Origin of the sequence: Pseudoalteromonas sp. SWXJZ94C, from assembly GCF_015864385.1 — a bacterium.
In the GTDB taxonomy this organism is placed as follows: Bacteria; Pseudomonadota; Gammaproteobacteria; order Enterobacterales; family Alteromonadaceae; genus Pseudoalteromonas.
The window spans coordinates 1-57,671 of the sequence record NZ_JADYXF010000012.1 but is presented as its reverse complement, the minus strand read 5'-3'; the positions used below and the strand labels follow the sequence as shown (position 1 = coordinate 57,671).

General features: G+C 39.1%; 36 protein-coding genes and 1 pseudogene (1 of these 37 running past the window's edge). 12 read left to right on the top strand and 25 right to left on the bottom strand.

All coding sequences use genetic code 11. From position 1 onward, the window contains the following. The 3 genes from aroA to gyrA all read right to left on the bottom strand — a co-directional run. Positions 1-437, bottom strand: partial view of a 3-phosphoshikimate 1-carboxyvinyltransferase gene (aroA, locus tag I6F65_RS07075; RefSeq protein WP_166110910.1) — the beginning only. It extends 841 nt beyond the left edge of the window; only the first 437 of its 1,278 coding nucleotides appear in the window; it begins with the start codon at positions 435-437; its stop codon lies off the left edge, out of view. Further along, positions 437-1,519, bottom strand: a complete 1,083-nt coding sequence (serC, locus tag I6F65_RS07070; RefSeq protein WP_024612804.1) for a 3-phosphoserine/phosphohydroxythreonine transaminase — start codon at positions 1,517-1,519, stop codon at positions 437-439. The genes aroA and serC overlap by 1 nt, the downstream gene beginning before the upstream one ends. 276 nt (positions 1,520-1,795) lie before the next feature. After that, a complete protein-coding gene (gyrA, locus tag I6F65_RS07065; protein ID WP_197112196.1) occupies positions 1,796-4,495 on the bottom strand; it encodes a DNA topoisomerase (ATP-hydrolyzing) subunit A in 2,700 nt (899 codons plus the stop codon). Between the two features lie 176 nt (positions 4,496-4,671). On the opposite strand from gyrA, the gene ubiG reads away from it, so the two are divergent. The 5 genes from ubiG to yfaE all read left to right on the top strand — a co-directional run bounded on the left by ubiG (position 4,672) and on the right by yfaE (position 10,219). Next, positions 4,672-5,382, top strand: a complete 711-nt coding sequence (gene ubiG / locus I6F65_RS07060) for a bifunctional 2-polyprenyl-6-hydroxyphenol methylase/3-demethylubiquinol 3-O-methyltransferase UbiG (RefSeq protein ID WP_166110904.1) — start codon at positions 4,672-4,674, stop codon at positions 5,380-5,382. Next, positions 5,382-6,056 (top strand): HAD family hydrolase, encoded by a 675-nt coding sequence (locus tag I6F65_RS07055; RefSeq protein ID WP_166110901.1) that lies wholly within the window; start codon positions 5,382-5,384, stop codon positions 6,054-6,056. The genes ubiG and I6F65_RS07055 overlap by 1 nt, the downstream gene beginning before the upstream one ends. Positions 6,057-6,467: 411 nt before the next feature. Then, positions 6,468-8,750 (top strand): class 1a ribonucleoside-diphosphate reductase subunit alpha, encoded by a 2,283-nt coding sequence (gene nrdA / locus I6F65_RS07050; protein WP_197112194.1) that lies wholly within the window; start codon positions 6,468-6,470, stop codon positions 8,748-8,750. 66 nt (positions 8,751-8,816) lie between these two features. After that, positions 8,817-9,947, top strand: a complete 1,131-nt coding sequence (gene nrdB / locus I6F65_RS07045) for a class Ia ribonucleoside-diphosphate reductase subunit beta (RefSeq protein ID WP_166110898.1) — start codon at positions 8,817-8,819, stop codon at positions 9,945-9,947. Then, the gene (yfaE, locus tag I6F65_RS07040; RefSeq protein ID WP_197112192.1) at positions 9,947-10,219 is read left to right on the top strand and encodes a class I ribonucleotide reductase maintenance protein YfaE; all 273 of its coding nucleotides are present in this window, start codon (positions 9,947-9,949) and stop codon (positions 10,217-10,219) included. The genes nrdB and yfaE overlap by 1 nt, the downstream gene beginning before the upstream one ends. A 72-nt stretch (positions 10,220-10,291) precedes the next feature. Here the strand turns inward: yfaE and aldA are convergent, their stop codons facing one another. Genes aldA through I6F65_RS07025 form a run of 3 tightly spaced genes read right to left on the bottom strand, consistent with a single transcriptional unit; the run spans position 10,292 to position 13,563 of the window. Continuing rightward, a complete protein-coding gene (gene aldA, locus I6F65_RS07035) occupies positions 10,292-11,740 on the bottom strand; it encodes an aldehyde dehydrogenase (protein WP_197112190.1) in 1,449 nt (482 codons plus the stop codon). Positions 11,741-11,744: 4 nt separating this feature from the next. Next, entirely contained in the window at positions 11,745-12,509 is a 765-nt protein-coding gene (locus I6F65_RS07030; RefSeq protein ID WP_033012689.1) for a 2,5-didehydro-3-deoxy-L-galactonate 5-reductase, read from the bottom strand. A gap of 31 nt (positions 12,510-12,540) precedes the next feature. Then, the gene (locus I6F65_RS07025) at positions 12,541-13,563 is read right to left on the bottom strand and encodes a zinc-binding dehydrogenase (protein WP_197112188.1); all 1,023 of its coding nucleotides are present in this window, start codon (positions 13,561-13,563) and stop codon (positions 12,541-12,543) included. 290 nt (positions 13,564-13,853) lie between these two features. On the opposite strand from I6F65_RS07025, the gene I6F65_RS07020 reads away from it, so the two are divergent. Continuing rightward, positions 13,854-15,806: a CRTAC1 family protein gene (locus I6F65_RS07020; protein WP_197112186.1), complete on the top strand. Its 1,953-nt coding sequence runs from the start codon at positions 13,854-13,856 to the stop codon at positions 15,804-15,806. Positions 15,807-15,876: 70 nt separating this feature from the next. Here the strand turns inward: I6F65_RS07020 and I6F65_RS07015 are convergent. The 10 genes and pseudogenes from I6F65_RS07015 to I6F65_RS06970 form a co-directional block, all read right to left on the bottom strand. Further along, positions 15,877-16,373 (bottom strand): annotated as a pseudogene (locus I6F65_RS07015) (helix-turn-helix domain-containing protein). Between the two features lie 114 nt (positions 16,374-16,487). Then, positions 16,488-18,851 carry an alkaline phosphatase D family protein gene (locus tag I6F65_RS07010; RefSeq protein WP_165727481.1) on the bottom strand — a complete coding sequence of 788 codons (2,364 nt, stop codon included), beginning with the start codon at positions 18,849-18,851 and terminating at the stop codon, positions 16,488-16,490. 547 nt (positions 18,852-19,398) lie between these two features. After that, positions 19,399-22,869, bottom strand: coding sequence for a TonB-dependent receptor (locus I6F65_RS07005; protein ID WP_165741745.1), 3,471 nt, complete (start codon positions 22,867-22,869; stop codon positions 19,399-19,401). Positions 22,870-23,079: 210 nt separating this feature from the next. Further along, entirely contained in the window at positions 23,080-25,419 is a 2,340-nt protein-coding gene (locus I6F65_RS07000) for an alkaline phosphatase D family protein (RefSeq protein ID WP_197112184.1), read from the bottom strand. Between the two features lie 67 nt (positions 25,420-25,486). Continuing rightward, the gene (galE, locus tag I6F65_RS06995) at positions 25,487-26,515 is read right to left on the bottom strand and encodes a UDP-glucose 4-epimerase GalE (protein ID WP_197112182.1); all 1,029 of its coding nucleotides are present in this window, start codon (positions 26,513-26,515) and stop codon (positions 25,487-25,489) included. Between the two features lie 10 nt (positions 26,516-26,525). Further along, complete coding sequence (gene galK / locus I6F65_RS06990; RefSeq protein ID WP_197112179.1) at positions 26,526-27,680, bottom strand: galactokinase; 1,155 nt, start codon at positions 27,678-27,680, stop codon at positions 26,526-26,528. Then, on the bottom strand, positions 27,677-28,732 hold the full coding sequence (locus I6F65_RS06985; protein ID WP_166419029.1) for a UDP-glucose--hexose-1-phosphate uridylyltransferase: 1,056 nt from the start codon (positions 28,730-28,732) through the stop codon (positions 27,677-27,679). Before I6F65_RS06985 ends, galK begins: the two co-directional genes overlap by 4 nt. Before the next feature lie 12 nt (positions 28,733-28,744). Beyond that, positions 28,745-29,827: a glycosyl hydrolase gene (locus I6F65_RS06980; protein ID WP_197112177.1), complete on the bottom strand. Its 1,083-nt coding sequence runs from the start codon at positions 29,825-29,827 to the stop codon at positions 28,745-28,747. A 9-nt stretch (positions 29,828-29,836) separates the two neighbouring features. Continuing rightward, entirely contained in the window at positions 29,837-30,775 is a 939-nt protein-coding gene (locus I6F65_RS06975; RefSeq protein WP_197112175.1) for a sugar kinase, read from the bottom strand. Next, a complete protein-coding gene (locus tag I6F65_RS06970; RefSeq protein ID WP_197112174.1) occupies positions 30,772-32,367 on the bottom strand; it encodes an MFS transporter in 1,596 nt (531 codons plus the stop codon). The genes I6F65_RS06975 and I6F65_RS06970 overlap by 4 nt, the downstream gene beginning before the upstream one ends. Before the next feature lie 326 nt (positions 32,368-32,693). Between I6F65_RS06970 and I6F65_RS06965 the strand changes: the two genes are divergently transcribed. Both I6F65_RS06965 and I6F65_RS06960 read left to right on the top strand, forming a co-directional pair. Beyond that, complete coding sequence (locus I6F65_RS06965) at positions 32,694-35,033, top strand: agarase (protein WP_197112172.1); 2,340 nt, start codon at positions 32,694-32,696, stop codon at positions 35,031-35,033. A gap of 172 nt (positions 35,034-35,205) precedes the next feature. Further along, positions 35,206-35,820: a GntR family transcriptional regulator gene (locus tag I6F65_RS06960; protein ID WP_007586156.1), complete on the top strand. Its 615-nt coding sequence runs from the start codon at positions 35,206-35,208 to the stop codon at positions 35,818-35,820. Between the two features lie 285 nt (positions 35,821-36,105). Here I6F65_RS06960 and pbpC read toward each other — a convergent pair whose 3' ends face one another. The 8 genes from pbpC to I6F65_RS06920 all read right to left on the bottom strand — a co-directional run bounded on the left by pbpC (position 36,106) and on the right by I6F65_RS06920 (position 51,957). Beyond that, positions 36,106-38,487: a penicillin-binding protein 1C gene (gene pbpC / locus I6F65_RS06955; protein WP_197112170.1), complete on the bottom strand. Its 2,382-nt coding sequence runs from the start codon at positions 38,485-38,487 to the stop codon at positions 36,106-36,108. Then, positions 38,468-44,392 carry an alpha-2-macroglobulin gene (locus I6F65_RS06950; RefSeq protein WP_197112168.1) on the bottom strand — a complete coding sequence of 1,975 codons (5,925 nt, stop codon included), beginning with the start codon at positions 44,390-44,392 and terminating at the stop codon, positions 38,468-38,470. The genes pbpC and I6F65_RS06950 overlap by 20 nt, the downstream gene beginning before the upstream one ends. Positions 44,393-44,472: 80 nt before the next feature. After that, on the bottom strand, positions 44,473-45,066 hold the full coding sequence (locus tag I6F65_RS06945; RefSeq protein ID WP_197112166.1) for a DUF1287 domain-containing protein: 594 nt from the start codon (positions 45,064-45,066) through the stop codon (positions 44,473-44,475). Between the two features lie 27 nt (positions 45,067-45,093). Further along, entirely contained in the window at positions 45,094-45,573 is a 480-nt protein-coding gene (locus tag I6F65_RS06940) for a hypothetical protein (RefSeq protein ID WP_197112216.1), read from the bottom strand. A 221-nt stretch (positions 45,574-45,794) separates the two neighbouring features. Then, a complete protein-coding gene (locus I6F65_RS06935; protein ID WP_166110859.1) occupies positions 45,795-46,517 on the bottom strand; it encodes a SapC family protein in 723 nt (240 codons plus the stop codon). Positions 46,518-46,540: 23 nt separating this feature from the next. After that, positions 46,541-48,094 carry a tryptophan halogenase family protein gene (locus I6F65_RS06930; protein WP_197112164.1) on the bottom strand — a complete coding sequence of 518 codons (1,554 nt, stop codon included), beginning with the start codon at positions 48,092-48,094 and terminating at the stop codon, positions 46,541-46,543. Between the two features lie 72 nt (positions 48,095-48,166). Continuing rightward, positions 48,167-50,938: a TonB-dependent receptor gene (locus I6F65_RS06925; RefSeq protein ID WP_197112162.1), complete on the bottom strand. Its 2,772-nt coding sequence runs from the start codon at positions 50,936-50,938 to the stop codon at positions 48,167-48,169. Between the two features lie 251 nt (positions 50,939-51,189). Continuing rightward, positions 51,190-51,957, bottom strand: coding sequence for an IclR family transcriptional regulator (locus I6F65_RS06920; protein ID WP_197112161.1), 768 nt, complete (start codon positions 51,955-51,957; stop codon positions 51,190-51,192). 235 nt (positions 51,958-52,192) lie between these two features. On the opposite strand from I6F65_RS06920, the gene I6F65_RS06915 reads away from it, so the two are divergent. Together I6F65_RS06915 and I6F65_RS06910 are read left to right on the top strand one after the other, a co-directional pair. Next, positions 52,193-52,966, top strand: a complete 774-nt coding sequence (locus I6F65_RS06915) for a phytanoyl-CoA dioxygenase family protein (protein WP_007378079.1) — start codon at positions 52,193-52,195, stop codon at positions 52,964-52,966. A 77-nt stretch (positions 52,967-53,043) separates the two neighbouring features. Beyond that, positions 53,044-54,147 (top strand): hypothetical protein, encoded by a 1,104-nt coding sequence (locus I6F65_RS06910; RefSeq protein ID WP_007586172.1) that lies wholly within the window; start codon positions 53,044-53,046, stop codon positions 54,145-54,147. A 234-nt stretch (positions 54,148-54,381) separates the two neighbouring features. Here the strand turns inward: I6F65_RS06910 and I6F65_RS06905 are convergent, their stop codons facing one another. Then, complete coding sequence (locus I6F65_RS06905; protein ID WP_197112159.1) at positions 54,382-56,847, bottom strand: agarase; 2,466 nt, start codon at positions 56,845-56,847, stop codon at positions 54,382-54,384. Between the two features lie 500 nt (positions 56,848-57,347). Between I6F65_RS06905 and I6F65_RS06900 the strand changes: the two genes are divergently transcribed. Next, on the top strand, positions 57,348-57,503 hold the full coding sequence (locus I6F65_RS06900) for a hypothetical protein (RefSeq protein WP_197112157.1): 156 nt from the start codon (positions 57,348-57,350) through the stop codon (positions 57,501-57,503). Positions 57,504-57,534: 31 nt separating this feature from the next. Continuing rightward, on the top strand, positions 57,535-57,671 hold a 137-nt coding region (locus I6F65_RS06895), incomplete at its 3' end, for a transposase family protein (RefSeq protein WP_197111189.1).

Sequence of the window (57,671 nt, the reverse complement as noted above, 5' to 3'; positions counted from 1 at the left end):
TCTTTATGTTTAGTATAGGTAACATCACCACCAAGCGATTGAAGAGCATCAACTAAATGCCCTATTGGACGTTCTTCCATACGAGGTTCGCCAATTAACTCATACTCACCAGCAACAGCGGCAAGTACAGCGGTTAAAGGTCGGTAAGCGGTTCCTGCGTTTCCTAAAAACAATGGCTCACTAGGTGTTTTAAATACACCGCCAACACCCTCAACAGTCGCTACAGTGCGTTCGTCATTTAGCGTAACATTAACACCCAATAACTTTAATGCGCCCAGCATATGGCGAATATCGTCGCTATCAAGTAAGTTTTCTACAACAGTGGTGCCATTAGCAAGTGCTGCTAATAACAAAATTCGGTTCGATAAGCTTTTCGAACCAGGTAATGTCACACTGCCATTTACACGAGAAATTGGTTCTAGACGTAATTGTTCCATTAGCTGTTTTCCTTTGCAAAGGCAGCCATAAAATCAACTAATGCTTGAACGCCTTCAAGTGGCATTGCGTTGTAAATACTAGCGCGCATGCCTCCTACAATTCTGTGTCCTTCAAGTGCAAGTAAACCTGCTTCATTTGATTGAGCAACAAATTTGCTATTCAAGCTTTCATCGTTCAACCAAAATGGAACATTCATACGTGAGCGGCAATGCTTAGCTACTATATTTGAGTAAAAATCAGAGTTATCAATAAAATCATAAAGTAATTCAGCCTTGGCAATATTTTGTACTTCCATGGCTTTTACACCACCATTGCTTTCAAGCCATGAAAATACTTCAGCTGCTAAATACCATGCAAAAGTAGGTGGCGTATTAAACATACTGCCCTGCTTTGCTTCAAGTGCGTAATCTAAAATGCCAGGCTTAGGCAAGCCTTCGCGTTCAAGTAATGTTTTGCGCACAATAACAATTGAAATACCCGACGGACCAATATTTTTTTGTGCTCCAGCATAGATTAAATCAAATTTATTAACGTCTATTTCGCGAGATAAAATAGTTGAAGACATATCAGCAATAATTGGCGCTGTTGGATGACTCGGTACATCAAAAATCTCTAAGCCATCAACGGTTTCATTGGGGCAATAGTGGATGTACGCTGCATCTTCTGGTAATTCCCAGTCAGCAACTGCTTTAATTGAAAACTCGCCATCGGCATCATTACGCACATCTGTAAAAGATGTTTGAGTAAATTTACTCGCTTCATCTCTTGCGCTTTTAGACCAAACACCATTCTCGCAATAAAAGGCTGTTTTACCTTCTTGGTGTAAATTTAAAGGTACTGCACTAAATTGACCACGACCGCCACCATGCATAAATAACACTTCAAATTCATCACTAATGTTCATTAAGCGGCGTAAACTGGCTTCACATTTGGCTGTTAGTGCTAAAAAGTCTTTGCTGCGATGGCTTATTTCCATCACAGAAACACCTAAATCTTGCCAATCTAAAAATTCTTTTTGTGCTTTTTGCATAACGGCTTGCGGAAGCATAGCGGGTCCCGCACAAAAATTATATTTACTCATTACCTTTGCCTCATTCCAGTAATTCAAAATTAATACGAATTGCATTAAATCAGCGTTCAATCATAGTGACCAATAAACAGCGCTTTAAAAATAAAATTTTATATGTAGTGTTTCTACTTGAAAATTTTTAACGCAGTTAATAGGTTATTTAGCCTAATTAAATGATCATCATTTTAATTCAATTTGTATAAATGCCTGATTGCTCTACAAGCAGGCTACATTAGTTTTATTCAATACCATTAAAAAAAGCGGCCTTAGCCGCTTTTTTAATCTCAATTATTCTGAAGGTGGATTATCATCCGCTACTTCTTCAATAACCGTATCAACTGTCTCAACGTCTTCGATATCGATTAAGTCACTTTCAGTAACTTCAATCTCTTCTATACGTTGTAAACCAACTACTTGCTCTTCGTCAATAGTTCTGATCAAAATAACACCTTGCGTGTTACGTCCAACCGTAGAAACTTCATTAACGCGAGTTCGTACTAAGGTACCACGATTAGAAATAATCATTATTTCATCGTTGTCATCAACTTGCACAGCACCAACAACAGCACCGTTACGCTCACTCACCTTAATAGATACAACACCTTGTGTTGCACGGCTCTTAGATGGGTAATCTTCAAGTAGCGTACGCTTACCGTAACCATTTTCGGTTACCGTTAAAATAGCACCATCGGTTTTTGGAACAATTAACGATACAACACGTTGCTGATCTGGCATTTTAATACCACGAACACCGGTTGCTGTACGACCCATTGGACGAACACCTTTAAACTTAATTTCAGGGTTACCGTTCTCGTCTACAACCGCATTACCGTCTTCATCAACAACAGCTGTTTCTTCTGCTTCTTTAAAGCGTACAACTTTACCTGCGTCAGTAAACAACATAATTTCGTTGCTACCATCGGTAATATCAACACCAATCAGGCTATCGCCATCATTTAAGTTAACAGCAATAATACCGCTGGCACGTTGTCGGCTATAGGCCGTTAATGGTGTTTTCTTAACTGTACCAAATGCAGTTGCCATAAAGATGTATTTATCTTCTGCGTACTCACGTACTGGCAATATAGCGGTAATACGTTCATCTGCTTCAAGTGGTAACAAGTTAACAATTGGCTTGCCGCGCGCGGCACGACTCGCAAGAGGTAACTGGTACACTTTAAGCCAATATAAACGACCGGCTGTTGAGAAACACAATATAGTATCGTGGGTATTAGCAACTAATAAACGTTCAATGAAATCTTCATCTTTCATTTTCGTTGCTGATTTACCTTTACCACCACGGCGTTGTGCTTCGTAATCAGATAATGCCTGATACTTAACGTAACCTTCGTGAGAAAGTGTTACAACAACGTCTTCTTCAGTTATTAAATCTTCAAGGCTGATATCGTGAGCCGCTGCATTTATTTCAGTACGACGTTCATCACCATATTGCGCTTTAATTTCAACAAGCTCATCGCGAATAACTTCCATTAAGCGCTCTGGCGTTGCCAAAATATATAAAAGCTCAGCAATTAAATCTAATAACGTTTGGTATTCACTTATAATTTTTTCGTGTTCAAGACCTGTTAGCTTATGTAAGCGTAAATCTAGAATAGCTTGGGCTTGTTGCTCAGAAATAAAGTACTGACCATCACGAATACCTAAATCGGCAGCAAGCCAATCTGGGCGGGCAACATTATCTTCGCCTGTTTTTTCAAGCATAGATTTAACATTGCCTAATTCCCACGAACGTTCTGTTAGAGCAATTTTAGCTTCTGCAGGTGTAGGTGAGTTACGAATAAGTTCGATAATAGGGTCAATGTTTGCAAGTGCAATCGCTAAACCTTCTAGCATATGTGCACGATCGCGCGCTTTGCGTAAATCAAAAACAGTACGACGAGTTACTACTTCACGACGGTGAATAATAAACTCTTCAAGCATTTCTTTTAGATTAAAACACTTAGGCTGGTTATTAATTAAAGCAACCATATTCATACCAAACACAGTTTGTAACTGAGTTTGTGCATATAAGTTGTTTAATATAACTTCGCCTACGTCACCACGTTTGATCTCGATAACGATACGCATACCGTCTTTATCTGATTCGTCACGAAGTGCACTAATACCTTCAATTTTTTTATCTTTAACTAGCTCCGCAATTTTTTCAATCAAACGTGCTTTGTTAACCTGATAAGGTATTTCGTGAACGATGATAGTTTCACGATGTGTTTTTTCATCTACTTCAATTTCAGCGCGGGCACGCATGTACACTTTACCACGACCCGTTAAATAGGCTTGCTCTATGCCTTTTTTACCGTTGATAATAGCGGCTGTTGGGAAATCAGGACCCGGGATATAATCCATTAACTCTAAAATAGTTAATTCAGGATTTAAAATAAGTGCTAAACACCCATTCACAACTTCAGTTAAGTTATGAGGAGGAATATTTGTAGCCATACCTACCGCAATACCCGATGAACCGTTCACTAATAAGTTAGGAACTTTCGTTGGTAAAACGTCAGGAATTTGTTCAGTGCCATCGTAGTTAGGAACGAAATCAACCGTTTCTTTTTCAAGATCGGCTAATAATTCATGCGACATTTTTGCCATACGTACTTCTGTATAACGCATTGCTGCTGCTGAATCACCATCAACCGAACCGAAGTTACCTTGACCATCTACTAACATATAACGAAGTGAGAATGGCTGTGCCATACGTACTATAGTGTCGTAAACTGCACTATCGCCGTGTGGATGGTACTTACCGATTACGTCACCGACAACACGTGCCGATTTTTTGTAAGGCTTGTTCCAATCATTACTAAGCTCATTCATTGCAAACAAAACGCGACGGTGAACCGGCTTTAAGCCGTCACGCACGTCTGGTAATGCACGCCCTACAATTACACTCATTGCGTAATCTAAGTAGGAGTTTTTCAACTCGTCTTCAATATTGACCGGCTGAATGCCATGGGCGAGATCAGTCATTGATATCACATTCCTTCAGTATCTGCTCTCAACAACCCGGTATTAGGTATCAAGAGTATTTGTTATTATTGCTAACAACTATGCTATCACAATTAATTTTAATTTACAGGCGCAAAACTTTGCGATTTATCAATTTTGCCCTATATAATGGCCCCAGATTGACGAGGAAGTATTTTATGACCGAACATCAAAATGTAGATCACGCAGAAATAGCAAAATTTGAAGCCATCGCAGAGCGTTGGTGGGATTTAGATGGAGAATTTAAACCTCTTCACGAAATTAACCCGTTACGTTTAGACTTTATTGCAAATAAAACCCAAGGCTTATTTGATAAAGAAACACTCGATGTAGGCTGTGGCGGCGGTATTTTAAGCCAAAGCATGGCGCGTATGGGCGCAAAGGTAACTGGCATCGATATGGGTCAAGAGCCTTTAAACGTTGCTAAGTTACATAGTTTAGAAACAGGCGTAAGTGTAGATTACATAAAAGTACCTGCAGAAGAATTTGCAGCACAGTATCCAGAACGTTATGACGTAATAACATGTATGGAAATGCTAGAGCACGTACCCGATCCTGCTTCTATAATTCATTCAGTAGCAGCACTTGCAAAACCAGGTGCCGATGTATTTTTTTCAACCTTAAATAAAACACCTAAAGCGTACTTGTTTGCCATTGTTGGTGCTGAAAAACTTTTAAAAATGGTACCTGAAGGCACACATGACCATAAAAAGTTTATAAAACCTGCACAACTTATTGCATGGGCAGAGCAAGCTGGTTTAAAAGTACGTGCAAGCACTGGGCTCTCTTATAACCCATTATCAAAGCAATATACGCTTAATAATGACGTTAGCGTAAATTACATACTTCATTTTGAGAAGTTAGCTTAATGACTAGCTTTCAATCACCCCTTGTTGAGTACGATGCATTTTTATTTGATTTAGACGGCACCCTACTAGACACCGCTGATGATTTAGGCGCCGCTTTAAATAAAGTTCTGCGTGCGCAAAACATAGATGAAGTAACAAGTGATGTATACCGTCCTGCAGCATCTAATGGTGCTGCTGCGCTTTTAGAGGCTGGTTTTAAGGATAAGTGGGTTGAACAACCTCAGACACAGCTAATAAAGCAATTAATTGACGAATACGCTAAAAACATAGCAACACATACAACGTGTTTTACAGGTGTTGAGCCTTTACTTATTGCGCTTGATCAAAAAAAGATCAAATGGGGGATCATGACTAACAAGCCTGGTTTTCTAACTGATCCTCTTGTGGCTGCTATTCCAGCATTAAAAAATGCGCAAGTTATTATAAGTGGTGACACGCTAAAAGAGGCTAAACCTTCCCCTCTTCCTTTACTACATTGTGCAAAGCTAATGGGTATAAAACCAAATCGGTGTTTGTACATTGGTGATGCGCAGCGTGACATTCAAGCAGGTAAAGCAGCGGGTATGCATACCGCTTCTGCTCTTTGGGGGTACGTGCCAAGCCTTAACGAAGTTTTAAGTTGGGAAGCCGATTTTAATTGGCAAAGTCCTATTGACGGTTTTAACCATATATAGTGCCATGTTAATTAATAAACACTATATATTGTGATCTAGTCAGTTTTTAGCCAAAGTTTGTCGATAAAAAACTCAGTTACAATTTATTTTTTTAAAGCGCAAATTTAGCATATGATTAGTTGATTTTTGCAAATTTCAACTTAACCGAATGATCAAAGGTTAATGCTCACTAACACAAATGTGTTATCCCAAAGTTATCCACAAATAGGGGCAATTATGTCCCTTGCAAAACGACTCAGACCACACTATCTTGTGATCTCTAAATTGAACAACACCAGATATTGTGGCCAAATGTTATTCAATAAATTCACTCATTAGGTGAGAATTATAATAAACGAGTATATATCTTGCTATTGCGAGGTATAAATCATTGGCCAAAATACTAAACTCCCTAGGAACACAGGCAAAGCTATGAACCAACAGTTATCTGTAAGCAAACGTGACGGTCGTAAAGAGCCACTTGATCTTGATAAGATCCATCGCGTTATTGAATGGGCCGCCGAAGGTTTAAACAACGTTTCGGTTTCGCAAGTTGAATTAAAGTCACACATTCAATTTTACGATGGTATTCGTACTAAAGACATTCACGAAACCATTATTAAAGCCGCTGCAGATCAGATTTCAAAAGAATCACCAGATTACCAGTACTTATCAGCCCGTTTAGCTGTATTTCACTTACGTAAAAAAGCGTATGGGCAATTTGAGCCACCACGTTTATTTGACCACGTAACAAAGATGGTTGGCGATAAGCGCTACGACGCTCACTTACTTGTTGATTATACAGAACAAGAATTAGACGAGCTTGATGCATACCTTGATCATTCTCGCGATCTTAATTTTAGCTATGCGGCAGTGAAGCAATTAGAAGGTAAATACCTTGTTCAAAACCGTGTATCTGGCGAAATTTATGAAAGTGCACAGTTTTTATACATTTTAGTAGCGGCGAGTTTATTTGCTGACTATCCACGTGAAACACGCGTATCTTACATTAAGCGTTTTTACGATGCCGTATCGTTGTTCAAGATTTCGTTACCTACCCCTATTATGGCGGGCGTACGTACCCCAACACGTCAATTTAGTTCATGTGTATTAATAGAGTGTGGTGATAGCCTTGATTCAATCAATGCAACATCATCTGCGATTGTTAAATACGTTTCACAACGTGCAGGTATAGGTATTAATGCAGGTCGTATTCGTGCGCTAGGTAGCCACATTCGTAATGGTGAAGCGTACCATACTGGTTGTATTCCTTTTTATAAGCACTTTCAAACAGCGGTTAAAAGCTGCTCGCAAGGTGGTGTACGTGGCGGCGCTGCAACATTGTTTTATCCGCTTTGGCATTTAGAAGTAGAAAACCTACTTGTGCTTAAAAATAACCGTGGTGTAGATGACAACCGTGTTCGTCACCTAGATTACGGCGTACAATTTAATAAACTAATGTACTCTCGTTTAATTAAAGACGACTACATTACGTTATTTAGCCCATCAGATGTGCCGGGGCTTTACGATGCATTTTTTGAAGACCAAGCTGAATTTGACGCGCTTTACGTAAAATACGAACAAGACGAGTCTATTCGTAAAAAACGTATTAAAGCCATTGAGCTTTTCTCTATGTTTGCTCAAGAGCGTGCAAGTACAGGTCGTATTTATTTACAAAATGTTGATCACTGTAATACACACAGCCCGTTCATTGCTAAAGTTGCGCCTATTCGCCAATCTAACTTATGTTTAGAAATTGCATTGCCAACTAAGCCACTTAATAACGTAAACGACGAAGAAGGCGAAATTGCCCTTTGTACACTGTCTGCGTTTAACCTAGGTGCAATAGAATCACTAGACGAGCTTGAAGAGCTAGCTGAGCTTGCAGTACGCGCACTTGATAACTTACTTGATTTCCAAGACTACCCAGTACCGGCTGCTAAAAATGCCACTATGGGTCGTCGTACGTTAGGAATAGGTGTAATTAACTACGCATACTACCTAGCTAAAAACGGTAAGCGTTATTCAGATGGCAGCGCAAATACACTGACTCATAAAACATTTGAAGCGATTCAATACTACTTAATGAAAGCATCAAACGAGCTTGCTAAAGAGCGCGGCGCATGTCCTAAGTTTAACGAAACAACGTATTCACAAGGCATTATGCCAACAGATACGTACAAACGTGATTTAGATAAAATTTGTGATGAGCCACTTCACCTTGATTGGGATACATTACGTGCCAGCATTAAAGAGCACGGTATGCGTAACTCAACATTAAGCGCGTTAATGCCATCAGAAACATCGTCGCAAATCTCTAATGCAACTAATGGTATTGAGCCACCACGTGGTCATATTAGTGTTAAAGCAAGTAAAGACGGTATTTTGAAGCAAGTTGTTCCTGAATATGAACGCTTAAAAAATAACTACGAGTTACTGTGGGACATCCCATCAAACGATGGTTACTTACAGCTTGTGGGCATAATGCAAAAATTTGTTGACCAAACAATATCAGCAAACACAAATTATGATCCAAACAAGTTCGAAGGCGGTAAAGTACCTATGCAAGTCTTATTAAAAGACTTACTTACTGCATACAAACTAGGTGTTAAAACGTTGTACTACCATAACACCCGTGATGGCGCATCAGATTCACAAGAAGATACCCCAGAAGTGGAAGATGATGATTGTGAAGGCGGCGCGTGTAAAATATAGTTATTAATTTTTATTTTAAGCGGGCATTTAGCCCGCTTTTTCTGATAGTTTTTTTGAGTGATAAACATGTCTTATACTACTTTTAGCCGAAACCATAACAACCAAATGCAAGAGCCAATGTTCTTTGGCCAAACAGTTAACGTATCTCGTTACGACCAACAAAAATACCCTATTTTTGAAAAGTTAATTGAGAAACAACTTTCTTTTTTTTGGCGTCCTGAAGAAGTAGACGTAAGTAAAGACCGTTTAGACTTTCAAGCATTACCTGATCATGAAAAGCACATATTTTTAAGCAACTTAAAATACCAAACATTGCTTGATAGTGTACAAGGTCGTTCACCAAACGTTGCCCTACTTCCTATTGTATCGTTACCTGAGCTTGAAACATGGATAGAGACATGGGCATTTAGCGAAACGATTCACAGCCGTTCATACACGCATATTATTCGTAATGTAACGCAAGCCCCTGAGCTTATTTTTGATGACATTGTTAGCAACGACAAAATTAGCGAACGTGCCGATGCCGTAACTAAATACTATGATGATTTAATTAACTCTGTATCGCTTTACAATTTATACGGCGAAGGCAAACACGAGATTAATGGCAAAACAGTTATCGTTAATTTATTTGAGCTTAAAAAGAAACTTTACCTTGCAATGATGTCGGTAAATATTTTAGAAGCCATTCGCTTTTATGTGAGCTTTGCATGTTCGTTTGCATTTGCTGAGCGTGAACTGATGGAAGGTAACGCTAAAATAATTAAATTAATTGCACGCGACGAAGCACTTCACCTTTCGGGTACGCAGCATATTTTAAATATTATGCAAGATGGCAAAGATGACCCAGAAATGGCGATTGTTGCAGCCCAGTGCCGCGACGAAGCGATTAAAATGTTTGTTGATGCTGCAGAGCAAGAAAAAGAGTGGGCTGAGTATTTATTTAAAGATGGTTCAATGATTGGCTTAAATAAACATATTTTATGTCAGTACGTTGAATACATTACTAATGCACGTATGACTGCCATTGGCTTGCCAGCACAGTTTGAAACTAGCAGTAACCCAATTCCATGGATCAACTCATGGTTGGTGTCTGATAACGTGCAAGTAGCGCCGCAAGAAGCAGAAATCAGTTCATACCTTGTTGGTCAAATAGACTCTCAAGTTGATGCCTCACAATTTGGTGACTTTGATTTATAATGAGTGACAGAATCACTGCAAGTGTAACGCTTGCAGAAAACAGCCAGTGTATAGAATTTACCGCTGGCTGCCCTTCTCTTCTACAGTGCTTAGAATCCATGAAAATAGACGTTGCATTCCAATGCCGCGAAGGTTACTGCGGCGCCTGTAGAGCAACGTTAGTGTCAGGTAGTGTTGAATATAACGAAGAGCCACTTGCGTTTGTGCGCGAAGGCGAAATACTCCTGTGCTGCTGTAAACCCAATGGCAACGTAAGTATTAATTTAAAGTAATTTTCTGACAAATAAAAAGCCAATAATGAAAACGTTATTGGCTTTTTTCTTAAGGTGCATTACGGCTAAGTTTTATTTTTCTTTCAAATAAACGGTTTTCTTCTCTAGATATTGCTCTAAACCAAATTTACCATCTTCGCCGCCAAAGCCGCTCTGTTTCCAGCCATTATGAAAACCTTGATGCTGCTCACCCATACCACGGTTAACATAAACTTCACCCACTTCTAACTCGTTAATTGCTTTATTAATATCTGAAAAGTTTTGCGTAAATATATAAGCGCTTAAGCCATAAATACTGTCGTTACAGTATTTAATCGCTTGATCCATATCTTTAACTTTGACAATTGGGAGTACTGGCCCAAAAGTTTCTTCGTGCACTGCAATGTTATCTTGCTTAACGTCTACAAGTAACGTTGGTTCGTACCAACAACCACCTTCGAAACCCTCAACAGAAGCAACTTTACCACCAGTGGCGACAGAAGCGCCTTGTTGTATACTTTGTTGAACTATGTGATCAATGTTGTCTATTTCACGTTGATTACATTTAGGACCCATTTGTGTATCTGGGTTCATAGGATCCCCAACACGAAGTGCTTTTACAGCTGGTATAAATTTAGCCATAAACGCATCGTACACAGACTCTTGAACATATAAACGCTCAACACAGGTGCATACTTGCCCGCAGTTAGCAAAGCGACCCCAAAGCGCACCTTCAACAGCCTCATCAAGGTCGGCATCTGCCATAACAACCATCGGGGCTTTACCGCCAAGTTCAAGCATTACAGGCGTCATATATTCTGCGCTAGTTTTATAAATTTGCTTACCTGCAGCAGTAGAGCCTGTCATGGTGATCATTTTAGTAATTGGGCTTTCACACAATGCTTGGCCAACAACAGAACCTGATCCATTAATAACGTTTAGCACGCCAGCAGGAATCCCCGCTTCGTTTGCTAAACGACCCAGCTCGGTGGTTGCTAAAGGTGTTTCTTGGGTAGGTTTTAATACAATAGAGTTACCTGTAATCAACGCAGGTCCAATTTTACGACCAGCCAATGCCAGCGGAAAATTCCACGCAGTAATACCAACAACTACGCCACGTGGCACTTTATGAATGTATATTTTTTCATCTTCGTTATCTGAAGGTAAAATATCGCCTTCAATAGTAAGTGCATGGTCGCATGCATAGTCAATAAAAGTCGCTGTTACGTCGACTTCCATTTGTGCAACTGATAGCAATTTACCTTGCTCTGCAACAAGCATTGGTGCAAGAATATCTTTATTTTCACGAATTTTATTAGCAAACACGCGCAATATATTTTGACGTGTGCGAGCTGTCAATTTAGCCCACTTTTTCTGGCCTACATTCGCTGACTCAAGTGCATACTGCGCATCTTCTATACAGCCTTTTGGTATTTCACCAATTTTTTTACCCGTAGATGGGCTTAATATTTCAATGGTGCCACTTACTTTAGAAGCGACATATTCACCATTTATAAAATTCACATTATTATGAAAGTTCATTGTACTATCTCCCCATCCATCCGCCATCAACCAATAAAATAGCGCCGTTTACATAACTAGCAGCCTCAGAAGCCAAGAACACTGCGGGCCCTTTAAAGTCTTCAGGATTTCCCCATCGACCTTGTGGAATGCGCGCTAAGATGGCTGCATTACGCTCTTTGTCATTGCGTAATGCTTCAGTGTTATCGGTATCAATGTAACCTGGCGCAATGGCATTTACATTAATGCCTTTGCCAGCCCATTCATTTGAAAGCGCCATAACCAATTGCCCAATAGCACCTTTACTAGCTGCGTAACCTGGTACTGTAATACCACCTTGAAAGGTAAGCAAAGAAGCTGTAAAAATAACTTTACCCTCGCCATGTTCTATCATTTGTTTGCCTATTTCGCGGCTTAAAATAAATTGAGCATTTAAGTTAACTTCAATCACTTTATCCCATAAATCATCACCATGCTCAGCCGCAGGAGCACGTAGGATTGTACCTGCATTATTAACTAAAATATCAATTTTTGAAAAATCACTTTTTACATCATTAATAAAAGAATAAAGCGCATCACGATCACCAAAATCACATTGGTAGGCTTTAAAGTTTCGGCCAAGGGCTTTAACTTCTTTTTCTACTTCTGAGCCTTCAAGCTCTAAGCTTGCAGATACACCAATAATATCAGCGCCAGCCTGCGCTAAACCTAGTGCAATACCTTTACCAATACCGCGCTTACAACCTGTAACTAAGGCTACTTTGCCTTCTAAGCTAAATTTTTCTAGCATCTGATTCATTTTAATACCTTTATAATTTTTATTATTGTGGATTACATTCAACAAGCGCTTTCATGCCTTCTGGATTTCCATCCATACTCGCAAATGCACTACCAATATCAGTTAACGAACTAACCGAACTAATGAAAGGTTTAAGATCTATTTGGCCCGATGAAATTAATTCGATAGCCCAATCAAAATCGGCCGCTTCGTATACACGTGCACCTAATAACTCCAACTCTTTCCAAAAGAATTGAAATAAATCTATTTCAGGTTTAACACTGTGAATGGCCACCATTACTATACGACCCCGACGCCCTGCTATTTCGGTCATAGCCTCTATTGCGGGTTTTACGCCTGATACTTCAAATACAACATCTGCACCTTTTGTTTGTGTCCAACTGTCTACATAGGCAGCTAAATCTTCTTCAATGGGATTAACCGATTTAACACCTAGCTCATCGGCAAAAGCACGGCGGCTTTTGTTAGGCTCAGACACGAGTACTTCTGCACCAACACTTTTAGCAACCGCAGCAACTAATTGCCCAATTGGCCCGCCACCAAGTACAACCACTTTCTCACCCGCTTGTAAGCGCGAGCGTCGTACATCATGGCACGCAACCGATAAAGGCTCTATTAATGCGCCTTGTTTTAAATCAACGCCTGCTGGTAATTTATGCAAAATACGCGCTTTAACTGTCCAGCTTGACTGAAAAGCACCTGGTGTATCTATTCCCATAAACTTTAAGTTTTGACAAATATGCGTATGCCCTGCATTACACGTAGGACAATCGCCACACCAATCTAATGGGCGTACTACCACGTTTTCCCCTACAGCAAAGCCTTCAACGCCTTCACCTATTTCTGCAACAACACCTGATATTTCATGGCCAATTGTTTGCGGAATAGACACTCGTTGATCCATTACGCCGTGGTATATGTGCATATCTGTACCGCAAATCCCAACGTATCCAACACTCAATCTAATCTCACCCGCTTTAGGTTTAATAGATGTGCCTTCAACAATGTTAAATGACTTGTTGCCTATATATTGTGCAGCTTGCATATTTTTATACCTTCAAGAATGTTTAATTAAATAGTAACCAAGTAATGCATCATTAAAACAATGCCGATACGAGGAATATCAAAGTGAACTATCACACCTCAATATGGTTTATTGTTAACAATTTACACCTAGGTATGTTGTTTGTAAAGCCACTCTTAATATTTAATATAACTTCAGAGCAGTAAAGCGGGCCTGTTAAAAACATTAAGGCTTGAGTAATAAAATTTACTTGTATGTTTTACTTTCAACCTATATTGTCAACAATTAACACAATGTAAAGAGGGACTATAGTGATTAAAAACAAAAAATCAATTCTTAGCTTACTGATAATTAGCGCTATAAGCTTAGCGGGATGCAGCCAAAACACACAAACGCCCAGTAGCCAAACAAGTAATAACGTTGTATTTTCTGATGTGTCTGAACAAGCAGGCTTAATAACACAAAAAAACTGGAAGTATGGCGGCCCTACCATTGCCGATATAAACAGTGATGGTCATTATGATCTGCTGCTAACAAATCACGACACCACCCCTATTCGTTTATTTATGGCAAATGGAGATGGCACATACACACTACAAAACGATATTTTTCCACGAGCAGATCTACACGGTATGTCGGCCGGTGATTACGACAACGATGGCGATCTCGACGTACTTATTGCCCTAGGCGGTGGAAATGGCACCACACCTCAACCCCAGCGACTACTTAAGAACAATAATGGTAAATTTGAAGATAAAACTGTTGAAGCTGGCTTATCTAAAATGGGGGCTCGCGGGCGCTCTGTGCGCTGGGTTGATGTAGATGCCGATGGTGATCTTGATTTTATACAAGTAAACGCCGAAAAATTAATTCACGAAAACTCACCACGCAATATCATTTTTGAAAATCTCGGTAATGGAAAGTTTACTTATCACCCATCAGCTACTTTTGAAAATATAAAAGCCGAGCGTGTATTATTAACCGATTACAATAACGATGACATACTCGATATTTTTGCTTTTGATGGATACAACGATTTAACTATTTATCAAGGTAATAACGACTTTACCTTTGCCAATGTTACTAAAGATCTATTAGGTGCAAATAGTGAAGCCTACAAAGGCACGCTCGCAGTTGCACAAGCTGATATAGATAACGACGGCGATATGGACTACTACCTTGCTCGCGGAAAGCTAAGCTACGCTATCGCTAATAACAGTCTATCGTTTAATAAAGGCAGCAAACGGCTAGACCTGCGTGATGAAGGTAATAAAAGCCACGATGGCATAACACTCATTACCGACAACACAAACTCAGGAAGTCTTATACTAAGTGACTTTTATCACTTCCCGCGTGCCAAGCTATTAAGCCAAATGGATGTATACATAGGTGAGAAAAAAGAACTAATAAATACACCTAGTAAAAACACCACCATTAGCCAGAAAAAAGCGCAAGGGTTTCCAACTAAGCTTGATAAAACCGGCTGGTACATTGGGTATTTAGGGAATAATAAATGGCGAGTGGAATGGGTACTTACCGACAACCTTGCATGGGATGTACGCGCATCATTCAAAAATGTAAAAAACTATCAAAGCGATTGGCAACCACAAAATCTCGCCCTTCCTGATGTATTACTACGTAACGATAATGGTAAGCTGGTTGATATTTCATCTAAATTATCAGCATTAACAAACAGTAATAACTGGGGAGTTGTACCCGGCGATTTTAATAACGACACAAAAATAGACTTTATGGTCTATCGCTTTGGCGAACTAAAAGAGCGAGTTGCTGATGTTTTACTCATTAACCAAGGTGATTACAAATTTAAAGCAACAATCACTCACAACGCTGATACCGAACGTGGCTTAGACTCACACGGCGATATGGGAGCCGCATTTGACTTTAACCTAGATGGAAAACTCGACCTACTAAGCGGAGATGAAGATAACGGCCAATGGCATTTATATAAAAATACCACTGAGTTAAGTCACGCCCACTTCACCCTTATTAGAGTTGGATACTCAAAAAGTGGGGTTGATCCGTATGGTGCAAAAGTACAAATTAAAACAGCAACTGCGAACCAATATCAAGTTATTGGCTCACAAAGTGCTACTCACTCGCAAAGCTTACTTAATATTGTGCATTTTGGATTAGCACAAGCTGATACGCTTTCATCAGTTGTAATTACATGGCGAGATGGCAGCCAAAAAACGCTCACTAATGTTAAGGTAGACTCACTAATAAAAGTGGGAGAATTTAAGTAAGTCCTGTTTAATATGTACTAGCTCAGGCTTGATCTGACAGTTACCCATTTTTCTAATGATGACTGTTAGTTTAGATTTGAGCTAAATTATTTTCTGCCCAAACCGTTTTTCCATCCAGTGATGTTTTAAGTGGTGTTCGACCGCAACATACTTTCCCTTGATGAGTCCGATCATTGTTGTAGTAATCCATCCATTCGTCCAGATCTTTTTATAGTTCTTCCTTAAGCGTATAGCTAACAATTGAACGAACACCACTACCTGAAAAAAACACGCCTAATTTACGAAGCTCATTGCTGCTTCTATGATGGCCGTGAGCAGGATAGTCAACTGCATATTTAATGACGGCTTGCTCTGTTTCTTCGTCAACGCGATTCTTTATATTTAGTGTACGGTGGTTCTTTTCGATTAACGCATCAATCCCCCCTCATTAACGAGTTCTTGATAACGATAAAATGTATCTCGTGATACGCCCATGACTTTACAGGCTCTTGATACATTGCCTAGTTCTTCAGCAAGGTTAAGTAAACCGGCTTTGTGTTTTATGGTTGGGTTGTTAGTGTGCAACATGAGAGTTACCTTTTTGTTTGTTTTGATTTAAAGATTCGACACCTTTATCAAAACGGGTAACTCTCACTTTTTCAAGTTGAATTGTCAGATATTGTCTGAACTAATACATATAAGTTAACTTAATATATTTTTGCCTTTATTCTCTTGTTGATGAATAGTTACTGGCCATCCTGGATACTGATTACTTGCTTTACCATCGGCTATATCTATTAAAAACTTATATGCTTCCATTGTGTATGTCAGCTTTTCAGAATCAAATGTAATAAAGCCAAAACCACTCCCTTTCTCATGTGCCTTTACATAACGATTACTGGATTTACCAACCTGTGGATTTCCTACCGCATAGACATAAATCTTATTACCGAAAGTGTCATTATATTCGCCAGTTTCGCCAAGGCCGTGTGCTGGCCGGTTTTGGTAAGGCATGCTCATCGAATCAGGTTTCCACCATCTTGGCCAACCGGCAGAAATAGCTGGCGTACAAAAAGCCCAATTGCTATCTCTTTGCTGGTTTACGCCATATTGCGATAAAGAACCTAAATGGGTATCTCCACAAATATGTAACGCCATAGAGTCACGCATTGCGTCAATTGCACGGTTACGTGCAGATGCAGGCCAACCACTCGAATCAAAATCATATTTCAAGAAGCGATCAGGTAGGGGCTGATGAGTAGAAATAGCAGCAAACACCGTTTGACTTAATACCGCTTTTAATTTATGCCCACGCCAATCATTACCCCACTTTATAAGAAAGTTCTCTTGGCGGTTTCCTAACAGGTCTAAGCCGGGGGGATTGAATATAGGATTATAAAAAAGTGGGTCTTCATCTTGTCCCGTTTCGCCAACCGCAACATTAATACGCTCTGGGCCACTTTTCCATTGTCTGTCGGCAAGAATCGCAAAACCGACACCGCCATATAGCATAGTGCCATAATACGAGCTAATACCATTAGTTGGCGTTGGATCATAAGGATCTGGATTATGGTTGAGAGTGGTTTTATGTATCATATTTATCACGCGTGCAGAATCAATATAACCACCTAATGCACTTGCTGAAGGGTCTTTGGAAATGTTTTCCATCCTTGCACCACCTTCCCCCCACAAATTACCTTGGAGTACATCATGATCATCGGGCAAACAAATTGTCGGTTGATTACGCATTACCTCTTTGAAAGCCAAGCCAAACTGATAGAATTTGCGTAAGTAATTTAAAATCGCTAAATTATCTGGAGTACGAATTACACCAAATCCGCCATGACTTTCATAAATTTGATCACCAGAAAAGAACACCAAATCGGGGTTTAGTTTTTCGACATTTTGAGCAACAGGTTGGTACGGAAAACCATAATCATTTTGACACGTGAGCGCGGCCATTCGTAATTTTTCACTCGCTGGGTTCGCTTTTATAATCCCTGAATATATATCTGGGGTTTGTGTACCATCTGTGTGTTTTTCACGGTATACAACCCGAAAAGGCGTATCGCGTGTTTCATCCCAATTAGCAATACGAAAGGTCGCCAACCAGCCATCATGGTCTATGACTTGCGAATCAATAGCGAGCCACTGATCATCACGCTGTATTTGTAGTTCTATTTGCTGATTATCTTGTTCACCTATAGGCCCTGTGTAAGCACTCAACTTCATCACAAAGCCTTCATCACTCAATGTATCGTTTAACGAATACATAGTCCAAAGTATCGGACCAAACGCTTGTTCATCTATTACTGAAAATGCTTCACCTTGCATGGTCCAATTACTAAATTTATATCGTGCGCCCAACTTGTCTTCAGGTGCATTTTCATATGTGACGGATGGAATCGAAAAGTTACTCACCAACGCCACATTGCCTAATAATTCAGTGGCTGCAGCCAAATGAGTGAGAGTACCTATCACTTTTCCTGACGACGTTAAACTAACCGTTAACTCTAAAGCCATGGCACCTGATTGAGGTGTTCCAGTCAGCGTTAAAGTAACAGCTTGATCCTCTATCGGAATCGATATAGGCACGGTGTTATTGCCTAACACTAAATCGTTGTTTTTAATACCAAGGTCATAACCCTGCTGTACAAAACAATTACTACGGTATTCATTTAATTCACTTTTAGCACCAAGACGAATACCCGCGCCACCATCGTTGCTGTTTTGCTCTAAGCGAGACACTTGCACCGACATTGTAAAAGATTGGTCAAGATGCGCTATTTGGTGAGTGAGTGAATGAACACTACGATTACCACCTCTACTTCTACATTCAGCAGCACCATTAACTACGCGCCAATCCTCCATTGGATTAGCCCAATATTGTTTTCCAAGCCATACTCTATCATACGTTTTATACCAATTATCATGATGAGATTTAGTACCGCGGGTAGTTGTTGAAGCCACTGTCCCAAAACTGCTAGTGCAACCAGAAATTCCTGTAGCAGCAACACCAGCAGCAAGCATTTTGAGGACTGAACGACGAGATATGTTTTTGTTCATAGTTTTAATCTCACAAATCAAATATTGTTAACAGTAAACAAACTATATTTGATTTTTTACTAAAGATCAGCATTTTTTTTTTCTAAAAACGGTTACAAATTGATAAAAGTTAATTGCAAGTATTATCAGAGATGTTTACCTAGACACTAAATATTTTAGCTAGCTTGTTATAAAAAGGTATTATTGCAGATAGTTTTCTTAACCCGCCCTATATAAAGCTTTGTTTAGATAACCGATTAGAGCTTCCCACTATGAGAAAACTACAGTAACAATTTCTAAAATGAGATAGATTCTCCACTTTCAGTTAATAAATTTTTTGGGCTTGTTTATAAGTCATATCGCCTTTTTCTACAGCGTCGACAACTTGCAATTTAAAGCCTAATGAATAATCTCGTGTGTTCTTTTAATCGGTGTGTTCTTTTAATCGGTGTATTATTTGACTTGGTCATAATAAGTCCTAAATGTGTAAACACATTTCAGGACGAGACAAGTAACAAAAGCCAAAAAGCCCGCAGAAATGCTGCGGGCTTTTTATTAGATTAAAAATTTAGAAATTAATACGGGTATTAAGTCTCAATGTCCGGCCTGTTTTATATGCGTAAACAGTACGTGATTTAGTTGCATCGCCTTCAAGCGGGCTGCCTTCAGAAAACGTTTGGCCACCAGCATTTAAGAAACGACTGGTAAAGTATTGGCGTACGCCTTCGTCGGTTACATTGGCAACTTGTAGTGATACCGTCATGTAGTTATTTACTTTATAACTTGCAGAAAAGTCGAGCGTTTTACGTCCCTCTTCCCACAGCGATCCGTTTTCCCATGAGCGTTGTACTAGCTGATCGGTTGTCCCTTGGTAAGATAGACGTAATTGATGACCATCTTTTTCCCAAAAACCCGTTACGTTGTAGCTATGCTCTGGCGTATAGGCAACCGCCAATGAAGGAATTTTTACATTATTATCAATCGATGATACTTCTTGATCGTACTTACTGTCTTGATATGTATAGTTAGCCTGCAAGCCAAGGCCGGACCAAATACCCGGTAAGTTATCGTAGGTTTGCATGTATTGAAGCTCTAACCCTTTAATACTTGCCCCTTTACCATTTTTAATTCGGGTGGTGTTAAATTTGGCACACATTTGCTCTAAGTCGCCCGAATACATCCACTCTTTTTGATAATCCTGGCCACCTTGAAAACGCTTAGGCATACATTTTTCTAAGCTATCTTGGCCTGCAATAAGTACTAAATCGTCTGGGTTATAAGATTCGCCCTCTTCGAGTCCCACTCCACGTAGGTCATCCATGTAGGTAACAATCGTTTCAGACTCTTCAAAGTTTGTCATGTCTTTATAAAATAATGATGCTGCTAATAATCCCGAATCGTTGAAATACCATTCATATGATAAATCAAGGTTTATTGATTCAAGTGGATCGAGTTTAGGATTGGTAAGCGTAATTGAGTTGTTACGGTTTTCACCGCCCCATTGTGTTTCTCTTACTTTAAAACCAGGACGTAGTGAATCTATTTGTGGACGAGCCATTGTTTTAGATGCTGCAAAACGAATAATGGTGTCTTCACTTTGCAAGTAGTTAATATTGATACTGGGTAAAAACAAATCGTAGTCGTGCTCACCAGTTACTGCAAACGAGCGTAAGCTTCTGTCTTCTGTTGGTAATAAGTTTCCATTTGCATCAAATTTACGCTCGCCATATATCCAGTTTTTTTCGGTTGATACATCAGAATGGCGCCATAACCACCACTCAGATTCATTTGGATTACCACGTACAGCGTTAGGATCATGACACGCGCCTTGAGCAGGAATAGCCACATCGTCTGATTTATCAATAGTGCCTTTTGTGTCGTAGCCTAGACCATCGGTTCTCGACCAGCGTATTTCTTCGTTGTAATCTGCACCATAAAATTGCGTTGCAGCACACAGTGGTAAGCTAGTATCACGCAACTCTGCTAATTTAAATGGGTCCATTAAACGAGCATTATTTGAAGGGTCAAATGCAAACTGTACACCCGATGCACCTTGCACTTCTACAGTCGTTTTTACATAACGCACACCCACATCACCTGTAACACGTCCATCTGCTAATTCAAAATTTAGCTTGGTGTAAAATGCTAAGTTATCTAGCTCTGTATTGCGAGTGTTTGAATCGTCTGTGGCAAAAGCAACTTCTGGACTCCCTAAAGCTACTTCAAATGCTTTAAAAGCCGAAAATCGATTCCACCCATCGGTTACATTGTCGCGGCCATAACCTAAATCAGCCATAAAATCGTCAACAGGAAACCCTTCACCGTTGGTTATTAAATCACCAGAAATATCTCTTAAACCGCTACCAAGTACTGCAGGTTGGCCTGTTGCAGGGTTTATAACTACAACCCCCTCGCCTACACTATTAAAGGCACCTTGCTGAGCATCTACATATTTTGTACGTTTTGACCATTTTGCACCAAATTCAATTGAGCGTACATAGCTTGTGTCAAGCACGTAATCAAAATCGACAAAGAGCGATTTTTGTTCATCTTCGACTTCGTTGAGGGTTCTGCCCATGTACGATAAATGCTGCGCTTTTAGCTCATCCGGATTAAATCCCGTGGTGCTGTAGTTATCCCATAGATTTGTTGGGTCACCAAAAGTGTCGTTTTCGCCGTAATCAATTAAGCCGGTGCCTGTAACTAATTTACACGGACCGCCTGCTGTACAGTCATAACCAACAGGCTCCATATCCTCTGGTGGCACATTTACTAAGCTCCATGCACTAATATTGGCAAAATTTTGCAGTGCAACGTACACTGAGTTTTCTGGTATTTGCTGCGTTTTAGAGTACCCAACGCCAGCTTCCATCGAAAATGAGTCACTAAAACCGTGATTCATATCAAGTGAGTAAACTTGGTTTTTATTTTCAAATTCACCTTCTGACTGCACTAAACCACCGTTACCAAAGCGGTTGATAAATTTAGTAAATGTATTCGTTTTTAAATCGATTGTACGCCAGCTAGCTTCAGGATCAGTAAATTTAGCTGTCACGCCAGAAAGGCCTGGGTCTTCACCTTCAACTAAGTTTTTAGTTTCCATTGAGCGCGTATTAATACCATGCATTGAGTTATTAACATCTTGTTTTGCAAGGTTTGCGTTAAAGTTAAACTCTGTGTTTTCACTTGCTCGCCACTGCAAACCTAAGTTAATACTGGTGCGGTCATTTTGACTATCAAAAAGCTGATAATTAACTAAACGAGGTGTAATACCTACCGCATTTTCAACAACGTTGCCATTTGTATCTGTTGCTAAAGGCGACTGAACTGCTGTCCACTCTGTAGCAGAGTATTGGTCTTTTCGGTATTCGTTAGTCTCTTTAACTGCAGTAAAAACCACGCCAAAGGTATCGTCAAAAAGCTTTTTCGACATCGTACCCGATATTTTATAATTTTCTTTATCAGATAAATCGTTGTACCTACCTTCTAAAGTCATAGTGGAAATTTCATAATTTAAATCAAGCGGCTTTGTAGTCGAAAGATTGATATTTGCGCCTAGCGAACCCTCTTCATGATCTGCACTCGGTGTTTTTACCACTTCAATTTTAGATAAAATATCGGATGAATACTGCGATAAGTCTACGCCTTGGCTAAAACCTGTAGAACCTAATTGCACACCATTCATGCTAATATTGTTTTGTTGTGAGTTAGCACCACGCACAGATATTCGTGCACCTTCACCATCAACGGATTGTACTGATACACCAGTTACACGCGAAAGCGCATCAGCAATATTTTGATCGGTAGACTTACCTATATCTTCCGCGTTAATCGAATCAACAACGTTTTCAGCAAAACGCTTATCATTAATAGATTTTTTGAGACTGGCGGCTAACCCGCTGACTTCAATTATTTCAATATCGGCTTCTACTTTCGGTTTTTCTTGTGTGCTTTCGTCTTGCTTGGCGTAAACCAATTGTGTTGCAAGTACTGCAGCTGTAATCGCGCTCAACTTGAACGCTTTGTTGATGATTGTCATGTGTGTTCCCTTTCTAAGGTATTATTATGTTGTCAGGTTAATCTTTTGTAAACAATAATATAATAACCAAACAATTGTCAACTGTATTTTGTTAACAATATTTATTTGATTATAAAAAACCAACTTAATGCGTAAGCATTAAATTGCTCTTAAGTAACAGTGTTAAAGTAAATATTTACACAGAGTTTATCGTCAATAGTTCTAGCCTAATCAAAATTCTTTTATATACGGCCAACCAGTAAACTGCTTTTCTGTTGATGGATCTGTATTCCACTCCCAGCACTCTAATTGATAATATTTTTTTGCATGGTTTATTTTAATAATTCCATAACCTTCACTTTTTAAGTTTCTGTCAGCTAAAAACTTACCCCACGTTGTATTTTGTTTAGCAAAAAGTTTATGCGTAACTTTTGGGTTAGCTGCCGCTAGAACTCGCATTTTATTGCCAAACGTGTCGGTAAAATCACCGGTGTTTTTGTCGTTGTTTCGCTGATTTGGTAAAGGTGCGTAGGGTTCAAACCATCGCTGCCAAAATGCTGCGCTAGCTGGGCCTGCAAAAAACAAGCTGCCATCATCAAAAGTATTGATTCCTTGATAGGCAAGCAATCCGAGGTGTTGATCTCCCGCAATTACTAATGCGTTAGCGTCACTTACTAGTTTTACTGCGCGTGTACGCCCATCAGCCGGGTAGCCATTTGCATCGTAATCTATTAATGCTTTGCCATTTTCATCGGTTTGAGGCGACCCCCACATGGAAGCTGTAATACATATTTTAGGTTTACCCGGGTGCATAGTTTGCCAGTCTTTTAAAAAGGCTTCTTGGCGTTTACCTAATAACTCACCCGTTGTGGCAAGCTTATTAGCTTTGTAGTCAGGTGGCGTTTTAAATTTACGATCCTCAACCATCGCAAAACTAATACCGCCATATTCAAATGCAGCATAACTAACCGGAATATCATATTTTATCGGTGTGGGATCGTAAGGGTCCGGATTATGCCCATTTTGCATACGGTAGATCATTCTAACAAGGTCTTTGTCCCACTTATAACCGCCGTCTTCTTCTTTTGGCATATCGGAGTGCTCGGCTCCATCGCCCCACAAGTTACCTTGCAGCACATCATGGTCATCAACTAAAACAAGTGTAGGCTTATCTTTTATACTATCGGCAAACGCCCAGTACCATAAGTACCATTTATATAAGGTATCTAGTTTGGCATCTTTGGTGTGGCGACCATAGCGAGTCGGGTATGTTTCGTAGTACTGATCGCCACAAAAGACATACATATCAGGGTTATGGTAATTAGCATTTTCTACAAGTTCAGTGTGAGGAAATAAAATATTGTCTTTGGTGTAACGTCCTAAATCGCGCTCGCTACTAATAAGGCGTGTGTAATGTGTGTTGTCTAAGCTTTTAGAAGTAGGAATAATACAAGAGTACAATGCAATCGTGAATTCTTTAGTATTTTGTGGGTCCTTAGCAATAGTGCCAAAGTATAAAGTGTCTTCAGGCTTTTGTGGGTTAACAATTCTGTATTGAGCTTGTTTTAAATAGTTCCAATTACTTAACCTAAACCTTGCTACAAACCCATCTTCAATTTTTGCTGTGCCTGCATGCTGCCAATCCAATTGGTTTTCAAACTTATATTGCAGCTCTACGCGTGAAAATTCTTTAATATTAATAGGCATTAACTGACAAGATAACTTGAGTACCTGTTTATTAACGCTATACATACACCCCATAACCGGGCCTAAGGTATTGGCATTATTTAGAGTTATTTTACCGCCACCGGTTTCAATATCACTAAACCCCCAACGTGCGCCTGCTACAAAAGGCTCTGAGGAGCTTAATAACGAAATCCCCCCTTGCAGTTGATCTGCGGGTACTTTGTGAAGTACTGCAAATCCTAACTCCTGGGCTGTATTTGTGTTACTTGCCACAAGACGAATATCAAAATGGTGTGCATCTATTGGGTCTAAATGGCAATCGAGTGTTATTTTATCGCCGCTTTTATATTGTTGTATATTAAATGGAGTACGATTAATAATAGTAAAATCAAGCGCTTTGCTTTCATCATCAAACTGTCTAAATGATAATTTACCTAAACTGTCAAAGGCGGCAATTATTCCGCCATTTTCGCCACCAGCTCGCTGTGCTAAAGCAGCACCTTTAGCTGATAGCTCACCTTTGCCAATTCCTAATAAAAATCCACAAAAGCCCTCTTCATTCGGTGTTAAATTGCGTACGGTGGCTTTTATACGCCCACTTTGTAATGAGCCATTAAGTTGCCTGGTGAGTAACGATACAGTACGCGCTTCAAAATCTTTTCCTTCTCGGGTACATAAAAGCTCATTACCTATACGCTGCCAATCTTGTAGTCTGTTGCCCCAAAAATGCTTACCAAGCCACACCTGCTTACTAAAATTAGTATTATCTAATGGCGCAGTTGAGGTTAAGTCACCTCGGTATGATGCAAATAATCCGCTGCAACCACTTAACAGGCTTGAACTTAGTAGACCAGCGCTGAGTTTTAAAAAACTTCTCCGTTTCATTTTAATCACCTTTATTATTGTGTGTTAATAAGACGCCTTGTGTAGACAGTGTTTTTACATAAGGGGGTTATGCATTCAGGTAGCCATTAGGGTTATTACTTTGCCAGCGCCATGTGTCTTTCATCATGTCTGCGAGGGTATATTGACATTGCCAGCCTAAAACAGACTGGGCTTTAGATGAATCGGCCCAAAAGGCAGCTAAGTCGCCATCTCGGCGCTTTACAATGTCAAAGTTAATATCAACTCCGGTATACTCAATAAATGCTTTTACTATGCCAAGCACAGAATAAGGAGTACCAGTGCCTAGGTTAAATGCTTCATATAGACTGTGGTGTTGCTCGCCAAGCCATTTAAGGGCTTTAATATGACCATTCGCTAAATCACTAACGTGTATATAGTCACGCTCACATGTACCGTCTTCAGTAGGGTAATCGCCTCCAAAAATAGCTAATTTGTCACGTTTACCTACAGCAACTTGAGCAATAAAGGGCATTAAATTGTTAGGAATACCTAATGGGTCTTCTCCTATTTGGCCGCTAATATCTGCGCCAATAGGATTAAAGTAGCGCAGGCTGGCTACTTGCAAACCGGTATTTGAGGCGACTATTTCTTGTAGTATTTGCTCAATCATTACCTTTGTTTGCCCATACGGGCTTGCTGCACGCCCTAGAGGTAAACTTTCGGTATAAGGCACCGATGCGCCTTGTCCATAAACTGTAGCTGATGAGCTAAACACGAGTTTATCAACATTAGATTTAAGCATGCATTGGCATAAATTTAAGGTAGACACCAAGTTGGTATAATAATACTCAAGTGGTTTTTCTATGGATTCGCCTACCGCTTTTAAACCTGCAAAGTGAATAACCGAATCAAATTTATGCTCGCTAAACGTGGCAGACAACTTATCGTTATCAAGTAAACTGGCGTGAATAAATTCAACTTTTCGCTTTGATAACGCTTCTACGCGAGTTAGCGATTCACGACTCGAGTTACTTAAATCGTCTATTACTACTACGTCAAAACCATCTTTTAATAAGCTTAAAACAGTGTGGCTGCCAATATATCCCGCGCCTCCTGTTACCAGTACTTTTTTCATTAGATTGTCCTTATGCTCTTATAAGTGATACACCAGCTGAAGGTACGCTTGTGTAAATCGTTTCTTTTAATCCTGTTTGTTGCTCGTACTGCGTTTCAATAGCACTAATTACATTCTCTACCAAAAAATTAGGAACAAACGCCACTACACAACCACCAAAGCCACCGCCCGTCATTCTTACGCCGCCGTGTTCATTAATTACTTTTGCGATAATATTCACAAGAGTGTCAATTTGGGAGGTGGTTATTTCGAACAAATCACGCATAGAGGCATGGCTTTGTGCCATTAGTGTGCTTAGTTTGGCTATATCGTTATTAGTAAAAGCTTGCATAGCTTCTAATGTGCGCACATTTTCATACACTATATGCTCAACACGTTTAGCTACACTTGGGTCAAGGGTATGCTTTTTACTTTCGTACTCACCAATACTTACTTCCCGCAAGCTCGGTTTAGACAAGGCTTCTGCTCCTGCATAACATTGTTCTCGGCGTAAATTATATTCACTATCAAGCAAGCCTCGTTTAACGTTTGAGTTAACCATTAAAATAGTCATCTTTGGGTCAATACTCACTTCAATTAAATCAAGTGAGCGGCAATCTATACCCAATGCTTGTCCTTGCTGACCACACGCCGATATAAGCTGATCCATAATTCCACAGTTGCAGCCCACAAAATTGTTTTCGGCTGCTTGTGCAATTTTGGCTATGTCTTTTCGCTCAATAAACAATTCACATAAATGATTAAATGCATAAGCAATACCTACCTCAAGTGCAGCCGATGAACTAAGACCAGCTCCTTGCGGGACATTACCTGTGATGCATATATCGCAGCCACTGAGTTTATGATTTCGTTTTTGCAGTTCATCAACTACGCCGCGAACATAATTACTCCACGTTTGCGTACTGTGGCTATTAAGCGGTTTATTTACTAAAAAGTTGTCGGTTTGGTTATCGCAATCAAGTGCAAGTACATTTACTACATCGTCAGTTCGAGGGGACACCGCAATGTAAGTAGCGTATTCAATGGCACAAGGCAGTACAAAACCGTCATTGTAATCGGTGTGCTCACCAATTAAATTAACACGCCCTGGGGCTTTGACAACAAAGTCGGCATCGTGTCCAAAGTGGTTTGAAAAAGCTAACCGTGCGCTTTGTTCAACATTCATTTAGTGTTCTCTTTATAATGCGTTAGTGATTGTTTCTTCAAAATAGTGGCAGCTTGCTCGGGTGTAATATCACGCTGTGCTTCGGCCATCATCTCGTAACCAACCATAAATTTTTTAACACTGGCTGATCGTAGTAATGGCGGTAAAAACTGCGCATGTAATTGCCAAAATAAGTGGCTTTGACCATCATAAGGCGCGCCATGCCAGCCCATAGAGTACGGAAATGAACACTGAAATAAGTTATCGTAACGAGTTGTTATATTTTTAATAATTTCAGCTAGACTACTTTGTTGAACGTCTGTCAGCTGTATCATTTGAGTAATCGCAAACCGAGGCAATAGCAGTGTTTCAAATGGCCATGCAGCCCAATAAGGCACAACCACCAGCCAATCATCGTTTACACAAACCACGCGTTCTTGCTTTTCAATTTCACGTTTTGCGTAATCAAGCAGTAAATTACTTTTATACTTTTCGTAATATCGTTTGAGGTTTTCGTGTTTACGCGCAACCAAACTAGGTAATTTATTTTGTGCCCAAATTTGACCATGTGGATGTGGGTTAGAGCACCCCATTACAGCACCTTTATTTTCAAATACCTGAACCCATTTATAAGTTTTTGATAACTCTACGCATTGCTCTTGCCATGTGCTTACTACATTTGTAACTTGCGAAACACTAAGCTCTGGTAGTGTTTTTGCATGATTAGGCGAAAAACAAATAACACGCGCAGTGCCACGCTCTGTATGCATGCTAAATAGGGGATCGGTTTGCTCCACATCAGGCACACCTTCACGCAAGGCGGCAAAGTCATTAGTAAACACAAAGGTGTTTTTGTAATCTGGATTTACTTCGCCGTTAATACGCGTATTGCCTTTACATAAAAAGCAGCTTTCGTCGTATTCTGGTTTAACCTCAATATCTACACTTTCTTCTTGACCTTGCCATGGGCGTTTAGCCCTGTGTGGCGACACCAACACATATTCATTTAATAATGGGTTTAAACGCCGATGTGGATGCTCTGTCGGGTCAAATTGATTTTGTTGCTCACTCATTGTTTACTTTCCCTAGTTACTGTTTTGAAAGGTACCGGCGTCGAGCACTTGCTTACGAGGAGTAAAACGACAAATATAGTTCCAGTTCCAACTGGCATCGTATTTATGGCACAACCCCCAGCTAATTCCAGGTGCTGGATTTTGCTCAAACCCTTGCGCTGGTCGATATAAGCCTATCGCTTCTGGACCGCCTTTTATATGCGCCATAATTTCAAAATTAATACCGTCCTGAGCAAATTGAATGGTGTTTTTTTCAGGGCCATCGGTTGTTAGCAAACTAGCAATACCCCCTTTATAATTCCAAACAACGACCTCATGACCGCTATTTGAAATAGGGTTATAAGGCGATTTAACATAAGGACCTAATACATCATCAGCAATAGCAACACCGTGTTTTATTTCACGACCACCAAAGTTCATTCCTTCACCTTGGGTTTCGCCTTTGTAGTACAAGTAAAATTTATTATTAAAAAATACTAAACATGGGTCGTGTACTTTATGGCTATCAAAACTACCTTTAGCTGTTACTGCAAAACGACTGTCTTCATCACCAAGCCATTTACCATCTTTGCTTGGGCTTACAATCGGTTTTGGTGATTTTATCCACGGCCCAAATGCAGATTCAGAGTGAGCTATTGCAATATGTTCGTACTGACGATTTGTATAAGGTGTTTGTACTGTTTGATAAACCAAATAATAATGACCTTGATGCGCAAATACTTCAGGGGTAAAAATAGCGCGATCGTCATAGTTACCAGCGTCGCCTCGACTCACAGCGACCCCTTGTTCTTGCCACGTTATGCTGTCTTTTGACGTTGCATGCCAAACTTGCGTTAAATCCCAAGGAAACACTTTTGCACTTGAGTCTTGTGCATTAAAACCAACTGTTTCCCCCTCACCTTTGGTGTACCAACAATGATAAACACCATCAATGTATAAAACAGATGAAGGATCGCGACGTATAACTCCTTCTTCATAGGCAAAATCACCCAGCAACGGTTCCACATCAAATTCTGTCAGCCACTGCGGGCCATATTTATCGTAGCCACGCTCTATTGCACGCTTACTTGCTAAACTTAATTTTTTATCAGACATGTTAATTCCTTACTTACCTAGGCTTATATTTAGCGACTGGTATACGTCAAGAGGTAAAATCGCGCCTTGATGCTGCACAACTTGTGAGGCAACACTGTCAGCCATTTCTAATGCATTTTGAGGGGTTTGTGCGCACATTCTGGCGGCTAAGTAGGTTCCGGCAAATGAGTCGCCAGCCGCTGTACTGTCAACTTGCTTTGCAGCGGGTGTAAACGGACATGACGCTTTAATATCATCTTTGCAATAAACCTGCATCCCGGCACTACCAGCTTTAATAACAATTTCGTCGATATCAAATTGTGTACAGTACTTAACAATCTCTGCACTGCTTGAATGACCGAATAACACACGGTGATCATCAAGACCTGGTAAAACTACATTACTAAGCGCATAAGCACGCTCTAGCCATTCAATAGCGTGGCTTTTTGATTGCCACATACGCGCGCGATAATTAGGGTCGAACGCAATTGTGCAGCCTTGTTTTTTAAGATCAGCTAATAATGTGAGTAAACCTTGTTTAGATTCATCATCTAAAATACCTAAACTAATGCCACTGAAAAACACCCAGTCTGATTCTTTCAAACCTAAATTAAATGGCTTTTGAGTATATAAACTCATCATATGCTTCGCTGCTGATTGATTACGCCAATAATCAAAGCTTCGCTCACCATCAGCATCCGTTGAAATAGCGTAAATACCCACGTTATAGTCTGCTGTTGTAATCACGTTTTGCGTGCTAATACCTTCTTGTTGCCAACATTTGAGCATATTGGCACTCAGTACGTCGCTACCTACAGCTGTAAATAGCGCGCAATTTAGTGTGTTAGCAAAACGCTTTGCATACACAAGAGCATTGTAAGTATCGCCCGCAAATGACTGCTTGCATTCGCTAATACCTGTTGGTACTAGCTCAACCATACATTCGCCAATAGCGAGTAAAGTACTCACACACCCTCCTGTACTTTTTTAGTGTGTAGGCCTTCTAGGTAGACTTCAATTTCTTCTATCGATTTATTTTTAGTCTCTGGCATAAACTTAAATAACAATGCAAAGCCGGCTACACCCGATACGGTATAAAGTAAAAAGATGTTTGCAGCGCCTAAATTACTTAGCTGCCATGGGAAAAACTGCTGAACAAAATAGCTAATTACACTGGCTATAAATGCAAAGGTAGGAATGGCCACACCTCGAATACGAGTCGGGAATATTTCAGAAAATATTACCCACATAATTGGCCCAATCGAAAAGTGAAAGGCTGCAATAAAGCCCGCTATACCAAATGATATAAGTGGCGCGTTTATAGTTGCTGCGCGTGAAATTAAATCGCTTTCAAATAATTGCTGTTGCGAAGCTGTAAGTACGCTCGCTAAAGCCTGCTTAAATTCAATATCACTGTGATACACGGTACCAATTATGTGCTCCAGTCCTGTAATAGAGTTTAACGCTGAAAACGAGGTTATATCTTCAGCCGACAAACTATATTCTGCCTGGCTAAAGCCTAAATAACACATAAACAAACTAATTGTTGCAGCTGCTAATCCCCAAATAACAAGGGGTCTGCGCCCTAACTTATCTATCAAAGCAATAGCTACCACAGTAAATACAATACTGACTAAACCAATTAAAACAGCGTTAAAAAAAGCAGCATCAGTGCCGACTCCCAGTTGTTCAAACACCGTTGGAGCATAAAACATTATGGCGTTAATCCCCGTCACTTGCTGCACAATAGCAATAGTAAAAGCAATAATGACAGCTGTGCGAACACGACTTTCGAGTAGTTGTTTAAATGAAGAAAAATACCCACCTGTTTCGCTGTAATCAACCAAGCTCTCTTTAATACTCTTAAGTTGCTCTTGGGCCAATTCAGTATTTTTATTTAAACGATGCAAGATAGTTATAGCGCGTGTTTCGTTGCCTTTCATAACTAACCAACGCGGGCTTTGAGGAATAGTAAATAATAATAAAAACCATAAAATAGCAGGAATAATCTCAACGCCTAGCATCCAGCGCCATAAATTATCTTGTACATTCCACTGTGTTACCCACTCAAAATTACTGTGAGCTAAATCAACAAGTAAGTAGTTAGCAAAATACGCTGCGGATAATCCAACAACAATATTTATTTGAATCATAGACACTAATTTACCACGGTACTTAGACGGTGCAACTTCGCCTATATACATAGCAGCGACCGATAAAGACGTGAATGCTAATCCACCTATAAAACGAGCAGCAACTAATAGCTCGTAACTTGGCGCGAAAACCGATGCAATTGCCGACAGTATGTATATAAACGCAATGCCTATTAAAGTATTTTTTCGGCCAAACATATTGCATATGTAACCGGTAATGACTAAAGCAAATAGCACACCAAAACCAGGCGCACTCACTACAGTGCCTATTTGAATGTCTGATAAATTGAATTCTGCCGATACAAAACGAACCGTACCTGAAATAAGAGCAGCGTCTAATCCAAATATAAAGCCGCCAAAGGCGACAATAAATGCAAAGAAAAACACATTACGTTTACTACCATTCATACTTTTATCCAACTTTGTTGTTATCATTGTGTGTTGCTTTATATAGAGAATAAAGCGAGTGCTAGTGTCAAAACCCAACATTGTTAACAATTAACCATGAGTAATGACTTCGAGACTATTTCAAAATTAACGCACTTGCAACATCTATTTTAAGAAATCATGCTTTAACTTAAACTCTTTTACAATTAACATTAAAAATTAGTTAAACAAAATCAAAAGTTTATTATAAATAACACATAAAAACAAAAATTGCATATTGTCAACAATATTCAATTTGGTTTTTTTGTTGTATGGTATGTTAAATTGTAATTAAAGGTTGAACAGCAATGAAATATAAAAAGAACATACTACTCACATCGCTCTTACTTGCGCTAAGTGCCTGTAACCAACAAGAAATCAAGGTTGAAAAACCAACCAATGAGCCTACAGAGGTTAATTCAGCAGATACATTAATGTATTTATTTGCTGATGCTGCACACACACAGCTAACCCCAGTTCAATACAAAAGTAATGCAGCCACTGTAAAGGCAGAAAACTCTGTATTAGATGTGACATTTCAATCTAAGAAAAATTCGTACGCTAGTATTGTTTTTTCACCGGAAAAACCTTGGGATTGGAGTGAATTTAGTGATTTTAATCTTGCCTTTGAATTGGCAAACCCAGGAACACACTCTGTACAAATCTATTTAGATATCTCCGATATTGACGGTGCTAACTATACGCGTAGCGTTAATGTGCCGGTAGGTGGATACAACACGTATTACGCAAAACTTGACGGCCACGACCTTGCAACGCCCGATGGCAAAGAAAATGTAGAACTTAACTTTACCTCAGGACTTCGTTCAAACCCTGATACATGGGAGTCTGATGAGGTACAGTTTATTTCTATGTGGGGTAAAAAAAATCTTAACTTAAAAGGCATCGCTAAAATAGCAATTAGCGTGCAAAGTACATTGCATGACAAAGAGCTGGCAATAAAATCTATTTCACTTCGTAAAAACCCTCAATTTAATACTGCTTTTTTAACCAAAATTGTTGATGAATTTGGCCAAAATGCCAAACAAGAATTTTCAGGGAAGGTACATTCAGAAGCCGAGCTATTGAGCGACAAAAAACAAGAAGCAGCACAGTTACTTTCTAAACGCCCTACTAATCGCTCACGCTTTGGTGGCTGGGCAGAAGGTCCAAAATTAGAAGCTACTGGTTATTTTAGAACGGCTAAATATAATGATAAATGGTCATTAGTCGACCCTGATGGCTATTTATACCTTGCAACTGGAATTGATATTATTCGTCTTGCAAACTCAACAACACTAACGGGTTACGATTTTGATCAAGCGTTGTTGGCTAAACCAGCTAATGCAGGTGTAACACCTGAGGATTCAAAAGGGTTAAACCAAGTAAATAAAGAAGCGCTTAAAAGCCGCTTTGTAGCGTCACAAGTGCGTAAAAATTTATTTGAATGGCTACCTGATTATACCGATCCACTCGGTAAACATTTTGGCTATCGTAAAAGTGCGCATTCGGGTCCGTTAGAACACGGCGAAACATATAGCTTTTACGCAGCTAATTTAGAACGTAAATATGGTCAAAATAATGCAGATTACATGCAAAAATGGCGAGAAGTTACCCTCGATAGAATGATTACATGGGGCTTTAGTTCATTAGGCAACTGGACAGATCCAAGCTACTACGATAATCAAAAAGTGCCCTACTTTGCCAATGGTTGGATTATAGGTGATTTTAAAACCGTATCAAGCGGCAACGATTTTTGGGGAGCCATGCCGGATGTATTCGACCCTGAATTTACAGTGCGTGCTAACGAAACCGTTAGTGTTGTTGCAAAAGAAGTTAAAAATTCGCCTTGGGCAGTAGGTGTATTCATTGATAACGAAAAAAGCTTTGGCCGCCCTGATTCAGTCAAAAGCCATTATGGAATTGTTATTAATACCTTAGGCAGAGACGCTAAAACAGTGCCTACTAAAGCTGAATTTTCTCGTTTAATGAAAGAAAAATATACCGATGTCGCTAAGCTTAACAAAGTATGGCACTTAAACCTTGCCTCATGGGTTGAGTTTGACAAAGGTGTAACGGTTGATATTAAAAACGAAGAACAACTGAGTGATTTTGCTATTTTACTTACAGCCTATGCCGACAAGTATTTTAGTGTTGTAGATGCTGCTATGGATAAATACCTGCCAAATCATATGTATTTAGGAGCACGCTTTCCTGATTGGGGCATGCCAATCGAAGTGGTTAAAGCATCTGCTAAGTATGTAGATGTAATAAGCTTTAATGCATACAAAGAAGGCTTAAGAGAAGATAAATGGGCATTTTTATCACAATTTGATAAACCAGCAATTATTGGCGAATTTCATATTGGCGCATCTGACTCGGGTTTGTTTCACCCTGGGTTAATACATGCAGCTAACCAGCAAGACAGAGCAAAAATGTATACAGATTACATGAACTCAGTCATCGACAACCCTTACTTTATTGGCGCACATTGGTTTCAATATATCGACTCGCCAATTACTGGTAGAGCCTACGATGGCGAAAACTATAATGTTGGCTTTATTAGCGTTACAGATCGCCCCTATACTGAAATGATTGAAGCCGCTAAAGCGATGAATGAGTCTATGTATGAGCGACGATTTAAAAAATAATTGCACATTCATCATTTAATTGTATATTTATTGGTCTGTTGTAATGTGTTAACAATAGACCATTCCTTTTTTTTTATATACACTGAGATAAGTACATGATCTTAACTCGAATAACGACTATTTATTAACCGTAGCTAAGGTCACATAAAGTAAATTAAATCTAGGAATAAATATGGCTGGTAACAGAGCAACAAAAATTTTGTCTGTAAAAGATCAAATCGCTGAACAATTACGTTCAGATATAATCTCTGGTGAAATGCCACCACAAACTAAGTTAAATGAAAAAGAGCTGGCAGAGCGCTTTGGTCTCTCCAGAGGTCCAATTCGAGATGTGATTTTGCAATTAACAAAAGAAGGTCTGTTGATTTCGCGAAATAATTGCGGCGCATCAGTCAACAGCGTACTAGAGCCTAAGCTACAACGTTTAATGATTAAACTTCGTCGCAGCATAGAAGAGTACGCAATCACAGAGTTAAACGGTAATTTAACTGAGCAAAACATTGCTGAACTTGAAGGTATCTTAGCATCTCTAGAAGACGCACTCGATCGCGAAGATTATACCGAAGTAACTAAAATCGATATTTCGTTTCATCAGTATTTAATATACCAAGCTGGGGGCGAAGAGCTTGTTAATATTTGGTACCCGTACGTAATGCGTATGCGCTTAAACTATAAGCGAATTACTTCAAGCTCTGAGTGTGTTAATGAGCATCGCGCTATTTTAGAAGCACTTAAAGCTCAAGATAGCGCCGCAGCAGTTAAGGCTGTAAAACATAATATCAAGTAACTACTTTCGAAGTCATTTTGATACTCCGTTATATAAACTAGCGGCTATGAAGTCATAAGGGCATGTTGATCTTTGTGGATTGAAATTTGTTCAATCTAGGAGCCGATTTAATCGCGGCCCGAGATTTGTAGTCTAGTGGGCTACCGAGCAAAACCTCCGCATCCAGCTCACGCCCCTTACCATCATCCATGTAGGTAAGAAAGAGTAAATCGCCCTAGTTTATATAAATTTCAGTTATAAAAAACTACCCTTTATTTATTACATTAAATGCATGAACACTCAATATCACTGAACGAGCTTTACACGCATTGAAACTGATGCGCTACGCCCTAAATTATCAACCACTCTTACGTCAAATTCGCCTACTTGCGGGTGCCAGAAAAAAGGCGTATCTCGCTCTACTTTACCAACAAAGCTGTTATCTACAAACCAATATAAAATACGTGAATCTGTATCTGTGATTGCGCTAAAAGGCAGGCCTTCTTGCTTCAATTTACTGGCTCTTATCGTGTAGCTAATTAAATTACTCGGGGATGTAATACTCGGTGCTGAGCCTCGTGTACTCGTGTCATTAATTAAGCATGAATCTAAATAAGGTGGAGGCTGGCGTTTAACAATACCTGCTTGTTTAAATAATCTGACTAAGTCAGATGGCCAAAATTCATAAACTGCTTTTGTCGTTGTAGATTCATCATACTGACAAGCACGTAATCCTGATGCTTTATCAATATAAATTTCACGATGTACATCGGACACTTTAATTGGCGACTTACCTGGAATAAAAAGCCCTTTTTCTGTTTTAGGGCAATGCACATTAGGTAAATCACCTGTTGTTGAACAAATATCTACTTCTGTAATATTTAAACCACCTGGTTTTATATTGCCTTTGATTAAGCCGTAACTATCTAATGAACGTATTATTTCAAAAAATAAAGGCGCGGCTGCTTGTCGCCCAATAAAAGATGGGTGCCCTTCTCCTGAGAAATTACCCACCCATGTAGCTAAAACATACGGACCAACAATACCTACTGACCATGCATCGCGAAAAGCAAATGAAGTACCTGTTTTCCAATATACAGGATATGATTGTCTTCTTTCTTTTTGAAATGAAATTTCATCAACTGCACTATTTTTACTTAGCATTTGTAAAGTCAGGTAGGCTGCCTCTGGGCTGATGAGTTGCTTAATATGATTGTTTTGATTATTTGGGTTGTTTTGGTTAATAACAGTGGCGTCTTTTTTTAATATAACTTCATCCTTATACACCCCTAAATTAGCTAACATAGCGTATAACTTAACGAGCTCTAGCATCGTTACTTCACTGCCGCCCAGCGCAAGCGCTAAACCATAAAACTCTTTGGGCTGAAGCTTTTTAACATCGGCTGCAACGAGTAAATCGTATAGCCCAACATTTTGTAAGCGATACATCAAATTAACAGCAGGCACATTACGGCTCAGCACTAGCGATTCAGTAGCCGATATAGGCCCTAAAAACTGCTGATCGTAATTCTCTGGTGTATATCCTCCAAAGCGTTTGGGGGCATCTTTTACAAGCGTTAATGGATGAATTAACCCTTCCTCTATAGCAAGCGCATAAATAAATGGTTTAAGGGTTGAACCTGGTGAACGCTTAGCTCTTACACCATTTACTTGACCGCTAATGTCATTATTAAAAAAATCCACAGAGCCTAATTCAGCAACTACTTCCATAGTTTTATAATTTAGTAAAATAGCAGACGTATTACTAAGCCCGTCTCTATGCCTGCGATTAATGTAATTTCTTGCATGGCGCTGAAGTAAGTTTTGTAAATTAAGGTCTATCGACGTTTTATATTCTCCAGGCTTTAGGTGCGGGTACTCGCTTTGTAAATTATTAATAAAATGTGGGGCTTCAAAAGGCAAGTCTGAAGAGGCATATACCTTTATCGGTAATTGCATAGCTGCTAGCCAGTGTTTATCGTCTGGGTACTTTTCAAGCCAACGAGTAAACAGTTTTTTTCTTGTTTCTAGCAATACCAGTTTAGCCGATTTTTTAATGGGATTTCGTTTGGTTGGGTTTTGCGGGATTAAGCTAAGTAATAATGACTCAGGTAAATTAAGATCAATAGCTGGTTTCTTAAAATAAATTAAACTGGCTGCACCAACACCTTCAATATTTGATCCATAAGGCGCTAAGTTAAAATACGCCTCGAGTATTTGGTTTTTACTGTAGTGTCGCTCAATTTGTAACGCTCGAAGTATTTGTTCTACTTTTCCAAAAATAACATGCGTGTTCATCCCAAAGTGTAACCGGGCTACTTGCATTGTTATTGTTGACGCACCGACTCGGTGACTTCTTTTAATATAGCTAGTATAAAACGCATTTATTAAAGCAATAAAATCGACACCAATATGCTCATAAAAGTCTTGGTCTTCATACAGTAAAGTAGCTTGTTGAATGCTCAAAGGGATTTTATCTATTGGCGTCCATAATCTATATCTATCGTCTGCGGCTAAATTTAAACGAAGTAATTTATCACTGCTATCGTAAAAAGCCGTTGAGTAAGCATTGGGCTGGGTAATATCAGGCTTTGGAGTAAATAAATACAACAGCACTGCAAGCAGTGCTGTTGTAAAAAAAGCCGTTTTTATTATAAAACTAAGCTTTTTATTTAGCGGCGGTAACATCAAAACGACCCGATTTTGAGTGCGCTTTAATACTTAAATCATACATAGATTCAGCATAAGCCGATGGCACTACAAAGCTGCCAGATGCAGTAGCCTTAACTTTGTAAGTAAGCTCAGTCATGCTATCGCCAAAGCTGCCATACAATATAACGCGATCCTCTCGTATATCTTTATAATCAGAGGTCCAGCGATTATAACTATTGCGAACGCTGTCTCTGAGTACTTCAAACCCACCAGGTAGTAAATCAATAACAGCAACATCCGAAATATTTTTACCCGTTGTACTACGCACTCGTAATACAACGTTTAGTTCTTGACCTTGAACTGCGGTGGTTACAATATTACCTTTATCGTCTTGGTATTCTCTGACAACTTCCAAGCCATTACTTAATGACTTTTGTGGCACGTTTGTATCAAAACCAGCTTGGCTCATCATGTAAAATGAACGAGGTGGCGCTAATACATCAAGCGTTTTAACGTCATTTAAAAACGAGGCTTTAGGATAAGGTGTATAGGTTACGTCTAATGCCTTTTTATCTCCCTTTGTCGTTGTTGCCATTATTTTTACATCTTCAGGCTGGGCTTGTGATAACGCAACTTTTGAGTATGCCGTCATAGCAAGTACCGACCAGGCAGACGACAACGTGTTGTAGTCTCCTTCAAAAATAGGGTCTACTACATTAAACAAATCATCTTTAGTTAACTGCTTTAAGCGAGCCGGAAAATGTTTTGATAATAAATAAATATACTGTCCGTCGTGAGCTAGACGAGAGTCGTAAGCGCCCCAATTATCGTGTTGCGTATTTTGCCCAATTTTATAGCTATTGATCAGTGCTTGCGCTTTATCGCTTGCACGTAATAGCTGATAAGTTGCGCCCATAAACGCGGACGTTATATCTTGCTGCCATACTTTGCTATTACTCGCATTTACGCTTTTTTCTAAATCAGATAAGTAATTAGTTGTCACCTCACCTTGTCGTGTTAGCAAATAAATAGCATAAGCGCGGTTTCTGTCATTCGTCTCTAAAGATCCGCTCGCTATACTGCGTACACCTTCAAAACCACTGCTCCACATATCATAAGGTATTGCTACGCCCGCTTCTTTTGCATCTAATAAAAAATGCATAACATAAAGAGAAGAATAAATAGATGCACTAGAATTACCCGGCCATAACATAAATCTGCCATCAGGTAATTGACGTTGACGAAGGGTGTCTATTAAGTTGTTTATACGCTCATGTTTATAAGATACATCGCCCATATAACTTGGGTGCTCTAAATAACTCAGCACCGGAAACACACTACTCACTACTTGCTCGGTACACATATGAGGAAAGTTATCTAAATAACTAATAAGACCATCAACAAGCGCTAACGGGCTTTGTGAAGCGGTAATATTATTTTGTGCTAAATTAGCATATAGCTGTCTCGAAACCGCTATTTCTTTTTTACCTGATTCACTAAAGCCACTTTCAAAACTACTAACAAATGCAACCGCAGGGCGCACACTTAACGTAGCTGTACGTTGGCTAACATTGTCACCCGACAGCGCAGTAAATGTAATTGATGCAGCGCCAAGCTTATCGAGCACTTTTACTCTAAACGTTAATGTGTCTTCTGAGTTTTCATCAATATTTAGCGTTAGTTTTTTATCACTTATTATTTCAATGTTGCTTGAAGCAAGCGCCTCTACCGTAATTGGCAGTTGTTTACCTGAATCCTCAACGCCATTGGCAATACCAAGTACAATATCAAACTCATCGCCAGGTGCCGCTGTCGTTAATACATTGGGGCTTAATACAAAAGGCCCTTTTACTAGTGTTGTACTTTCTTTAACACCAACACCCTCGTCATTTACGGCAATCGCGATTACACGTACCTGACCTGCAAAAGTATCTGGAATAGTGAACGTATGCTTTTTTGTTTTAGCATCAGCCGATAAAATACCAGACCAAAATGCGACTGGTTTTTGTACCTTACGAGAAAACGGGTTAAGTTGCTTGCTCTTGCGGTTCAATGCCATTGATTCAGCATAACCACCACCGGCAGCTGCAAGCTCTTGCACTAGTTTAAATTCAGGTAAAATAAGATCAACAATTTGCATAGTGCTAACTTCTAAAGCACGTTTTTGTAAGAAGTGATTTAACGGCTTTGGCGTCCGATAATTCGCCACTTGTAAAATGCCTTCATCTACAGCAAATAAAAGAACACGTGACGGTGATTTGGCACTATATGAAATGACTAAATCGTCACCTGGTTTTACTTTATCAGGTATGTTTACGTCAAAATCTATTGCACGTTTACTACGGTCAATCGCAAATGGTTTAACTGCGTAGCTTAGTGGGCTTGTAAATATTTCTTTCGATTCAAGGCTTCGAACAAATGAAACATTAACATACGCATTGCCTTCTATCCCTTTAGGTAGCGTTATTGTTTGTATGCTACTTGTTGTTTTACTCTCAAACCATTTAAAAGCGTGTACTTTATTGGTTTCAATTGTAATTAAACCCGAGCCAACATAAGGCGCTACAATACTTATTTCAATTGTTTCGCCAGGTTTGTAATCCGGTTTATTTAATTGCACTTGCAGTTCAGCATTTTTTTCAAGCTTACCCGCTATGTTACCCGTACCGGTTACCGTAAACGATACTCTACTGACGGTATTTCCTTCGCCGTCAACGAGTTCTACTAAGTAATCACCTGGCTCAGCAGTGGGTAATTCGTAGTCTGCGCCATCTTCTTTAATGTAAAACGGATTGCTTGATACCTGTTTGTTTTTTCTAACCGATTGGTACTTATAAGTGCCGTTATTTTGTTGCACCAACGTAGATACATATTGTTGTTCTATTAAATTTATTGATAAGTCATCACGAGCAACTTGCTCAGTTTCTGAATTAATATTAATAAATTTTACAACACGTTTTGACTCTTTTGATATGTAGCTTAAATCGCCATCGGCTTTATAACCAACTAACTGCTTAACGGGTGAAACAAGCACCGAGCTGCTTGCGCGAACACTTTTACCACCGCCTTCTTCATACCCTTGTACTGCAAAATTTAACTGATAAGTACCTGCCTCATAGCGGGTTAAGTCAATATCAAACTCTGCCTTGCCTTGTTCATCAGTTTTGGTTTCGGTTAATGATTCATTACTGTGTCTAATATTTTTCCCTTCACTGTGGGGATCAGAAAACACATAATCTTTGTATTCATTAAAGTAAAAACCAGCTGGTGATAAACGTAAATCAGCGGTAACGCGTCTATTTTGAGCTGGTGTACCAAATAAGTTTTGAAGACTCACCAATGCTTTAAATTTTGAGCTGTTTACCCAGCCCTTAGCAGATGACTGAGAAAATTGACTGCTAATTTTCAATCTATCGGGCACAAACTCTTCAACTTTAAACTCAGTACTGCCTAATTGATCGCGGCTATTATTATTTTTAATAAGTTGCACCGATACATAATACGTTCCTGTGTTGGCGCTACTTTGTGTTTTAAAGTCAAAATCAAGCAACCCATACTTATCCAAGCTCACACGTTTATTATAAACAGTTGCCCCTTTAGGATCGGTAATTATAAGCTCAAGCGGTATATCGCCCAGTTTTGCAAAGTTTTGTTGCTTAACAATCGTGGCAAGTTTAACGCTATCGCCTGGTCGATAAATTCCACGGTCAGAAAAAACAAACGCATCTATTTTATTACTGCCACTGAGCCCCGAACTTACACCGCCGGTATCAAACCGAGAGTAGTTAACCATTCGAGCATAGCGATTATAAGGAATAAAAGACATGTCATTTTTAGTTTCTACTACAAAAGCAACGGGAGTTTGGTCCTCTATAAACCACGTTGTGTCTTCGAAAAACGCGTGCCCTTTAGAGTCGGTTTTAGTATTTAAAATAACTAATCCGTTTTTTCCCAGTAACGACACCTTCGCTTTTGCTACCGGTTTTCCTGTTTCAATAGATTGGACAAATATATCGCGAGATCCATCAGCATTGTTTTTTACCAAAATACCTAAATCAGTAATAAGAATAAGTCGTTTTTCTTGGGGTCCATATACGTAATTATCTTCTGTATTTAACGCTTGAGCATTTATAAAAAACAAGCCTAAACCAAGTGACTCATTATACTTACTACTCAAATCAATAGATGAATAAACCGCTTTTTTTGGATGCTGTGGTTTTAAATTAACTTGTCTGGTAAAAATTGAACTTATGTTTTCTTCTGTAAAGTAATAATTATTAAATTCTGGATTAGAAATATCACCACTGGTTTGACTTATAAGGTGGTTAATTTGATTGGCTTCTACCCTACCTACTTTAACTTGAAGTGCGTTTACACCACGGGTCAAAAATGACAATTTATGGTCGCCATTTTTTGATAATATAGACCCCTTAGACATAATATTTACTTGTGTCGGATACGCCGGCGTATCTAAAATAGTGTCGTATTTATTCACCATCGTAAACTCGCCCGTCGACTTTAACCCCTTATCAATCGCAATATAAACTTGTTGATTTTGTGGGGCGTCAAACGTAAAACTGTGTAACTTAGTTGTATCTTGCGCGGTAGGAATCGCATGTAACTTAACTTTTTTAGATTGCTTAAGCACTGCATCAGTTATCTCTCGTGGGCTACTGAAGTACTTATAATTACCTTTTGAATCTTTTGTCGGTAATACGTAAGCAATCGTTTTACTAATAACATCTTGCGACGAAATATCGTCTGTGAAGTCTAAAACAAGTGTTTGTTCGGGCTCCCCTTGCGTATTTTTTACCATCAACACATTGGCAGTATTTACTCTAAAAAAGCTATTTACACTTGGGATCAACACAGCGTCTTTAATCTCTGCTGTTGTTTTAGAAGGACCCATTACCGGCTTTACACCGCTATTAAGAACAAAATACAGATAGCTTTCGGTATCTTGAATACGTATTTGCTCTGAAGTAATGTAAATCTCTCGTTGATGCTTGTCGTAAGTAACATCAAATTTATATTGTGCGAGTTCGTTTTTGCCATCTTGCTCAAGCGATTGAGTCAGCATTAGATTATTTTTTATCGTGCTGATATCTGTTGGGTGAGTCGCATTTAATGTTGCAACCACCTTGTGACTTTTTTTAACGTTAGGGTCTTGATAGAAAGCGAGTGAGCTAAGCGTTAGTTCAAAATCGGGAGTTTTAAATACATGTTCATTATCGCTTAGGTGTATATCGCTTTTAAAAATAGACGAATCAAAACGTACTTTATATTCTTGTCCTGCTGACCAATCTTGTTTTGGGATAAATTTAAGCTGGCTTTCACTATTCCAAGACCATTGTCCAATTAGCTCTGGCGTGACTTTTATACCTTTGGGAATCACTTTGCCAACAAGCGCAAGCTTTGCGACCGAGTAAGACACTGCATCCGTATTTTCTACATCATCTAAAACAGGAGCAAAATCTATATAAAGCGGTTCAGGGTTTAAAACATCAGATAAAGTGGTAACAGCAGGTGTAGAGTGAGTTGCTTTGTAACTAATTGGCTGTGGTAAGGAAAGGAAAAAACAATAGCCTGCTATTATTACTATCAGCATTAGCACGGCGCTAAAAAATGCTGTTTTGCGCTCTTTAGCAAACCTAAGCACATTATTTATAGCAGTAATTAACCATTTCGGTTTATGCCAAATAATGACACCAAATACATTTAAAATAACAAAAAACGTGGTCAGTAAAATCCACACACTGCCAACTGTTTTTTCGGTTACATTTACGTTGCCAAATAAGCTTACAACCAAACCAAACAAGCCCGTGCCTATAGCTGAAAAAACAATACTCATAAATAAGCTCGCTATTTTGGGAGCGAGTTTACTTTGTTTAAGATTAACCTCTTTTGGGTTAGCCTCTTTTGAATCGGTTTTTGTATTCACGTTCAAAATCCTTTTTCTTTATACTGCAATATCAATAAATGAGAAAACTCATATTTATAATCTGATTATTTTTAATCTGGTTATTTATATTCTTCTGGGACGAAACGGTAATGCCCCGTAATTTTAAAATCGAAAAGCATGTCGCTTTTTTCAGGTCCTCGTCCAATATTATGAACAATTAATGGATTCCCTGTGTCTTTTGCTAACTCATTCACAACCATACCAATATGCGGCAAATTACCTGGCAGCATCCACGTTACAATGTCACCCGTTTTATAATCTTTCGCGTTACTTGATTTAGTGAGCACTTGACCATGATTTTTAAAGTAAGCCTGTAAATTTGGCACACGGCGGTGATCTATATTTTTATCAGGTTTGGATAAACCCCAAATACGCTTAGAGGGATATAGCTCAAAGCTTTTTAGCATGTCCTCATGCACAAGCTTTTGCAAATCAATACCTAATAGTCGATATGATCGAATAACAACATCGGTACACACCCCTACATTAGCGGGCACATCGCCACCAGGATATGCAATGGAGCGATAAGCACCATCGTAAGTAACGTTGTGTGTTGTTCTTTCAAGTAACGCAGCCACAATATCGTCATCAAACGATGCGGCATAAGCATTTACACTAAGTAAGCTCAGTAAAAAAACTGTAAAGCGTGTCATATCAATCCTTTTTAAAATATTAATTAACTACAGCGCTTGAACTACGTGTTCAGGCACGTTTATTTTCTTGCCATTATTTGTAAAGTGCTTATCAAGACCATACGCCATGACTTCAAGTGGTGCAGCATCATAACCAACCTGCTGAATTTCGGTTATGTAACGCAACATAAAAGCCTCGGCGCCAAGTTCACTCCATTGGGCTACGTGAACAAGTTCATGAAAATGCACAGCTAAATTATCAGCCACGTAAGGAAGCATGTAGTAAGTGTTTTTGTATGTAGTACCAGCCGCATCCATGTCAATAAAATCGCCTAGCCCCATTTCACGCAAAAAAGGAAAGTTAGGTTTGGGGATTTCATCGACAACAACGTAAAAGGCATTTTTTAAAAATTCAGTAGGATAAAACCCAGCAAACTCACTGGCAAATTTTTCACAGCTAATTCTTTGGGTTTTATATTTAATATTTGTTGCATCAATCCATTGTTCTATTTGTTCGAGCATGTCCATTCTCTTAATCATCAATGTTTGTTGGCTTGACATTTCCCATTGCGATACAAGCCGATAAGTTAAATGATACCAAAACCAAGGCAAATAATCGAACTCCAAAACCTAAAAAGTGAACACATAATAGTCTCGAGTTGTAGTTCATTCCTTATTTCATAGGTATGAGCATTAACTAATTCACACGAACAATCAGTGGGTGTAAGTAACGCTAATTAATAAAAAACTTATTTTAAATCGTGTAACCATTTTACTAATTTTTGAATATGCCCGCTTGAACATAAGATTAAATGGCAAGCTTGTATGTAACCCATTGAGTGCAAAACGTTTAGTGTTTCTGTCGGTAGTTGTTGTAGTGTATCTGCGGCAATAGAATACAAGCCATTGTAGCCTTGTGTTTTGCCATTTGATTTAGTGATGTTTAGCTGCACTGCTTCAATTAAATCGTGTTTTAGTAAGGTATTGATAAAAGCGGTTGTACGTTCGCCGCCATGCATAAGCTTTATCAATTGCTCACTCACATTATTTAGATATGTGGTTGGCTCCCCTGTTTCGTTAAATAACCGTGTTCCCTCACTATTATTTACTCTTGGGTGTTGTTCGTTAATTGTAACAGCGAGATCTGTTTGCTCGGTCTTGTTAGTAAGTTTATTTCCTATTCCTAGCTTAAATGGTTGTCGCTGTAAGTGTAAAGGTACGTAAGTGGCAAGCCATATATCATTTTGTAAAAATAAGTTTTGCCCCTCATCAAAGCCAGTTAAAGCATATAGTTCAAACTGGCCAGTTTGATTGTTCTTCATAAAATAGACTGGGTAGTCTAATGCAAGTTGAGCAAGCTCATCGGCAACAACCGGAATGTAGTTTACTGCTTCGCCGTATTGTGTACCGCGTTCAGTTTTAATGCGAGTGTACTTATGTGTATTTTTATCGAGTAATACTGAGTTTGTCATAGTGTGTCGCTCTTATGTTTTAACTATATTTGCTGCATACCAAATTGATTAATTTGCGCTAATAATGCTTTATTGGTAGGTAATTTATTAAGTAATTTTTGGGTGTATTGCTGGTTGTTATTAACAAGCGCAATGGCCTTTTTAAAATAACTTTCTGAGTTGCCATACAGTTCGCTTGAGCCTGTAAACCCCATGCCATACATGACATATTGATAGCTTGCTGCTGGAAACACTTCTTGTGAATGATCAAAGTGGTTATCGCTTGGTGTATGATATTCCCAAAGTGATAAGTTATCTTTTAAGCTTTGTGGAATAGTATTTTGATGACAGTGCGCTTGCCAAAATGGGCTGTCGGTTCGTTTACTCAACATATAATGCAACTTTAAAAAGTCGATTATTCGCTCCCATCGGTAACTAAATATGCGGTTAAAACGCTGCGCTGTTATATTCATTACATGCCTATTGGCCGGAAATTGCTGCGCAACAAAATTGGCTGATATTTCTACCAGTAATAAAGCAGAGGCTTCCAGTGGCTCCAAAAAACCAGCTGAGAGGCCTACTGCGACACAGTTTTTATGCCAAAATTTTTCACGATGTCCTGGTTCGAAACTAAGCTTTTTAACTTTGTATTCGCTTTGCTGATCTTTATTAATATTTAAGTAATCAAATAATTGCTGCTTAGCATCTTCATCACTAATGTGTTTACTAGAGTACACATGCCCTATTCCACGGCGTGTTTGTAATCCTATATCCCAAATCCAGCCCGATGTTTGTGCTGTAGATAAAGTATGCGAGCATATTGGTTCGTCATCTTTGTATGGCATGTGTATGGCAAGCGCACTATCAGCAAATAATACATCTTTACAAGATTTAAACCCGACCCCTAAGTTCTCACCTAGTAATAACGATTTAAAGCCACTGCAATCAATAAATAGATCCCCAGCTATCTCTATTTTATTATTAAGGCTAACGCTTTTAATATCGCCATTTGTGCAATTGTTTACACCAACGACAGTGCCTACAATGTGTTTAACATTAAGATTATCAATGCAGTGGTTTTTTAAGAATGTAGCGAATAAGCCTGCATCCAAGTGATAAGCATAATTTGCTATTGCACTAAATTCGGGTGTGGTGATTTGTTTGGGAGCTAATCCACTTTCGCATATTGATTGCTGCGCACTTACATACTGGGCAAAAGGAGGTTGTGCGTTATTAATATTAAGCCAACTGGTGGCTAAATTATTTTCAAACATATCCGTAGGTAGCTCAAGCGGGTGATAATAGTAATCATCATTTTCTCCGGTTACCCACTTAGCAAATTTAGCACCTTGCTTAAACGATACATTACATTTTTTTATAAATTCAGTTTCACGAATACCCATGTCTTTAAGGGTTCTGCGCATTGTAGGCCAAGTTCCTTCGCCAACGCCAACTGTAGGAATATCTGAGGACTCTAACAGCGTTATATTTATTTTTTTGCTGTGATGTTTTTGCAAATACGCCGCAATTATTCCTGCACTTAGCCATCCTGCAGTTCCACCGCCAACTATTACTATTGATTTAATATCATCGTTCATAGCAACCTCGTTAGTTAAAAAGCAAAACGACAGCGCTGAGCTGTCGTTTTGTATTATTTGTCAAAAACTAACTTACCATTTAGCACTTAAGCCAATGCTAAAGCGCGGACCATATTGCTCAGCAGATACTAATTGCTCTGCAAAACGACCATGGCGGCGTGTTGTTTCATTAGTTAAATTAAGTGCATCAAAGCTAACACCCAAGGTGTCGTTAATGGTGTAATTAAAACTAAAATCTAGCTGACCGTACGCCTCTGTAAATGTAGGCTCAGTTCCCAAAGACAGTAAGAAATCATCGCGCCAGTTATAGGCTAAACGAACTTGGTAATCATCGTTTTCGTAAAAGCCGACCAAATTACCTGAGTCGCTTAGTCCTGCTAGTGCAATTGTTTGGTCAAAATCATACGGTTTAAACGATTCATCGCTATTAACTATCGTATAATTAGCAACGACGCCAAAGCCTGTATCAGGCACCATGTACTGCGCATTTAATTCCCAACCATCTACTTCACGATTTTGAAGATTATCTGGCGTTGCAATATCAAATGTAACAATCGGGTCTGACGCTTGGCTTAAACATGCTGGGTTAGGTGTATCTGAACTATCAGGACAACCAGGGCGGGGGTTAACACTTGGATCGCGTAACGGCTCGCCATTTACATCATTTAGCGTACCTTGCACTACGCCTGCACCAATGAAGTTTTCAACAAACTTTTTAAAGTAACCAACCGATGCATAGCTTCCGTCGTCTCCATACCACTCAACTGAAAAATCAAAGTTATCTGACGTAATTGGCAATAAGTTAGGGTTACCTTGCGATGCATTAAATGGTCCTTCAGGACGGGCGTTAATGGTAGTTGATGGGAACATACCACCAATACCTGCACGGGCTAATGTACGACTATATGAAAAACGAGTTTTAAAGCCGTCATCTAAGTCGGCGCTTATATCAAAGTTTGGTAATATACGTGTATAACCACCTTCAAGCTCCTGCGGTGTTGCTGTTGCAGCAAATACAGGGCGAAGCTCTTCAGCATGACGATAGTTAAAAGCAACAACCCCAGGCTTGACTGAATAACCTGTTACATCGGTGTCTTCGTAGCGCACACCGACATTCATATCAATTGGAATATCGTTAAATTCGGTTTTAAGATCAAATGATACATATATCGCGAGCGTTTGCTCCTCAACCCCATTTGTAGAAATATTTGGCTCAATAAATAATCCTTCATCTCTGACAATATCTACAAAATCGTTGGCACTGTAACGTGGAATAAATGGAAATAGCTGATCCGAACCTGAAAACTCATCAGCAAAGTCACCTTGTTCATCAAAGGTTAGCCCTAGGTTGTCTAGGGGAATATCGACAAATGAAAACTGCTCAGAAAGATAAGTATCAATTTGGTAATCGGTATACATTACACCAAAATTAATAGCGCTGAGTGCCCCACTCTTCAAATTCTCCCATTGTCCACTTGCATGATACTGCTTAATGGTATTTTTCATTTCATAGCCACGGCGCTGATATAAATCAGATACGATATTAGCAGGATCGTATGCACCGCCTGGCAATGTAGAGTCATCGACAGTAATACTCGGAATATCACCCGAAAAGTTAGCACCAATTGATTTAACAGAACCAGGTACATTTTTTAAGTTAGCAATCGTTTCGGCAGTATCTCCATCAGGGTTTGAGTGCGATGTAGAGTTATGAGCGTCAAACGTAAGTTTCAATGAATCGCTGGCTTGCCACGCTAAGTTAAGGCCTAGTGAATCATTTTCTTTTTTTTCGTAGAGTTCCCACGCCCAAAAATTCAACTCATCATTTGCATTTTTAATATCGACTAAAGTGCCATTTTCATCGGCGGTGCCTGTTGGGTTATCGAACCAAAATGCCATTTTATTTGTGTTACTAATTTCTTCAAAGCGCGATAAAGTGTAATCAAGGGTAGCCGTTAAGTTGTCACTAGGAGCGTACTGTAAAACCAACTGCGCATTTTGGCGTTCTCGCTTAGTTTCAAAGCGCTCCATTTCTGGCGTCCAAGGTACCCAATAAGTACCAGTTGGATTAGCTGTTGTATCAATTGCACTGCTATCAACACCTGCAGCATTTGCTCGGTTACGCACCCAACCTTGCGATGTGCCTACGCGCTCTCGGCCACTTTCTCGCTCTGAATGCGACAGGGCAAGTAAAACACCAAACATATCATCAGCGAATGTTTGGCTAACCATTCCCGAAATTTCTGGTGTTACGTTTGATTTCTCTGAACTGGTGTCTTTAATTGCCTTTGCATTTGCAAATGCTTTAAAACCGTCAAAATCAAATGGTTTTGCTGTATTTATATTAATCGTTGCGCCAATACCGCCTGAGGCCACATTCGCTTTGCCCGTTTTATAAACGGCTACGCCCGACACACTTTCAGCCGCTATTTCTCTAAAGTTAAAGCTGCGTGAAACACCCGCCTCTTGCAATACAGAGGAGTTAGGCATTTGACGACCATTTAAGGTGACAAGGTTAAAACCTGGACCAAAACCACGGACACTAACTTGGTTGCCTTCATTGTTTGCACGGTCGATTGATACACCACTTATACGTTGCAGCGATTCAGCTAAGTTAGTATCAGGTAACTTACCAATATCTTCAGCTGAAATAGCATCAACTACGCCTGATGAATCTTGCTTTATTGAAGCAGATTTACTTAATGCGCTTCTGATACCTGTTACTTGGATAACTTCAACATCACTTTGTACAGTTGTCTCGTTTTCCTGTGCGGCATAACTTACAGGAGACGTTATCAGCATTGCTGCGCAAATCGCATTTAATTTAAATTGTGTGTTAGTCATTTTTGCACCTAAATATTGTGTTTATTACGTGTAATCGTTGACGGATTATTTACGGGATGATTATTGTCATCATAATATTGTTAACAATTAACTTTACAATAAATTAGTTTAGCTAATTAAGTCAAACAAATTGACCATTTATTTTACAGTTAGCGTTGGTTTTTTATTCGACATTGTAAGCAAGCAGTAAAGTACTGAGACTTATGCATGACTGTTGAGCGGGTTGCTCCCTACAAAAGCGCTAGTTGGTATTAGCGCTCTAATAATGAGGTTATTTTTTGGGCGGTATTTTTAAGCTCGCTAATTACACTGTGTTTATTAGCGTGAGTGTTTAGGGTTGAGTCAAAAGAAGAAATGGTCAATGCAGCTATTAAATTTGCATTAGGCCTGCCAATTAAGACACTAAAATCGTGTACTCCGGCGATAAGTGGATTGCTTTGCATTATGTGCCCTTGCACTTTGATTGTGTTTAGCTCATTTAATAATGCTTTATAGACGTCTTTACTAGCACTGTAAATTTCATCGTGTTCGATAAGCATTTGCCGCACTTCTTCATTACTGTTGGCTAAAAGCAGTTTACCAGCGCTTGAGCTACTAAGTGGAAATAAAGCCCCCTCTGCAATACTCAAATGCATAGGGCTTTTGCTACGCGCTTGCACTACCACCATAGCTTGGCTTTGATAAAGCATACTTAGATGACATGACTGTTCAATATTTACAGCTAGATCTTCCATATGTGGCAAGGCCGATTTTAGTACATTATCCATTGGTGAAATACTTCGCGATAAATTATACAACTTTAATGACAAATGATATCGACCAGAGGTTTCAGAGCGAATTAGATAACCGCGTTTTTCAAGCCCAACAAGTACTCTATAGACTTCGTTAGGTGTTTTTAAAATACCAGCCGCTATCTCACTTTGTGTACAAGGCCTTTTATTTTTTGCTAAAAATTCTAATATATCCAACCCCTTATCTAAAGCAGGAACTGCATATTTAGTTTTTGATTTATCGTTCATTTGTACTTATTTATGCCTTTTAAAATTGATAAACAATACGTTTGTTTATATATAAATTTAAAACTTTTTTTTAGCTTGAAATTTTCAATAATAATTTAAAATCAATAACTTAATAAAACAAAATCCATTCATATATGAATTCTATATTTTTATATAAATTACGCTTGACCTAAATGCTTAACCGAGCAATCATTGTTAACAATATACAACTGCAAGAGAAAATGGAAATATATTTATGTCACACACTTATTTAACACCACAACAAATAGCTGATTTTCACCGTGATGGTTATATTATTGTCAAAAATTACTACAGCGCTGATGAAATTGAGCTATTACAACAAACTGCTTTTAATGACGATACACTCTATGAGCGAGCATGGGACAAAAAAGACGCCGACGGCGCTGTAAGTAAAGTCTGTTTATGGCAAAAAACAGGCGACGATTTATACAGTATGTTTTCTCGCGGTCGTCGCTTAATTGAAGTATGCGAAACACTTATTGGCGAAGAGGTGTACCACACCAGCACTAAAATTATGATGAAAGAACCATTTGTAGGTGGTGCCTGGGAATGGCACCAAGATTTTGGCTACTGGCATCGTGATAACTACATGCTTTATCCAAAATCAATTAGCTGTATGGTCGCCATTAATAAAGCGACGCAAGAAAATGGTTGCTTGCAAGTACTTAAAGGCTCACATCATTTGGGACGATTGGATCACAGTAAAACGGGTGACCAAAAAGGCGCCTGTTTAGAGTTTGTAGAAGAAGCAATGAAGTACCATGAACTTATCAATGTAGAACTTGAACCAGGTGATGTACTGTTTTTCCACTGTAATTTACTGCATAAATCAAATCAAAACCGTGCTGCAGAACCTCGTTGGTCAATGATCAGTGCTTACAATGCGATTAGCAACCAACCATTTAAAGAAAACGAAGCTGTTTATTATCCATTAAATCGCGTTAACGATGATGCTATTTTAAATTTTAAAGCAAAAGAACGCACTTAAAGTAACCTTCTAGCCTAAACCAGCTTATGCATTATAGCCCAATGCATAAGCTGGTTTTTTTATATGGAAAATTCTGTATGTTAACCTCAGAGCAAAAACACCTTATACCTCACGCTACTCCTAAAAATGACGAAGACCCGCACGGGAAAATAATTGGCCAAGGTCAATTTAAATACAAAATAGACGCCCACTGGGGGAAGTTAAACCCCAATAAATACCCTATAGAAAATTGTCATGCGATGGTGATGGACTCACAAGGGAGAATATTTATGATCACCGATAACACGACTAATAATATTTTAGTGTATAGCCAAAACGGTGAATTACTTGACGCTTTTGGAAGCTCTTTTCCTGGTGGACACGCTATAAAAATTGTAAAAGAAGGCGAGCAAGAATTTTTATACGTTGTAGATAGTGGCTGGATTGTTAATCGCCACTGGGATGGTCACAGCACAGAGCAATGGGATAGCCCTACTAACAATGTCATTCCACAGGCTGGCTTTATTTCCAAAATGACCTTAGATGGCAAACTGATTTACAGTATTGGCCATCCACAAACGTGCGGTGCTTATAAACCCGAGCAACCTTTTCGCCCTACTGATATTGCCATTGCCCCCAATGGGGACTTATATGTAACCGATGGTTATGGCAGCGACTTTTTACTGCATTATGATAAACAAGGCCGCTATATAAACCATTGGGGCGGTCACCATAATGATGACGAAAATTACAATTTACACAACACCCACGGTATTGAAGTAGACTTACGCGATCCATCAAATCCCACATTAATAGTAAGCTCTCGTTTTGAGCAATGTTTAAAAGTATTTTCGTTTGATGGTAAGTACCTTGATAGAATTAGCGCTAATGGGGCATATATTGGCGGTCCCGTGTTCAAAGGCGAACTATTTTATGCACCTGTTTGCTGGTCGCATATTGACAATAAAAATGCTGACGACTCTGGCTTTATTAGTATATTTGATAAAAATAACACGCTCATAGCTAATTTAGGAGCACCGCAACCCCAGTACAAAAATGGTGAACTACAGCCGATGCAAAGTAACGGGGACATTTTTAATCACGTGCATTGTATTTGCGTAGATCAAGACGACAACTTATATGTAGGCCAGTGGAACTCCTCTAAAACATACCCAATTAAATTAATAAAACAACCATGCTAAGTTTAACGCTCTGAGAATAGTGTTTATTTTTAATAATGAGTACCTTGTACTCATTATAAAGCATAAAACTCACAGGCTTAACAGCAAAAATACACCTAAAGCCATTCCTCGCATATTTAGTATTAGTTTATTTGTATTGTGTTAGGCAGTTGTAGCGATACAAATAAAAAACTGCGAAGCTATCATATAGATAAACCCGCAGTTTGTTTATTACTAAACCTTTATTACACGTTTTTAGCGAGTAATACGTTTACTCATTTTAAAGTTTTGTAATGTAAGTGAACTAACAGCGCCGCCAGTGTCTGGAAATGTCACTTCAATACTATTCGTTTTTGCAAGGTCGCTATAAGGTACCGGTATTTCAAGTACACCAAAGAAACGTTCGCGTCCTAACCCTCCATTAACCTGGTCGTACCCTCTAAAATCAGTAGGTACAGCGACTTTATTACCATTAACAGTAACCGTAGGTGTAAGCGACTTACCATGAGGACGACCAACACCTAAGCGTAATACTGCCTCGCCATTAGTTCCTTTATCAACGTTATTAATTGTAAAAAACTGAGTTGAGTTAGCAACAATATCTTTAACCACAGCACTTGCGTAGTGCTTAGTTTCTTGATTAATATTATTAATTATCACATTACTTTGATGACTAATTTTAATGATCATCGTTGACTCTGTGCCCAAATTAACTAAATCAGGTAATACTGTACTATCGTTATCATCAAGGACTGGTTTACCTTGAGCATCAGGATGTAAATGCTTAATGTTTACGCCAGTAACGCTATTAGAACCACCGCCTAAAACACTTAAATCAATATTGGTTGGTGAATTTTCAAGGCTGTTTAATACCAAATAAACATCTTTGCCATCAACATACGCGTCAGCTTGAATATCCATATCGCTTGCCCAGCTATCAATTCGCGTCCCTTTTATGTCAGACCATAACTGGTAAAACTTAACCATTTCTGTGTAAACCCACTGCTCGCCGGTTTCGCCTTCACCTTCTTTAGCTTGACGCAGTAAACGCCAGTAATACGGAATGGTATCGCTTATACGGCCCCACTCTGCTTTTAATGGAATAAACGGTATGGCTTTATCAATACGGTTAGGCCTTTCCATAAAGCTCATAAGCATAGAGCTCATTGCTTTTAAACATAGCCAATCACGTTGCGGTGTCCATTTAGTGCCAAAAGACCCTTGCAGTTGCGATCCATATTCCGAAATGACTATTGGTTTAATACTCCCCCACTTATAAGCCATGTATTGCTCAACCATATCAAGAGTCGCTTCCATGTTACTACCTTTACGGTATTGCTCTTGATGTTGACCACCAGGGCCGCCTGGAAAGTTTGGAAAATCGTATAAGTGCATCGAAATAAAATCCATTTTATCTCCTGCAATATCTAGAAATGCCTTGTCGCGTTGCTTCCAATTATCAAAATAGTTTGCCCCTTTTTCATAATCAGGAAATGCCACTGTAAAACCGCCTACTTTTACATCGTTCAATGCTGAATTATTATGAACTACATCTGCAACTGAGTTATGTAGCCTAAAGATGTCATATAGACTTTCTTTGTCATAACCTTTATGAGGAAAGTCGTGTAGTTCAAATAGTGGCTCGTTCATAACTTCAAGGTATGTTGGGCGCTTTTGACCTAGAGTATCTGATGCGCCAGCTTTAAAGTACTTTTGTAAAAACTGCGCCATATAATCACCAAGCGCGGTGCCTAGTGGTTCGCCGGCAGTATCAGTTTGCGAAAAAGACCAGTTTTGGTTACCAATTTTAGTACCATCTGGGTAATAAGGGTGCTGCTGTGCTGCGACAATTAAATCACTGTTACGCCCTTCATGCTTTCGCATTGCTTTAGCTTCATCTGTGGTAATATTGGAGTAATTCCATTTAACACCGCCACCATTAGTTGTAGCCGTTACCGCACTTACATAACCTGGTTTAGCCGAATCTTCTGGTAACTGTGTTAATTGATATTTCATGCTGCCGGTATCGCGGCCAAAATATACATCATAATTTTCTAAAAAGTTCGTCATTAAATTAGGATCAGCATTAGGCGCATTTAAACTTTGAGCATTATTTCCAAACCAGTCACTTTCGGTATTAGATGAGTGCAATGTAATAAACTTACGACGATCAAAACTATCAAACTGACCCACCGCATGCTTAGTATCAATATTAAACTGTACCTTGACTGTATCGTTACTAACGTTTGCACCGCTATTTACTTGTTGCTCAACAACAAACTTACTTTGATTTGCACCACACTGCGATTTAACAACTAAATTACTACCGTCTGATGTGTTAGTTGGTTGAACACATTTACCTCCTGATACATGCTTAATAGCATTAGCCGACGTTTTAGTAAACTTCACTCGGTTATCAAAGTCACAACCCGACCACAAAACAAGTTGCTGTCCATCGACGGGGTTTGCTAAGCCGCCAGGGTGGACGCATAAACCCGACTTATCGTGCTTTATACTCCCACCAGATGTCCAGCTAAACCCTGCTGCATCACCGCTACAGTTATTGTTTAATACTACTTGAGTACCATTTACTGCATTATCAGCGGTTCTAAAACACATTTGTGAAGACGTTTGTTTAATAACAGTGCCAGCGTGTGCATTAAAAACGCTTGAAAGTAATAGCGCGCTCGAAATCGCGCAATACAATGAGCTTTTTTTCATTTTTTGTTACCTATCTTGGTGTGAAAATTAATCCTTTGTGTAAAGGCATCGAATTCACAATCAATATAATGTTAACAATTAACTGTATGCAACAATAAATTAATGATTTGTTCAAATTTCACACTTTAGTACCATAAATAGGCACGTGAATTTAAAGTTTAAATGAACAACATGAACACAATATTTATAGTTACAAATAATAGTCACTTATAACACACACGACAAAAAACAACCGTAAGCATATGTTACTAAATACTTTTTAATTTATCGGCATGAAATAAGTACAAGAATTAAATTTTTATATATGCACTTAGTTTTTTAAGAATATATTTTTTTACGACAGATTCGAATTGATATTTTAGAGGTTAAACTGTTAACAATTATTATATTTTATACTTAGACATTTAAGTAAATTGGAAGTTTTAATGAATGTAATTATTAAGATGGCTGGTCTAATTTGTTAATAAAGCAGTATTACCAAAACATTAACGAGTTTAGTTATGCACCCAGATATACAAAACAATCTTAAAATAAGACCTGCTCACATCGCCTCATTTATTGTGTTTTTATTAGTATCTATGTCTACACTTACCGCCAAAGTGTACGCCACAGATGCAGGGCAAGATCACGAACTTTACCTTGACTTAAAAGTATGATCTTATACTCCTTTTTTCAAGGAGCATTCTCATGCTTGATATTCAGCTATTTAAATATTTCGAATCAATCGATGATCCTCGCCAACAAGGTAAAGTGGTTCATAAACTATTTGATATCATATTCTTAGCCGTCAGCGCTGTTGTGTCTGGATGCCAAGGCTGGGAAGA

What these genes read in the sequence shown, in the direction of transcription:
- I6F65_RS06985 (WP_166419029.1), bottom strand. Translation starts at nt 28,732, where the DNA reads ATGAGTGAGCAACAAAATCAATTTGACCCGACAGAGCATCCACATCGG.
- I6F65_RS06905 (WP_197112159.1), bottom strand. Translation starts at nt 56,847, where the DNA reads ATGAAAAAAAGCTCATTGTATTGCGCGATTTCGAGCGCGCTATTACTT.
- yfaE (WP_197112192.1), top strand. Translation starts at nt 9,947, where the DNA reads ATGAGTGACAGAATCACTGCAAGTGTAACGCTTGCAGAAAACAGCCAG.
- I6F65_RS06900 (WP_197112157.1), top strand. Translation starts at nt 57,348, where the DNA reads ATGCACCCAGATATACAAAACAATCTTAAAATAAGACCTGCTCACATC.
- serC (WP_024612804.1), bottom strand. Translation starts at nt 1,519, where the DNA reads ATGAGTAAATATAATTTTTGTGCGGGACCCGCTATGCTTCCGCAAGCC.
- I6F65_RS07010 (WP_165727481.1), bottom strand. Translation starts at nt 18,851, where the DNA reads ATGAACAAAAACATATCTCGTCGTTCAGTCCTCAAAATGCTTGCTGCT.
- I6F65_RS07030 (WP_033012689.1), bottom strand. Translation starts at nt 12,509, where the DNA reads ATGCTAGAAAAATTTAGCTTAGAAGGCAAAGTAGCCTTAGTTACAGGT.
- I6F65_RS06960 (WP_007586156.1), top strand. Translation starts at nt 35,206, where the DNA reads ATGGCTGGTAACAGAGCAACAAAAATTTTGTCTGTAAAAGATCAAATC.
- gyrA (WP_197112196.1), bottom strand. Translation starts at nt 4,495, where the DNA reads ATGACTGATCTCGCCCATGGCATTCAGCCGGTCAATATTGAAGACGAG.
- aldA (WP_197112190.1), bottom strand. Translation starts at nt 11,740, where the DNA reads ATGAACTTTCATAATAATGTGAATTTTATAAATGGTGAATATGTCGCT.
- nrdA (WP_197112194.1), top strand. Translation starts at nt 6,468, where the DNA reads ATGAACCAACAGTTATCTGTAAGCAAACGTGACGGTCGTAAAGAGCCA.
- I6F65_RS06970 (WP_197112174.1), bottom strand. Translation starts at nt 32,367, where the DNA reads ATGAATGGTAGTAAACGTAATGTGTTTTTCTTTGCATTTATTGTCGCC.
- I6F65_RS06935 (WP_166110859.1), bottom strand. Translation starts at nt 46,517, where the DNA reads ATGACAAACTCAGTATTACTCGATAAAAATACACATAAGTACACTCGC.
- I6F65_RS07000 (WP_197112184.1), bottom strand. Translation starts at nt 25,419, where the DNA reads ATGAAACGGAGAAGTTTTTTAAAACTCAGCGCTGGTCTACTAAGTTCA.
- I6F65_RS06920 (WP_197112161.1), bottom strand. Translation starts at nt 51,957, where the DNA reads ATGAACGATAAATCAAAAACTAAATATGCAGTTCCTGCTTTAGATAAG.
- ubiG (WP_166110904.1), top strand. Translation starts at nt 4,672, where the DNA reads ATGACCGAACATCAAAATGTAGATCACGCAGAAATAGCAAAATTTGAA.
- galK (WP_197112179.1), bottom strand. Translation starts at nt 27,680, where the DNA reads ATGAATGTTGAACAAAGCGCACGGTTAGCTTTTTCAAACCACTTTGGA.
- I6F65_RS06940 (WP_197112216.1), bottom strand. Translation starts at nt 45,573, where the DNA reads ATGGACATGCTCGAACAAATAGAACAATGGATTGATGCAACAAATATT.
- I6F65_RS06915 (WP_007378079.1), top strand. Translation starts at nt 52,193, where the DNA reads ATGTCACACACTTATTTAACACCACAACAAATAGCTGATTTTCACCGT.
- nrdB (WP_166110898.1), top strand. Translation starts at nt 8,817, where the DNA reads ATGTCTTATACTACTTTTAGCCGAAACCATAACAACCAAATGCAAGAG.
- I6F65_RS07055 (WP_166110901.1), top strand. Translation starts at nt 5,382, where the DNA reads ATGACTAGCTTTCAATCACCCCTTGTTGAGTACGATGCATTTTTATTT.
- pbpC (WP_197112170.1), bottom strand. Translation starts at nt 38,487, where the DNA reads ATGTTACCGCCGCTAAATAAAAAGCTTAGTTTTATAATAAAAACGGCT.
- galE (WP_197112182.1), bottom strand. Translation starts at nt 26,515, where the DNA reads ATGAAAAAAGTACTGGTAACAGGAGGCGCGGGATATATTGGCAGCCAC.
- I6F65_RS06965 (WP_197112172.1), top strand. Translation starts at nt 32,694, where the DNA reads ATGAAATATAAAAAGAACATACTACTCACATCGCTCTTACTTGCGCTA.
- I6F65_RS06930 (WP_197112164.1), bottom strand. Translation starts at nt 48,094, where the DNA reads ATGAACGATGATATTAAATCAATAGTAATAGTTGGCGGTGGAACTGCA.
- I6F65_RS06980 (WP_197112177.1), bottom strand. Translation starts at nt 29,827, where the DNA reads ATGTCTGATAAAAAATTAAGTTTAGCAAGTAAGCGTGCAATAGAGCGT.
- I6F65_RS07025 (WP_197112188.1), bottom strand. Translation starts at nt 13,563, where the DNA reads ATGCAAGCTGCACAATATATAGGCAACAAGTCATTTAACATTGTTGAA.
- I6F65_RS06945 (WP_197112166.1), bottom strand. Translation starts at nt 45,066, where the DNA reads ATGACACGCTTTACAGTTTTTTTACTGAGCTTACTTAGTGTAAATGCT.
- I6F65_RS06925 (WP_197112162.1), bottom strand. Translation starts at nt 50,938, where the DNA reads ATGACTAACACACAATTTAAATTAAATGCGATTTGCGCAGCAATGCTG.
- I6F65_RS07005 (WP_165741745.1), bottom strand. Translation starts at nt 22,869, where the DNA reads ATGACAATCATCAACAAAGCGTTCAAGTTGAGCGCGATTACAGCTGCA.
- I6F65_RS06910 (WP_007586172.1), top strand. Translation starts at nt 53,044, where the DNA reads ATGTTAACCTCAGAGCAAAAACACCTTATACCTCACGCTACTCCTAAA.